This is a genomic window from Geobacter sp. FeAm09 (genome assembly GCF_008330225.1).
GTDB lineage: Bacteria > Desulfobacterota > Desulfuromonadia > Geobacterales > Pseudopelobacteraceae > Oryzomonas.
The window spans coordinates 1035450-1092276 of record NZ_CP042466.1; the positions used below are offsets into that span (position 1 = coordinate 1035450).

The 56827-nt window shown below is 64.1% G+C and carries 53 protein-coding genes and 2 riboswitches (2 of these 55 only partly in view); of the genes, 37 read left to right on the top strand and 16 right to left on the bottom strand.

All coding sequences use genetic code 11. The features are described 5' to 3' along the window. Nucleotides 1–913, bottom strand: the 5' portion of a protein-coding gene (locus tag FO488_RS04770) for a DMT family transporter (protein ID WP_149209495.1). The gene continues 17 nt to the left of window position 1, outside the view; only the first 913 of its 930 coding nucleotides appear in the window; its start codon is at nucleotides 911–913; its stop codon lies off the left edge, out of view. 354 nt (nucleotides 914–1267) lie between these two features. Between FO488_RS04770 and FO488_RS04775 the strand changes: the two genes are divergently transcribed. Further along, nucleotides 1268–2467, top strand: coding sequence for an HD-GYP domain-containing protein (locus FO488_RS04775; RefSeq protein ID WP_149209496.1), 1200 nt, complete (start codon nucleotides 1268–1270; stop codon nucleotides 2465–2467). 417 nt (nucleotides 2468–2884) lie between these two features. On the opposite strand, the gene FO488_RS04780 is transcribed toward FO488_RS04775, so the two are convergent. Beyond that, the gene (locus tag FO488_RS04780) at nucleotides 2885–3208 is read right to left on the bottom strand and encodes a helix-turn-helix domain-containing protein (protein ID WP_149209497.1); all 324 of its coding nucleotides are present in this window, start codon (nucleotides 3206–3208) and stop codon (nucleotides 2885–2887) included. A 155-nt stretch (nucleotides 3209–3363) separates the two neighbouring features. After that, nucleotides 3364–3717 (bottom strand): helix-turn-helix domain-containing protein, encoded by a 354-nt coding sequence (locus FO488_RS04785; RefSeq protein WP_149209498.1) that lies wholly within the window; start codon nucleotides 3715–3717, stop codon nucleotides 3364–3366. Nucleotides 3718–3854: 137 nt separating this feature from the next. Between FO488_RS04785 and FO488_RS19320 the strand changes: the two genes are divergently transcribed. From FO488_RS19320 to FO488_RS04810, 7 genes are all read left to right on the top strand, one after another. Then, on the top strand, nucleotides 3855–4028 hold the full coding sequence (locus tag FO488_RS19320) for a hypothetical protein (protein ID WP_168205892.1): 174 nt from the start codon (nucleotides 3855–3857) through the stop codon (nucleotides 4026–4028). Between the two features lie 165 nt (nucleotides 4029–4193). After that, nucleotides 4194–5093 (top strand): YqaJ viral recombinase family protein, encoded by a 900-nt coding sequence (locus FO488_RS04790; RefSeq protein WP_149209499.1) that lies wholly within the window; start codon nucleotides 4194–4196, stop codon nucleotides 5091–5093. 177 nt (nucleotides 5094–5270) lie between these two features. Then, entirely contained in the window at nucleotides 5271–6119 is an 849-nt protein-coding gene (locus FO488_RS04795; protein ID WP_149209500.1) for a hypothetical protein, read from the top strand. Nucleotide 6120: 1 nt separating this feature from the next. Beyond that, complete coding sequence (locus tag FO488_RS19325) at nucleotides 6121–6288, top strand: hypothetical protein (RefSeq protein WP_168205893.1); 168 nt, start codon at nucleotides 6121–6123, stop codon at nucleotides 6286–6288. 259 nt (nucleotides 6289–6547) lie between these two features. Further along, entirely contained in the window at nucleotides 6548–6973 is a 426-nt protein-coding gene (locus FO488_RS04800) for a terminase small subunit (protein ID WP_149209501.1), read from the top strand. After that, on the top strand, nucleotides 6963–8480 hold the full coding sequence (locus FO488_RS04805) for a terminase family protein (protein WP_149209502.1): 1518 nt from the start codon (nucleotides 6963–6965) through the stop codon (nucleotides 8478–8480). Before FO488_RS04800 ends, FO488_RS04805 begins: the two co-directional genes overlap by 11 nt. Nucleotides 8481–8543: 63 nt before the next feature. Further along, complete coding sequence (locus FO488_RS04810; protein WP_149209503.1) at nucleotides 8544–8765, top strand: hypothetical protein; 222 nt, start codon at nucleotides 8544–8546, stop codon at nucleotides 8763–8765. Between the two features lie 170 nt (nucleotides 8766–8935). Here the strand turns inward: FO488_RS04810 and FO488_RS04815 are convergent, their stop codons facing one another. After that, the gene (locus tag FO488_RS04815) at nucleotides 8936–9469 is read right to left on the bottom strand and encodes a YgjV family protein (RefSeq protein ID WP_149209504.1); all 534 of its coding nucleotides are present in this window, start codon (nucleotides 9467–9469) and stop codon (nucleotides 8936–8938) included. A 468-nt stretch (nucleotides 9470–9937) separates the two neighbouring features. On the opposite strand from FO488_RS04815, the gene FO488_RS04820 reads away from it, so the two are divergent. Continuing rightward, nucleotides 9938–10345, top strand: coding sequence for a hypothetical protein (locus FO488_RS04820; protein ID WP_149209505.1), 408 nt, complete (start codon nucleotides 9938–9940; stop codon nucleotides 10343–10345). Nucleotides 10346–10473: 128 nt separating this feature from the next. Here FO488_RS04820 and FO488_RS19330 read toward each other — a convergent pair whose 3' ends face one another. The 3 genes from FO488_RS19330 to FO488_RS04830 form a co-directional block, all read right to left on the bottom strand. After that, nucleotides 10474–10617 carry a hypothetical protein gene (locus FO488_RS19330; RefSeq protein WP_168205894.1) on the bottom strand — a complete coding sequence of 48 codons (144 nt, stop codon included), beginning with the start codon at nucleotides 10615–10617 and terminating at the stop codon, nucleotides 10474–10476. A 196-nt stretch (nucleotides 10618–10813) separates the two neighbouring features. After that, on the bottom strand, nucleotides 10814–12118 hold the full coding sequence (gene bioA / locus FO488_RS04825) for an adenosylmethionine--8-amino-7-oxononanoate transaminase (protein WP_149212086.1): 1305 nt from the start codon (nucleotides 12116–12118) through the stop codon (nucleotides 10814–10816). A gap of 106 nt (nucleotides 12119–12224) precedes the next feature. Next, on the bottom strand, nucleotides 12225–12665 hold the full coding sequence (locus tag FO488_RS04830; protein ID WP_149209506.1) for a hypothetical protein: 441 nt from the start codon (nucleotides 12663–12665) through the stop codon (nucleotides 12225–12227). Nucleotides 12666–12985: 320 nt separating this feature from the next. Next, nucleotides 12986–13069: riboswitch (cyclic di-GMP riboswitch) on the top strand. 125 nt (nucleotides 13070–13194) lie between these two features. On the opposite strand from FO488_RS04830, the gene FO488_RS04835 reads away from it, so the two are divergent. Continuing rightward, nucleotides 13195–13449: a hypothetical protein gene (locus FO488_RS04835; RefSeq protein ID WP_149209507.1), complete on the top strand. Its 255-nt coding sequence runs from the start codon at nucleotides 13195–13197 to the stop codon at nucleotides 13447–13449. 30 nt (nucleotides 13450–13479) lie between these two features. Here the strand turns inward: FO488_RS04835 and FO488_RS04840 are convergent, their stop codons facing one another. Continuing rightward, nucleotides 13480–13887, bottom strand: coding sequence for a bacteriohemerythrin (locus tag FO488_RS04840; protein ID WP_149209508.1), 408 nt, complete (start codon nucleotides 13885–13887; stop codon nucleotides 13480–13482). Between the two features lie 404 nt (nucleotides 13888–14291). Between FO488_RS04840 and FO488_RS04845 the strand changes: the two genes are divergently transcribed. The 6 genes from FO488_RS04845 (at nucleotide 14292) to FO488_RS04870 (ending at nucleotide 24052) form a co-directional block, all read left to right on the top strand. Continuing rightward, nucleotides 14292–16937, top strand: coding sequence for a hybrid sensor histidine kinase/response regulator (locus tag FO488_RS04845; RefSeq protein ID WP_149209509.1), 2646 nt, complete (start codon nucleotides 14292–14294; stop codon nucleotides 16935–16937). A 166-nt stretch (nucleotides 16938–17103) separates the two neighbouring features. Beyond that, nucleotides 17104–19758: a hybrid sensor histidine kinase/response regulator gene (locus FO488_RS04850; protein WP_149209510.1), complete on the top strand. Its 2655-nt coding sequence runs from the start codon at nucleotides 17104–17106 to the stop codon at nucleotides 19756–19758. Next, on the top strand, nucleotides 19758–20978 hold the full coding sequence (locus FO488_RS04855; RefSeq protein ID WP_149209511.1) for an EAL and HDOD domain-containing protein: 1221 nt from the start codon (nucleotides 19758–19760) through the stop codon (nucleotides 20976–20978). Before FO488_RS04850 ends, FO488_RS04855 begins: the two co-directional genes overlap by 1 nt. 57 nt (nucleotides 20979–21035) lie before the next feature. After that, entirely contained in the window at nucleotides 21036–21413 is a 378-nt protein-coding gene (locus tag FO488_RS04860) for a response regulator (protein WP_149209512.1), read from the top strand. 18 nt (nucleotides 21414–21431) lie between these two features. Beyond that, nucleotides 21432–22379: a cache domain-containing protein gene (locus FO488_RS19855; protein WP_149209513.1), complete on the top strand. Its 948-nt coding sequence runs from the start codon at nucleotides 21432–21434 to the stop codon at nucleotides 22377–22379. Beyond that, on the top strand, nucleotides 22340–24052 hold the full coding sequence (locus FO488_RS04870) for a PAS domain S-box protein (RefSeq protein ID WP_240732249.1): 1713 nt from the start codon (nucleotides 22340–22342) through the stop codon (nucleotides 24050–24052). The genes FO488_RS19855 and FO488_RS04870 overlap by 40 nt, the downstream gene beginning before the upstream one ends. A gap of 94 nt (nucleotides 24053–24146) precedes the next feature. On the opposite strand, the gene FO488_RS04875 is transcribed toward FO488_RS04870, so the two are convergent. After that, nucleotides 24147–25631: an ELWxxDGT repeat protein gene (locus tag FO488_RS04875; protein ID WP_168205895.1), complete on the bottom strand. Its 1485-nt coding sequence runs from the start codon at nucleotides 25629–25631 to the stop codon at nucleotides 24147–24149. Between the two features lie 1039 nt (nucleotides 25632–26670). Next, nucleotides 26671–26751, top strand: a riboswitch (cyclic di-GMP riboswitch). A gap of 243 nt (nucleotides 26752–26994) precedes the next feature. Here FO488_RS04875 and FO488_RS04880 point away from each other — a divergent pair. Further along, nucleotides 26995–28614 carry a methyl-accepting chemotaxis protein gene (locus FO488_RS04880; RefSeq protein WP_149209516.1) on the top strand — a complete coding sequence of 540 codons (1620 nt, stop codon included), beginning with the start codon at nucleotides 26995–26997 and terminating at the stop codon, nucleotides 28612–28614. Nucleotides 28615–28810: 196 nt separating this feature from the next. On the opposite strand, the gene FO488_RS19335 is transcribed toward FO488_RS04880, so the two are convergent. Next, on the bottom strand, nucleotides 28811–28954 hold the full coding sequence (locus FO488_RS19335; RefSeq protein WP_168205896.1) for a hypothetical protein: 144 nt from the start codon (nucleotides 28952–28954) through the stop codon (nucleotides 28811–28813). Between the two features lie 310 nt (nucleotides 28955–29264). On the opposite strand from FO488_RS19335, the gene FO488_RS04885 reads away from it, so the two are divergent. From FO488_RS04885 to FO488_RS04935, 12 genes are all read left to right on the top strand, one after another. Next, nucleotides 29265–30146, top strand: a complete 882-nt coding sequence (locus tag FO488_RS04885; protein WP_149209517.1) for a DUF4349 domain-containing protein — start codon at nucleotides 29265–29267, stop codon at nucleotides 30144–30146. Between the two features lie 26 nt (nucleotides 30147–30172). Continuing rightward, complete coding sequence (locus FO488_RS04890) at nucleotides 30173–30514, top strand: hypothetical protein (protein WP_149209518.1); 342 nt, start codon at nucleotides 30173–30175, stop codon at nucleotides 30512–30514. 79 nt (nucleotides 30515–30593) lie between these two features. After that, nucleotides 30594–31076 carry a hypothetical protein gene (locus FO488_RS04895; protein WP_205743354.1) on the top strand — a complete coding sequence of 161 codons (483 nt, stop codon included), beginning with the start codon at nucleotides 30594–30596 and terminating at the stop codon, nucleotides 31074–31076. Between the two features lie 126 nt (nucleotides 31077–31202). Continuing rightward, on the top strand, nucleotides 31203–31583 hold the full coding sequence (locus tag FO488_RS04900) for a tetratricopeptide repeat protein (protein ID WP_168205897.1): 381 nt from the start codon (nucleotides 31203–31205) through the stop codon (nucleotides 31581–31583). Next, the gene (locus tag FO488_RS04905) at nucleotides 31580–32440 is read left to right on the top strand and encodes a TraB/GumN family protein (RefSeq protein WP_149209521.1); all 861 of its coding nucleotides are present in this window, start codon (nucleotides 31580–31582) and stop codon (nucleotides 32438–32440) included. Before FO488_RS04900 ends, FO488_RS04905 begins: the two co-directional genes overlap by 4 nt. Nucleotides 32441–32483: 43 nt before the next feature. Then, complete coding sequence (locus FO488_RS04910; protein ID WP_149209522.1) at nucleotides 32484–32816, top strand: DUF2845 domain-containing protein; 333 nt, start codon at nucleotides 32484–32486, stop codon at nucleotides 32814–32816. 179 nt (nucleotides 32817–32995) lie between these two features. Further along, on the top strand, nucleotides 32996–34267 hold the full coding sequence (locus tag FO488_RS04915; protein WP_149209523.1) for an MFS transporter: 1272 nt from the start codon (nucleotides 32996–32998) through the stop codon (nucleotides 34265–34267). Beyond that, nucleotides 34264–35229: a hypothetical protein gene (locus FO488_RS04920; protein WP_149209524.1), complete on the top strand. Its 966-nt coding sequence runs from the start codon at nucleotides 34264–34266 to the stop codon at nucleotides 35227–35229. Before FO488_RS04915 ends, FO488_RS04920 begins: the two co-directional genes overlap by 4 nt. A 13-nt stretch (nucleotides 35230–35242) precedes the next feature. After that, on the top strand, nucleotides 35243–36109 hold the full coding sequence (locus FO488_RS04925; RefSeq protein ID WP_149209525.1) for a hypothetical protein: 867 nt from the start codon (nucleotides 35243–35245) through the stop codon (nucleotides 36107–36109). Nucleotides 36110–36231: 122 nt separating this feature from the next. Next, nucleotides 36232–36393, top strand: a complete 162-nt coding sequence (locus FO488_RS19340; RefSeq protein ID WP_168205898.1) for a hypothetical protein — start codon at nucleotides 36232–36234, stop codon at nucleotides 36391–36393. After that, nucleotides 36390–36623: a DUF3592 domain-containing protein gene (locus tag FO488_RS04930; RefSeq protein ID WP_149209526.1), complete on the top strand. Its 234-nt coding sequence runs from the start codon at nucleotides 36390–36392 to the stop codon at nucleotides 36621–36623. The genes FO488_RS19340 and FO488_RS04930 overlap by 4 nt, the downstream gene beginning before the upstream one ends. A 301-nt stretch (nucleotides 36624–36924) precedes the next feature. Next, entirely contained in the window at nucleotides 36925–37536 is a 612-nt protein-coding gene (locus FO488_RS04935; RefSeq protein ID WP_149209527.1) for a hypothetical protein, read from the top strand. Between the two features lie 147 nt (nucleotides 37537–37683). Here FO488_RS04935 and FO488_RS04940 read toward each other — a convergent pair whose 3' ends face one another. The 3 genes from FO488_RS04940 to FO488_RS19345 all read right to left on the bottom strand — a co-directional run bounded on the left by FO488_RS04940 (nucleotide 37684) and on the right by FO488_RS19345 (nucleotide 41963). After that, on the bottom strand, nucleotides 37684–37908 hold the full coding sequence (locus tag FO488_RS04940; protein ID WP_149209528.1) for a hypothetical protein: 225 nt from the start codon (nucleotides 37906–37908) through the stop codon (nucleotides 37684–37686). A gap of 112 nt (nucleotides 37909–38020) precedes the next feature. Continuing rightward, on the bottom strand, nucleotides 38021–41008 hold the full coding sequence (locus FO488_RS04945) for a GAF domain-containing protein (RefSeq protein WP_149209529.1): 2988 nt from the start codon (nucleotides 41006–41008) through the stop codon (nucleotides 38021–38023). A 1-nt stretch (nucleotide 41009) separates the two neighbouring features. Continuing rightward, on the bottom strand, nucleotides 41010–41963 hold the full coding sequence (locus tag FO488_RS19345; RefSeq protein ID WP_168205899.1) for an ABC transporter substrate-binding protein: 954 nt from the start codon (nucleotides 41961–41963) through the stop codon (nucleotides 41010–41012). Nucleotides 41964–42351: 388 nt separating this feature from the next. Between FO488_RS19345 and FO488_RS04955 the strand changes: the two genes are divergently transcribed. The 4 genes from FO488_RS04955 (at nucleotide 42352) to FO488_RS04970 (ending at nucleotide 47740) form a co-directional block, all read left to right on the top strand. Next, nucleotides 42352–42894: a hypothetical protein gene (locus tag FO488_RS04955; protein WP_168205900.1), complete on the top strand. Its 543-nt coding sequence runs from the start codon at nucleotides 42352–42354 to the stop codon at nucleotides 42892–42894. A 424-nt stretch (nucleotides 42895–43318) separates the two neighbouring features. Continuing rightward, nucleotides 43319–43546 (top strand): Os1348 family NHLP clan protein, encoded by a 228-nt coding sequence (locus FO488_RS04960; RefSeq protein WP_149209532.1) that lies wholly within the window; start codon nucleotides 43319–43321, stop codon nucleotides 43544–43546. A 200-nt stretch (nucleotides 43547–43746) separates the two neighbouring features. Next, on the top strand, nucleotides 43747–45426 hold the full coding sequence (locus FO488_RS04965; protein ID WP_149209533.1) for a sigma-54-dependent Fis family transcriptional regulator: 1680 nt from the start codon (nucleotides 43747–43749) through the stop codon (nucleotides 45424–45426). A gap of 64 nt (nucleotides 45427–45490) precedes the next feature. Further along, a complete protein-coding gene (locus tag FO488_RS04970; RefSeq protein ID WP_168205901.1) occupies nucleotides 45491–47740 on the top strand; it encodes a PAS domain S-box protein in 2250 nt (749 codons plus the stop codon). An 838-nt stretch (nucleotides 47741–48578) separates the two neighbouring features. Here FO488_RS04970 and FO488_RS04975 read toward each other — a convergent pair. The 3 genes from FO488_RS04975 to FO488_RS04980 form a co-directional block, all read right to left on the bottom strand. After that, the gene (locus tag FO488_RS04975) at nucleotides 48579–49853 is read right to left on the bottom strand and encodes an HDOD domain-containing protein (RefSeq protein ID WP_149209535.1); all 1275 of its coding nucleotides are present in this window, start codon (nucleotides 49851–49853) and stop codon (nucleotides 48579–48581) included. A gap of 475 nt (nucleotides 49854–50328) precedes the next feature. Next, the gene (locus tag FO488_RS19635) at nucleotides 50329–50469 is read right to left on the bottom strand and encodes a hypothetical protein (protein ID WP_205743355.1); all 141 of its coding nucleotides are present in this window, start codon (nucleotides 50467–50469) and stop codon (nucleotides 50329–50331) included. Between the two features lie 58 nt (nucleotides 50470–50527). Then, nucleotides 50528–51226: an XDD4 family exosortase-dependent surface protein gene (locus FO488_RS04980; protein WP_205743356.1), complete on the bottom strand. Its 699-nt coding sequence runs from the start codon at nucleotides 51224–51226 to the stop codon at nucleotides 50528–50530. A 448-nt stretch (nucleotides 51227–51674) separates the two neighbouring features. Here FO488_RS04980 and FO488_RS04985 point away from each other — a divergent pair, with 448 nt between their 5' ends. The 4 genes from FO488_RS04985 to FO488_RS05000 form a co-directional block, all read left to right on the top strand. After that, a complete protein-coding gene (locus tag FO488_RS04985; RefSeq protein ID WP_149209536.1) occupies nucleotides 51675–51965 on the top strand; it encodes a hypothetical protein in 291 nt (96 codons plus the stop codon). Between the two features lie 432 nt (nucleotides 51966–52397). Next, the gene (locus FO488_RS04990; protein WP_168205902.1) at nucleotides 52398–55745 is read left to right on the top strand and encodes an FG-GAP-like repeat-containing protein; all 3348 of its coding nucleotides are present in this window, start codon (nucleotides 52398–52400) and stop codon (nucleotides 55743–55745) included. Between the two features lie 133 nt (nucleotides 55746–55878). Next, entirely contained in the window at nucleotides 55879–56448 is a 570-nt protein-coding gene (locus tag FO488_RS04995) for a flavin reductase family protein (protein WP_149209538.1), read from the top strand. Nucleotides 56449–56631: 183 nt separating this feature from the next. Continuing rightward, nucleotides 56632–56827, top strand: partial view of a MarR family winged helix-turn-helix transcriptional regulator gene (locus FO488_RS05000; protein WP_149209539.1) — the 5' portion only. It continues 248 nt past the right edge of the window; only the first 196 of its 444 coding nucleotides appear in the window; its start codon is at nucleotides 56632–56634; the stop codon falls past the right edge of the window.

Consider the following 56827-nt stretch of genomic DNA (forward strand, 5'->3'; position numbering starts at 1 on the left):
CGAGCAGGTGCCGCAGCCAGCCGTAGCCGCTCACCACCACGATCCCCGCCACCACCAGCACCGCCCCCACCACGAAGCTCGGCTCCAGCGGTTCGTGGAGCAGCCACACCCCGAAGGCGATGCCGAAGAACGGCGTCATGAACGAGAATACCCCGAGCCGCGAGGCCAGATAGCGGCGCAGCAGCCAGAGCCAGGTGAGGTAGCTGGCAAAGGAGACCACCAGCGCCTGGAACAGGATGCTCCCCCAGGCCCGGAGGGTGGGGTTGAAGGCGGCCTCGCCCAGAGCCGCGGCGGCCGCCAGCAGCAGGACGAAGGCGGCCGCCAACTGGTACAGCAGGGCCTTGGTGGCGGAGGTCCGGGCCAGGCTCGAGCAGCGCAGCACCACCGTGGTGGCGCCCCAGGCGATCCCGGCCATAAGCCCCAGGAAATCTCCCCACAGGATGTGCGCCGGCGCCCCGGCCGCCGCTTGTTGGCTCCGGCCGAAGAACGCGATGACGATGCCCGCGAAGGCCAGCAGGATGCCAAACCACTGGAAGCGTTGCAGCCGCTCCGCGGGCAGGCGCCAGTGGAGGCCCAGGGCGGCGAAGGCGGGTGCGGTGTACAGGAACACCGCCATGTGGGAGGCGCTGGTATAGCGCAGCCCCTGGCCTACGAACAGAAACTCCAGGGCGAAGAGCAGCCCCACGGCCAGGCCGGGCCGCCACGTGCCGTCCCCCAGGGACATGCGCTCCCCCCGCAGGACCATCGCCACCCCCACCAGCAGCGCCGAAATCCCGGAACGGAGCGCCAACTGCATGAGCGGCGCAACATCCGGGGCCGCGATCTTCAGCACCACCTGCTGCAATCCCCAGATCATGCAGAGGAGCAGCATCAGGCCCATGGCCAGGCCGTCTATCGCCTTATGTGTGTCTATGATCGTCTCCTTGGTCTGTTTTCGCCGAATTTTTCAAAATAGCAGAAGCAAGGGCGCGGTCAACGAAAAAGAGCGCCCCGCCCGGAATTCCCCTCCCTCGCCCAAGCCGCCGCCCGCCCGGAAACGCCGGCACCGGTCTTTTTCTTGCGCGGGCAAGCCTGTGCCGTTGACAGCGGCCTTTTCATGAGAGACAATCGGCGTTCTTGCAACATGCCGGAATGGCTTTGTCTCTGCCGTTCATTACCCGAACCGCTACAGCTTGCAGGCCGTTGTGCCGATTACTATAAACTGGACGATGACAGGCGGGACGCAGCAAAGGGGCGGACATGCGAAAAAACGACGAGGGGAGCGTAAATGTCCTTAGAGTATTCACCCATAGTGCTTGATTCCATCAACCACGAAACCTTCCCCAAGGTCGAGCTCTACGTCGGGCTCAACGGGAAATACACGCTCTACAAACCGGAAAAGACCAAGCTCACCATCCACAATATCGAGCGGCTGCGGGAAAACGGCACCGAGTTCGTGTACATCAACAGCAAGGATTCGGAGGTGGTGCAGGAGCATGTGGAGAAGCGGCTCGACGATTCCCGTGCCGCCGCCATCCTGTCCCAGCATTCCAAGAACCTCATCTGCAGCCAGATGGTCATCAAGGCCATCGACGATGTCTTCCGGAAGCCCAACGAGCCGGCCGCATTCGAGAAATGCCGCACCATCCTCGGCAAGATCGCGTTCGTGTTCGAGGACCGGAACGAGCTCATCAAGCTCTTCGCCAAGCTGGAAGACAACTTCGACAAGTATCTCATCAATCACTCGGCCCAGACGACCATCCTGGCGATGTTCATGGCCGAGAGGCTGTTCGGCGCCGGGCGGGACGAGATCATCAGCGTCGGCACCGGGGCCATGGTGCACGATATCGGGATGCTCTCCATATCGAGCGATATTACGGACAAGGTGGATGTGCTCACGGAAAGCGAGTATTACCGGGTCAAGCTCCATCCCAAATACGGCATCGACCTGCTCACCAGCGCCGGGGTCACGGACCGGATCGTCCATGACATCACCTGGGGCCATCACGAGCGCTATGACGCCAGCGGCTACCCCAGGGGGCTGTTCGCCGACGATATCCCGCGCCATGCCATGCTGGTATCCATCTGCGACATCTACTGCGCCCTGACCATGAACCGTCCCTACAAGTCCGCATCATCCCCCAGCGACACCCTGCGGACCCTGAAGAGCGAACGCAAACTTTTCGACCCGGAGATCCTGGCGGGGTTCATGGGGATCATGGAGGACAACGAAATCCCGGAAACGGCGGCAGAGGAAAAGAATACGCGGATAGAGGCCAGAACCATGGATATGGCCGAGATCCGGGAGCTGAAGAAACTGATGCGGAGCCCCAACGCCGACCGCACCAGGCTGGTCAAGATGCATTCCATCATAACGGACAACATCAACAGCACCTATGGCGAAGAGCGGGCGGCCCTCATGGAGCTGCGGTCGGAATTGAAGAACCTGCTCAAGTCCCTGTTCTCCGAGGCGGCGGGGAAGGTGTGAAAGGGTCGCCGGATGCCCGTACCGGCAACCGGGCACGGGTCATACGCTCGCGCCGGCCGCCATTCCCGGGGAATTTCCAGCGCCTCGATCTGCCGGGCCAGCAGGTAATTTGTCTGGTGGATCAGGCACCGTGCCATGCTGGCCACCAGGGCGGGGCGGGTCTCCGCAAGCGGCCACCAGGTCCCGCCGGTCGCCGGGGGCGCGTGCCCCGACTTCCCCGCATGCCGGGTTTCCCGGAAATCCTTTGCCCGCATCTCGAAACTCCCCACTCGTCAAGGCTATAGGCGTCCCTCCTCATAATGCGACTTTTTTTGTCGCTCCCCGGTGCTAGTCTGAATCATGGAAAATGAAAAAGCACATGCTCCGTATCTGCAACTATCTTAAATAATGAGATACATATGCAAGAGAGAGTCGAACTTATTCGCCGGATGCTTTCAATTTCATCATGTACTGAATCACTTCGCGCAATTGATCTTTGGAGAGGCTTTCAGTCGCCGCCAGCAGAACCTTCTCCTCGTAGCTCAACTGGCGATGATACTCTTCCCGAGTGCCAAAGAGGATAGTCTTCTCATCCACGCCGAGGGCGTCGCACAAAAGGGGGAGGATCTTCTTTCCCGGCCGGCGCTGCCCCCGCTCCAGAGCGGATATGTACGGCTCCTTCACCTGGATGATCTCGGCCAACTGTTTCTGCGTGTAGCCGGCGTCCTCGCGGAATCTTTTGATGTTGTCCCCGACACTCATGCTGATTACCCCCTGTTGAATTATTCTGAGTTTAATTTAATCAAGAAGATTGTCAACAAAAAGCTTTATGCATGTTTCTGCATGATTGCCGAATCAAAAAGGAGGGGTGGCGGTGGCTTGTCAGCAGGAGGCGCCGGCGGGCGGTTGTATGGGGTTCATCGGACTCGTGCGGCCCTGGGCTGCGCCAGGTACAGCGGCCCGCCGGATGCCCGCAGTTTCATTGCGAACTCGATCACCAGAAGCAGGAGCCGGGTGGAGAAGCCCTGCACCGCGGCCAGCAGGACCTTTTCCTCATGGCGCAGCGGGCGCCCCTCGGGACCGAACCGGATCGCCTGCTCGTCCACGCCGAGGGCGTCGCACAAAAGGGGGAGAATCTTCTTCCCCGGCCGACGCTGCCCCCGCTCCAGGGCCGACAGGTAGGACGGCTTCATCCCCATGATCCCGGCCAACTGTTTCTGCGTATAACCCGCTTCCTCGCGGAGCTTTTTGATGTTTTCCCCAACGCCCATGATGGCCACCTCCTCATTGAATTATAAGTAAGCATAATTTAACGCCTCCATTTGTCAATCTAAAAATCATTATGTTTATTTTTTGCTTGACTACTAAATCTTTTTGATTTAGTTTTTAATCAAAAAGGAGGTGAAAGATGACTGAATCGGATCAATCGGATCATGCCGCGGCCATGTCGGTCCGCCTCCCCCGGACCAAAAAACGGGAGCTGCACGATCTCTCCCGGCGTACCGGCATCTCCGTGGGGAGCATCGTGCGCAGTCTCATCTATTCCCGGCTGGCCGAGGAGCACGGGGGACCGGGGCCGTGAGGGGGGGGAGGCCGCAGGGAAAAAGCATGAAACACGGCGCACCCGAACCGGCCATGTGAGGCGATGACCGCACCCCGGAAAGGTCCCGCGCCGTTCCTCAGTGGCGGATGGCGACCTTGTTGTAGCCCCATGATGGCGGGCGTTTTTCAACCAGGGAGGTGAACGATGGATGAAGGTACCAGGGCCGCGTGGCTGCGGGCCCGAAGGAGCGGCATCGGCGGTTCGGATGCGGCGGCGGTGCTGGGGGTGTCACGCTACGCCACCGCTTATCAGGTCTATCTGGACAAACGGGGCGAGTTGCCGGAGCAGCCGGAGAGCCCGGCCATGTTCTGGGGGCGCGCCCTGGAACCGGCGATCCGGCGGTGTTACGCCGACGCCACCGGCCGGACGGTGCGTGTCCCCGGCCGGATCGTGCGGCACCCGCACCGCCCCTATCTGCTGGCCACCCTGGACGGCATCACCGACGACGGCCGGGTGCTGGAGATCAAGACCGCCCGCAGCGCCGAAGGGTGGGGCGAGCCGGGGAGCGACGAGATTCCAGAGGCCTACCTGTGCCAGGTGCAGCATTACCTCATGGTCACCGGGCTGGAAACGGCCGATGTGGCGGTGCTCATCGGCGGCCAGGATTTCCGGCTCTACGAGGTGGGGGCGGACCGGGAGCTGCAGGATCTCATGGCCGGGCAGGAGGCCGAATTCTGGGGGAGGGTGGAGCGGGGCGAACCCCCCGAAGCCGCGTCCCTGGCCGACCTGGCCCACCGCTTCCGGCACCCGGTGGCCGCCACGGTCCCCGCTCCGCCCCGGGCCGTTGCCGCGGTGGCCGGGCTGAAACTGCTGCGGGACGAGATGAAGCGCCTCGAAGCCGAGGAGGAACGGCTGAAGATCATCGTCCAGAGCTGCATGGGGGAGAGGGAGGGGCTCACCATCGACGGCCGCCTGGCGGCCACCTGGAAAGCGGCCAAACCAGCCAGCCGCTTCGACCACGACGCTTTCCGGACGGCCCACCCGGAGCTGTATGGCCGCTACCTGAAGAGCGGCGAGGCGGTACGGCGCTTTTTGCTGAAGTGAACGGCTGACGTTCGCCGCAGAAACACGGAGGCACGGAGGTCCACAGAGAAAGGCAGAAAAATCGAGGGATACAACCATCAAACAGGAACCGTTGGTTTTTGCGTCCGTGCTCCCGGTTTTCTCCGCGCCTTTGTGGCGCCGTGGCAAAAATGAGATGTTAACAAGGAGACTATACCTATGACAACGACGGCAACCACACCTCTGGATATGTTCACCACCGCCATCGCGCCGCGCCCCGGCGGAAACGCCCCCCTGGGGGACGCGGAGGGGGCCGTCCTTTTGGCCCGGCGTTTTCCCCGCGACCAGGGCGAGGCCTTCGAGCGGATCATGGCCGCCTGCCGCAGGGCCGGACTGGCCCGGGCCGGGCTCTACACCTGCCGTCGCGACGGGGCGGACGTCAGCGGCCCCTCCATCCGCCTGGCCGAGGCCATTGCCCAAGGCTGGGGCAACATCCAGGAGTTGGCGCAGCAGGGGGGCGAAGCCACGGTCAGGGCCTACGCCTGGGACGTGGAGAGCAACACGCGCCAGGAAAAGGTCTTCCTGGTGCGCCACCGGCGCGCCGGCCGCCCGGGAGCGCCGCGGGCCGGGGAGGGGCGGGACGGCTACGAGGTGGTGGCCAGCCAGGGGGCGCGCCGCCTGCGGGCCTGCATCCTGGGGGTGGTACCGGGGGATGTGGTGGAGGCGGCCGTGGAGCAGTGCGAGGAGACCCTGGCCCGGACCGACGCTTCCCCCGCGGCCCGGGCCAGACTGGTCGATGCCTTCGCCGCCTGCGGGGTCAGCCGCGGGCAGGTGGAGGCCCACATCGGCTGCCCCCTGGAAGCCGCCACCCCAGCCCAGGTGGCGGAACTGGGCAAGATCGGCAACAGCCTGCGGGACGGCATGAGCGCCCCGGGCGACTGGTTCGCTCCACAGGGAGAGGCGGCGGCCGGCGGGGAGGCCCCGCCCCAAAAGGGGGCGGCCGGGCTGAAGGAGCGGCTGCGCCGCGGTGCAGCCCGGAAAACGGCCGAACCGGCCCGGGAGGTGTGACATGGAATGTCCCAAGTGTCACTCCCGGCACATCCGGCGGGTGGCGGTGATCGCCACCCCCTCGACCCTGGAGCGCTACGACGATGAGCATGCCTGGGTGGAGGGGGACAGTTGCCTCATGTGCGGCTACTGGGCCGACGTGGGGCCGGAGCCCGCCGCCACTGAATAACCTGAAAGGCTGATGTTTGCCACGGCGCCCCGGAGTCTCGGAGAACACCCTTGAGAGCGTCAATACCTGCCCCGGAGACACAGAGGAAACCAAAAGCACGAAAAACAGCAACAACAATCCTGATAACGGTTTTACCCCACAAAGTCTTGTGCCTTTCTCCGTGTACCTCCGTGTCTCCGTGTTTCCGGGGCGGATGGTGATCTTAGATTTTATCCGTGTCCCTGGGGCGGGCTTTACGTTGTTTTACTAGGAGGCGCCGATGCTGAACCACAGGCAGACCCTGTTCGTGAACGAATACCTGGTGGACCTGAACGCCACCCAGGCGGCCATCCGGGCCGGCTACACCGTGGGGTCCGCCAACGAGACCGGCTGCCGGCTGCTGCGCAAGCCGGAGATCGCCGAGACGGTCCGCCGGGCGATGGCGGCGCGGGCCGAGAAACTGCACCTGAGCGGCGAGGACGTGCTCCGTTCCATCGTGGAGATCCGGGGCAGGGCCGTGACCAGGGGCAAGCTCTCCCAGGCCCTCAAGGCCAACGAACTTTTGGGCAAGCACCTGAAACTCTTCACCGACCGGGTGGAGCACGCAGGTCACGACGGCGGCCCCCTGGAGATCTCCGACCTGGAACTGTCCAACCGGCTCCTGACCCTCATCGCCATCCTGGAGGAACGGGCCGATGGCGCATGATGCCCTGGAAAAGCTGAAACGCCTGTTGGGATACGCCACCGCCGCGGAACGGGCCGAGCTGGCAGCCATCGCCCGCCAGCTCACCCCGGCCTGGGTGCCGCTCTTCCAGGGGCCGCAACAGGCGGCCTACGACTCCCCGGCCGACGTGCTCTTTTACGGCGGCGCGGCCGGCGGCGGCAAGACCGACCTGGTGATCGGCGCGGCCCTCACCCGGCACCGGCGCTCCATCATCTTCCGCAAGGTCGGCACCGAGCTGCAGGCCATCATCGACCGCATGGCCGAGATCCTGGGCACGGCGGAGGGGTACAATGCGCAGAAGAACGTGTGGCGCCTGTCCGGCCGCCAGGTGGAGTTCGGGGCCGTGCCGGTCCCGGGGGACGAGAAGAAGTACCAGGGGCGCCCCCACGACCTCAAGGTGTTCGACGAGATCACCTCCTTCCCCGAGGCCCAGTTCCGCTTCCTCGTCACCTGGCTGCGCACCACCGCCAAGGCGCAGCGCTGCCGGGTCATCTGCACCGGCAACCCGCCGGTGGACAGCCAGGGAGAGTGGGTGGTGCGCTACTGGGCACCCTGGCTGGACAAGGACCACCCCAACCCGGCCCAACCGGGGGAACTGCGCTGGTTCGCCGTGCTGGACGGCAAGGACGTGGAGCTGGACAGCGGCGAGCCGTTTTGCCATGCCGGCACGGAGATCAGGCCCCAGTCCCGCACCTTCATCCCGTCGCGGGTCCGGGACAACCCCTTTCTCATGGAAACCGGCTACGAGGCCACCCTGCAGGCGCTGCCCGAACCGCTCCGTTCGCAAATGCTGGAGGGGGACTTCACGGCGGGCCGGGACGAGAACCCCTTCCAGGTCATCCCCACGGCCTGGGTGACGGCGGCCCAGGGACGGTGGCGCGAAGAGGGGCGGCAAGGCCCCATGGACGCCGTGGGGCAGGACGTGGCCCGCGGGGGGAGGGCCGAGACGGTGGTGGCCCGCCGCCACGGGGCGTGGTACGACCAACTCCTCTGCTACCCCGGCAGCGTCACTCCCGACGGCCCCAGCGCCGCGGCAGTCGCCCTGTCCGCCGTGCGGGACGGCGCGCCGATCCACGTGGACGTCATCGGCTGCGGCACCAGCCCCTACGACCACCTGAACCGGGCCGGAGTGCACGTGGTGGCCATCAACGGCGCGGCGGCCAGTTACGGCACGGACCACAGCGGCAAGCTCCGCTTTTACAACCTGCGGGCCGAGTTGTGGTGGAAGCTGCGCGAGGCCCTGGACCCGGCGGCCGTCCCACCGGTGGCCCTGCCGCCGGGCCAGGCGCTGCGCGCCGACCTGTGCGCCCCCACCTGGAGCCTGCGCGCGGGCCGGATTCTCATCGAATCCAAGGAGGATCTCATGGCCCGCATCGGCCGCTCACCGGACAAGGGGGACGCCATCGTCTACGCCTCGGTGGAGACGCCGAAACGGGCGGCCCTCGCCGGCCGTGCCGGGCACGTGGTGGAGTACGATCCGTGGGTGTAGGGGCGCATGGCATGCGCCCCTACGATTCACATAGGTAATCACCGGGAAAATGGAGGTTGAGCGATGACTATCGACGAGAGCATGGATACCTGGCGCCGGCGGCGCTGGGTGAGCGCCCAGGAGCTGGCCCAAACCATGGAGGTGACTCCCCGCACGGTGCGCAACTGGTGGTATTCGCGCAAGACCCCGCTCAAGGCGTGGATGGCCTACGGCGACACGCGCTTCATCCGCTTCACCGCCGCCTCGGCCATCGAGTTCGTGCAGGAGGGGTTTGCGGAGCCGTAAGTTTTGGGTGGTAACGGGAACGTAGGGGCGCACTGCCGTGCGCCCGATTGGTGTGGGGGTGATGCGGGGCGCATGCGATGCACCCCTACGGAGCGTGGATCGCAGAGGGCGCGTCTCCCCGTTTCATTCTATGCAGGATGGCGACCTGATCCCTCTGGCGTTTGAGACCTTCACAGAGTCGGCTCTCCCGCCGGCTCCCCGACGCGTTCCTGTACGGCGTCCCGGTACATGCGCAGGATGGTCGAGGTATTGACGATGGCGACGACCGTTTCGAGGAGCGTGCCGCCGATGGAGCCGCTGAGGATGTCGTTCGCCAGCCAGCAGAAGGTGCTGGAGAGGATCACCAGCCGCATGGGGATGCCCTTCATGGTGAACACGGCATAGGTGGAGACGCACGACCCGATCACGGGCAGCCAGCCGAAGAGGCTTTTCGTAAGCACCAGGCCGATGCCGACGTTGGCGGCAATGACAAAGACCGCCACCAGGGCCGAGCGGGTCTTCATCGCCAAAAATGAGCGCAGGCTCGTGAGCAGGGCGCTCGCCGCAGCGGTCGGATTGCCGAGCAGGGAAAAATGAACGGTGTAGGCGATGCTTTCCAGGCCGACGAAAAATTTGAGGGGCCGGTCCTCTTTCTGGAGAAAAGCGACGCAGCCAAGGACGAATGCGATATAGCCCACGCACTGGGGCAGAGAAAGGAATTCCACCAGAATACTCCCGAAGCCTGACGCGTTATGGGCCGAATCCCGAACCAGGTGCGGTTCGGTCGGCCCATTTTTTATAATGATACTTATACGTATTATTTGCAATATCTGATTTCATGGTGCCGGCCAGAGGGGGGGCGCCCGCCCCGAACCGTCGGCGGGGGATCAGGGTTTTCCCTAATGTGTCAAAATGATCCAATCAACGGCTCCCGGAACGCCTTAGGGGGCCGTTTTTGCGTGTATTGTCGGTATGTTGTGGGATATTCTCAAAAGTGTTACCGTCTGTAACAATTTCAGAAGTGTGGTAATTTTTTTAACATATTGATTTTGCGGTTGAAAATTGTGTTTACGCGGGGTAGAAGGGGGCATGGCGTACCAGGGCAGGGTGCCGTCCCGGGGAGGGGCGGATAAGGGCTGCGGGTCCGGTGCGCGATTTCCCCGGGTTTTCCGGGAGATGGCGGGATAGTGGCCGTGATCACGACGACGGGCAGCGTGTATAGCTGGAAAAGAGAGGTGATGGCGCTCTGCAGAAGGGCGCTGGACGGTAAACTGTCGCCGGAGGAACTGGCCGCCCGGTGGCCGGAGCAGGCCGACCGGTATCCGCTGTTCCGGCAGATCCGCGACGATGTCAGGGATGCCGTGGCGCACGGGCCTTGCCCGGTCTCCGAAACCAGGGGGGCGGCCCGGGCAGGGTCCGCTTCGGAGAGGTATCTGGCGGTGCTTGTGGATTACAATCTGCTTGGCTGCGATATGCCCGACAGGTTGTCGTCTCTCTATCGGGAGTATCTCCTTACCCTGGAGGGGTTGTCCGAGGAGGTGGTGGCGCGGGAAACGGTAACGCTCTGCGCCAAGCTCGACGGCCGTCCCGGACCGCACTGAGCGGGGAATGGGCCGGGGGAGTTTCGGCGATCGCGGGGTAGGGGGCTCCCCGGGCGGCTGCCCCGCGGTTCGCGGCGGAACCCCGGGGATGCACCCCTGCCCTTATGGGCGGCGCGGGTTATCCGTGACTAGAACCTGGCCTTGGTGAAGAGCTGGATGACGTTGACCGGGCAGTTCCGGTCGGCCGGTGTCTGGCAGTGCAGGTAGTAGAACCCTGCCAGCAGGGCAATGAGTCCGATGGCCACATACAGAGAAATCCGGGATGGTTGCATGGCGTCCCCCTTCCCATAAAATCCCCTGCGCGGACGGCGCCCGGCTCTGCTGCGCTGATGCCCCCCTGGGGCCCGCCTGACGGCCGGTCGCCCGTGCGGTTCACGATTCGCTTTTCCATTATAGCACACATTGCGCGGTTTTGGTCGCCGTCGAAAAAAACGACGGCGCCGGGGATGGGGAAAGACGGCCGCCGGGCTACGCCGCGCCGTCCGCTGTGCCGGCGGTGCCGGCGGTGACGGCGTGTATCCCGTCGCACAGCCGGTGCAGGTCGTCCGGGGAGATGATGTAGGGGGGCATGGTGTATATCAGCCTGCCGAAAGGGCGCAGCCAGACCCCCGCGTCCACCAGGCGCCGCTGGATCTGCGCCATGGCCACCGGTTCCCGCATCTCCACCACGCCGATGGCCCCCAGGACGCGCACGTCGGCGACCCCCGCCGCCCGCCGCAGCGGCAGGAGCCGCTCCTTCAGGATGGTTTCGATGCGCGCCACGTTTCCTTGCCAGCCGCCCTCCAGGAGGAGCCGGGTGCTGGCCAGGGCCGTGGCGCAGGCCAGGGGGTTGGCCATGAAGGTGGGGCCGTGCATGAACACCCCCGGAGGGGCGGCGGAGATGGTGTGGGCCACCTCCCGGGTGCAGAGGGTGGCGGCCAGGGTAAGGCAGCCGCCGGTCAGGGCCTTGCCCACGCACATGATGTCCGGGGCGACGGCGGCGTGTTCGCAGGCGAAGAGCCTGCCGGTCCGGCCGAAGCCGGTGGCGATCTCGTCGGCGACGAGCAGGATGCCGTATTCGGTGCAGAGCCGGCGCACCTGCCGCAGGTAGTCCGGGTGGTAGAAGCGCATGCCGCCGGCCCCCTGGACGATCGGCTCCAGGATGAAGGCGGCGATGCTCTCGTGGTGCTGCCGCAGGAACGCCTCGACCTCGTCGGTTTCCGTTGCGTCGTAGCTGTCGTAAAAGCCGGAGCGGGGCGCGGGCAGAAAGTACTGCCGGGGCAGGTTCTGGTTGAAGATGGCGTGCATGCCGGTGTCCGGGTCGGAAACGGACATGGCGTGCCAGGTGTCGCCGTGGTACCCCCGGCGCACGGTGACGAAGGCGTGCCGGGTGCGGCAGCCGCGGGCGTGCCAGTATTGCAGCGCCATCTTCATGGCCACTTCCACCGCCACCGAGCCGGAATCACTGAAGAAGACGTGTTCCAGACCGTCCGGCACGATCCCGAGGAGCAGCCGTGCCAGCTCCACCGCCGGTTCGTGGGTCAGGCCGCCGAACATGACGTGGGACATGCGCCCGATCTGGGCGGTCATGGCGGCGTTGAGCGCCGGGTGGTTGTAGCCGTGGATGGCGGACCACCAGCTCGACATGCCGTCGATGAGGCGCCGGCCGTCCAGGAGCTGGAGGTGCACGCCGTCGGCACGCGCCACCGGATAGCAGGCGAGGGGGGCGGCGGCCGAGGTATAGGGGTGCCAGAGGTGCGCCCGGTCGAATTCCAGCAGTTCCTGTTCGGTCATGTTCCCGCCATGGGCGGAATCGTTCATGGATATGGCTCCCTGCGCCCCTCGTGCGGGAACGAGGGCCGCGTTGGAAATGTGGCTGCGGGTGCGTCCGCGCCCCCGGTCAGGCCTCCGGGGCCGCCGCTGCCGGCGCAGGTCCCCCCGCAGGCAGCGGCACGATCCCGAGTTTTTCCCCGCTCCCCAAGGCCCGCCGGCGGACCTCGTCGCGTACCGCGCCGATCAGCTCCGTATGTCCCACCCCCCGCCGTCCGGTCTCGTCCCTGACCCACCGGAGCACCCCGTGGAGCTGCGCCACCGGGATGCCCCGGGTGGTCAGGACCATGGTGGTGCCGCAGGGGCAGTTGGCGAAGGCCGCCGCGCCCAGCGGCTCTTCCGGCTCCCAGTCGCACAGTTCCACGTCGTAGGAGATGGTGTCCCCGATGAGTTCCGTGTCCAGGATGTAGTCCCGGAGGTTGGCGAAATAGCGGCCGCAGGTGGGGCACCCCCGGGGGAACAGTCCCTCGAAGTGCGCATGCATTATGCGGACAACCTCTTCATCCGTCATGGCGGGAAACGCCCTTTCTTCATGAAGCGCCGCTGCGGTGCGGGCAGAGGGGAATCGGCCGGGAGCGGCACCCGATTCATGCATGAAGCCGGGTGGTTACGGATAGTGCGTGCGCCGGCGGCCTGGGGATTGATATACAGGTTTTTGCGGCAAGAGTCCACGGCAAGTTTCGGCCGGCCCGCCTCCTCCGCGGGCGGTGCCCCGCGCCGCGTCGTCGGCGATGCGGGTTCCGCTGGTTTGATGTCCGGGAAAAAAATTTTGTCTGGTTGAACACATTTCCCTACGGTGCTATACTTCCACGGAGCGGGCGGCGTTTTTTGTCCCGCCAAGGCCAAACCCTTCGCGAGAGGGGGACGGAAAGCCGCGGATCTTCCCCACGACCGGAAGATGGCCGGGCTGCCGAAGGAGAGAACACGCCTTCGCGGGGCCCGGCGTTTTTGCGCGCGCCGCCGGCCGCCGCGCGGGCTTTCCGGACATGCGATGGGGCAGTGTCAGGGCCGGGTGACCGGCAGAGGAGAAGGAGGGGTCAATGTCGATACCGATTCAGAATTTCAGCGGAAGTGAACCCAATGTGGAGGAGTGCAGGACCGAGCACATCGTGGACGATTTTTCCCGGTGCCTCGCCCACAACGTGGCCTGCCGGTACGCCATTCCGGCCGGCACCACCAGCAGCTACTGCATTCACCCCGACCACGGCGCCTTTCAGGGCATGCCGGTGTTCGGGCGCCGGCAGGAACACCGGGGGCAGCGGCCGCCGGAGCACGCCGCCCCCCGCACCCACTGACGGGGAAAGCCGGCCGCCGGCACGGGGCGGTCAGCCGTGGGGCAGTTCCCGGGCGAAGCGCCCGTAGGCGGCGTCGGTCGTGAGGATATGGCCGGTCAGCCAGCCGTGGAGGAACTGCAGTACCTCAAGGGAAAGGTGGGCCTCCCCTCGGCGAAACCCCTCCCTGAGCTCCGCCACCCGGTCGCAGAACCGCTGGTGTTCTTCCCGGTGGGGCGCCAGGCCGGGGTACTGGTGGGCCTCCATCCAATATTCCTCGGCGGCGAAGTGGTAGGTGGCATAGTCGGACAATTCGTCCAGGACCGCCTCGATCTCGTCCCGCTCCGCCTTGTAGGCAAAGCCGTCGAAGGCCAGGTTGATCAGGTCCACCAGGTGTTTGTGATGCTCGTCGAACTCATGGATGCCGAGCTCGAAATCCGGGTCCCATTGCATGAAGGTCATCTGATCGCTCCCCGGCACGTTCGCTTCGTCCGTACCAGTATCCCAAAAATTCGCCGGTTGGCAAGGCCTGCCCCGGTTTTTCCGCCACCGTGCCCCGCCCGACTCGTCGCAGGGAGCGCGGGCACGAACTCGCTGCCGGGGCGGTACGCCCGGTTCCCCGCGTTGTGCGGCGCGTACCTTTGTATACATCGGCAGGCGGTGCGCAAACTTTAAGGCGCGGCTTCCCGTCCCCTTCCCGTGGCCCCCTCCGGTCCCGCACGAACCTCTCCCGCTCCCCCCGGCCTTCACTATTGTGTTGACGTATACGAAATTTTCCCTATAATTTTCTTGAAAAATTTTAATCATCATCGGCACGTTCCACTGGCCGGCACAGGCAACGTTACGAGCGGAGGCGATCGAACCACATGCCCGAAGTCACCCCCCCGACATCCGGTATGATCGCGCCCCGCGGCGCTTCCTTCCGCCGGTTCGCGGCCGGTGTCCTGCTCCTCAACCTGTTCGTGGCCGGGCTGGCCGGATTTTCCCTCTATCATAGCCACCGGCAGTACGAAGTCCGCGCCGCCATTCAGACCCAGAACCTGGCCCAGTCCCTCAGTCTGACCATAGCCGGCATTGTGGACAAAACCGGCATCGCCCTGCTGTCGGTACAGCGGGAGCGGGAACGGCAGCTCGGAAAGGGCACCGCCTCCGGCCCGTACCTGGACGACTACATCCTGGCCCAGCGCCTGCTCATCCCCGAGTTGGACGGCCTGCGGGTCACGGACGCCCGGGGCGCGTTCATCCATGGGGACAAGATCCTGTCGGGCCCCGACACCCGGGTGAAGGACCGAAGCTACTTCATCAAGGCCCAAAGCGACCCCCGGGCCGGCCTGATCATCTCCGAGCCGCTGTTCGGGCGCTCCTCCCACAAGTGGGTGGTCAACATCGCCCGACGCATCGACAACCCGGACGGCAGTTTCGCCGGCGTGGTGGTCGGTGCCATCTCCCTGGACTACCTGATGCGGCTCTTTGCCACGTTCGACGTGGGCCGCCACGGGGTCCTCAACCTGCGGGACGGGGCGCTCCACGTCGTCATCCGCTACCCGGAGCCGCGCAGCATCGGCAGCACGGCGGTGTCCAAAGAGCTGCGGGCCCTGGTCCGGAGCGGACAGACCGTGGGGACGTACCGGACCAGGGGGAGCGTGGACCCGGTGGAACGCACCATCTCCTTCCGCAAGGTTACCGACTATCCCCTCTACGTCGCGGCCGGTCTCGCCGCCGCCGACTACCTGGCTCCCTGGCGCCGCGAGGCCAGGGTCATGGCGTTTCTGGTGGCTGTTTTCGTGGCGGGATCGTGCCTGGCTGCCCGGCTGATCCAGCGCAACCGCGCGCGCGAGGCGGCGGCCAGGGGTGAGCTGCTCCGGCATCGGGAACTGCTGGAAGCGACGGTGCACGAGCGGACCGCCCAACTGGAGGCGGGCAACGCCCTCCTGGCCCAGGAGATCGTCCTGCGGAAGCAGGTGGAGGCGGAGCTGAAGAAGGCGGCCATCATCATGGACCGCATGGCGGACGCCGTGGCGTGGGTCGCCCCGGATGGGCGGTTCCTGTACGTGAACGACGCCGCCTGCCGGATGTACGGTCTCAGCCGTGACGAGATGCTCTCTCTGACGGTGCCCGAAATCAGCCTGACGTTAAACAATCCCGAGGCGTGGCAGCATCTGATGGACTATCTGCGGCGGGAAGGGTATCGGCATTTCGAGGCCGAGGCCGCGACCCGGGACGGCCGCCGCTTTCCCGTGGAGATCACCGCCAACTACCTCAACATCGACGGCCGGGAGTACAACTGCACCATCCTGCGGGACATCTCGGAGCGCCGGGAGGCGGAGGCCGAGAAACAGGCGCTGACGCTCCAGTTGAGCCACTCCCAGAAGATCGAGTCCATCGGCCGTCTGGCCGGGGGGATCGCCCACGACTTCAACAACCTGCTGACGCCGATCCTGGGGTATGCCGAGTTGCTGAAGAACCGGTTTCCCGCCGACAGCCGGGATGCCGCCCGGGTGGAGCGGATCGCCCAGGCGGCCGGCAAGGCCAAGATCCTCACCCAGCAGCTTTTGAGCTTCGGGCGCAAGCAGATCCTGGAGATGAAGACCATCGACCTGAACAACGTGGTGGCCTCGTTCTACGAGATCCTGCGCCGCACCATCCGGGAGAACATCGCCATCCGGCTCCACCTGGCGGAGACCGCCTCCGGCATCCGCGCCGACCGCAACCAGTTGGAGCAGATCATCATGAACCTGGCGGTCAACGCCCAGGACGCCATCGCCGACCGGGGCGTCATTACCATCGAGACGGCCCCGGTAATCCTGGACGACGAATACGTCCGCCAGCACGAGGGGCTCGCGCCGGGACCGTACCTGCTGTTGGCCTTCAGCGACAGCGGCGCCGGCATGGACCGGGATACCCTTGCCCATGTCTTCGAACCGTTTTTCACCACCAAGGACGTGGGCAAGGGGTCGGGCCTGGGGCTGGCCACGGTCTACGGCCTGGTGAGGCAGCACGGGGGGCATGTGGCGGTGTTCAGCGAGGAGGGGGAGGGAACGACCTTCAAGATCTACTTCCCGGCGGTGGCGGGGGAACTGTCCCGGGAGGCGGCGGTGGCGGAGGAGTTCGCGGAGGTGGACGTGGCCGGCTGCACCATCCTTCTGGTTGAGGACAACGACATGGTGCGCAACCTGGTCAGCGATCTGCTGGAGAGCCGCGGCTGCCGGCTGATCGTGGCCGAGGGACCCCGCCAGGCCCTGGAGCTGAGCGCCGGGCGGGAACTGGACCTGCTGCTCACCGATGTGGTCATGCCCGACATGAACGGCCCGGAGCTGAGCGCAAAGCTGCGGCCGGGCCATCCGGGACTGCGGACCCTCTACATGTCGGGCTACACCGACAACGCCATCGTGCACCACGGCGTGCTGGACGAGGGGGTCAACTTCATCCCCAAGCCGTTCACCGCCCGGGATCTCATGAGAAAGATCGACACCATCCTGAACGGGCCGGTCGGAGAGGGGCCCGCCGCCTGATCCCGCCGCCCGCCACGGCCGATTGCCGGCCCCGGTCCTGCCTCCCCCCCACTATTCTGTTGACGGTTGCGAATTATCGTTTATAATTAATTGCAAATTTTTAATAAAATCAATCAGATTGGCCGCGCCTCCGGCGGCCGCCGCCGACTGGAGGCCGTCCACCGAAATGCCCGAAGCCGCCCCCCCCATATCCAGTCCGGTTGTCGCCGCCCGAGCCTCCCTACCCTGGCTCGCGGCGAGCGTCCTGCTCATCAACCTGTTCGTGGCCGGACTGGCCGCCTATTCCCTCCAATTAAGCCGCCGGCAGTATGAAAGCCGCGTCGCCATCCAGACCCAGAACCTGGCCCAATCCCTCAACCTGACCATTGCCGGCCTGATCGACAAGGCCGCCCTGACCGCCTTTGCGGCGAAAAAGGAGGCCGAGCGGCAACTCGCGGGCGGCGGCCTGGACGCCCCGGCCATGCGCGCCTATCTCCGCACCCAGCAGGAACGGGTGCCCGAGCTGGAGGACCTGAGGATCGCCAACGCCCGGGGGGAGATCGTCTACGGCCGCCTGCTCTCCCCCGGCGTGACCCCCTCCATCGGCGACCGGAACAGTTTCATCGCCGCCCGCATGAACCCCTGGATCGGCCTGATGGTCACCAAGCCTTACCTGAGCCGCGTCACCGGCAAATGGGCGTTCAGCATCGCCTGGCGCATCGATGACCCGAAAGGGGGCTTCGCGGGCATCGTCTACGGCGTTGTCTCCCTTGAATACCTCACCCGGCTGTTCGCCTCCCTCGACCTGGGAACACACGGCCTCATCGCCCTGCGGGACGCCGACCTGGCCCTCGTGGTGCGTTATCCCGAGCTGCCCGGGGTGAAGAGCAGCACCGGCAGCACCGTGGTGTCGCGGGAGTTTCGGGGGCTGGTGCGGAACGGCCAGGCCTCCGGCACCTACCGGACCGCGGGAAGCCTGGACCCGGTGGCGCGCACCTTTTCCTTCCGCAAGATCGCCAACTATCCCCTCTACGTCACCGCCGGCCTGGCCGTGGACGACTACCTGACGCCCTGGCGCGGGGAAGCGGCCATCACCTGGGCCATGGTGGCCTTCTTCGCGCTCGGTTCCCTGGCGACGGCCCGGCTGCTCTACCGCAACCGCCGGCTCGAGGAGCAGGCCGAGGCGGAGCTGCTCCGGCACCGGGGGCGGCTGGAGGAGATGGTCCGGGAGCGCACCTCCCTGCTGGAAGCGAGAAACGTCCGGCTGGCGGAGGAGATCGACCGGCGCAGGCAGGTGGAGGCGGATTGGCAGAAGTCGGCCATCGTCATGGACCGGATGTCGGACGCCGTCACCTGGATCGGCCCGGACGGCAGGTTCCTGTACGTCAACGACGCCGCCTGCCGCATGAGCGGCTGCGAGCGCCAGGACCTGCTGGCCCGGCAGGTGTGGGACGTCTCCAGCCATTACACCCTCGAGACCTGGCAACTCCATTGGGAACGGCTGCGCCGGGAGGGGTTCATCAGTTTCGAGACCGTGACCCAGACCCGGGACGGCCGCCGTTTTCCCATCGAGATCTCGGCCAATTACCTCAATATCGACGGCCAGGAATACGACTGCGCCATCGTGCGGGACATCTCGGAGCGCCGCGAGGCGGAGGACGAGCGGCAGGCGCTCATGATCCAGTTGAGCCAGTCCCAGAAGATCGAGTCCATCGGCCGCCTGGCCGGGGGGCTCTCCCACGACTTCAACAACCTGCTGACGCCGATCCTGGGGTATGCCGAACTGCTGAAGAACCGCCTGCCGGCCGACAGCCGGGACGGGGAGCGGGTGGACCGGATCATGGAAGCGGCCGACAAGGCCCGGGTCCTCACCCAGCAGCTTTTGAGCTTCAGCCGCAAGCAGTTCCTGGAGATGCGCCCGGTGGACCTGAACAACGTCATCGGCTCGTTCTACGAGATCCTGCGCCGCACCATCCGGGAAAACATCGCCATCCGCCTGCGCCTGTCGGAGATTGTCTACGCCATCCGCGCCGACCGGAACCAGTTGGAGCAGATCATCATGAACCTGGCGATCAACGCCCAGGACGCCATCGCCGACCGGGGCGCCATCACCATCGAAACGGCGCCGGTGACCCTGGACGACGAATACGTCCGCCAGCACGCGGGGCTTGCGCCGGGCAGGTACCTGATGCTGGGGGTCAGCGACACCGGGGCCGGCATGGACCGGGAAACCCTCAGCCATATCTTCGAGCCGTTCTTCACCACCAAGGACGTGGGCAAGGGGTCGGGCCTGGGGCTGGCCACGGTCTACGGCCTGGTCCGGCAGCACGGGGGGCATATCGTGGTGTTCAGCGAGGAGGGGGAGGGGACGACCTTCAAGATCTTCTTCCCCCTGGAGGACGACGCGGTGCCGGTGGAAACGGCCAGCGTCGCGGAACTGGCGGAGGTCAACGTGGCCGGCAGCACCATCCTCCTGGTGGAGGACAACGACATGGTGCGCAATCTGGTCCGGGATCTGCTGGACAGTTGCAACTGCCGGCTGATCGTGGCCGAGGGGCCGCTCCAGGCCCTGGCCCTGAGCGCTGGCCGGGAGGTGGACCTGCTGCTCACCGATGTGGTCATGCCCGACATGAACGGCCCGGAGCTGCACGACAAACTGCGGTCGAGCCATCCGGGCCTCAAGGCCATCTACATGTCCGGGTACACCGACAACGCCTTCGCCGCTGCCGGCGCCTCGGACGCGGGGGCCGACTTCATCCAGAAGCCCTTCACCACCCGGGAGCTACTGGGGAGGATCGACGCGATCCTGAACGGGGCTGACGGAGCGGGAGAGGGACGGTAATGGAGTACCTCATCGGGCGGCAGGCCATCGTCAGCCAGGCGGAAGAGATCGTCGCCTACGAACTGCTGTTCCGGTCGCAGGAAGCGCAGGACCGTGCCGAGGTGGAGAGCGCTCTCCGCGCCACCTCACGCACCATCCTGAGTACGCTCTCCGGCTTTGGCACCGGGACCGCCATGGGCAGGCATCGCGGCTTCGTCAACGTGGATGCGGACCTGCTCATGAGCGATAGCCTGGAACTGCTGCCGCCGGAACGGTTCGGCCTGGAGCTCCTGGAGACCATCGCCGTTACCCCGGAAGTGATCGGGCGCTGCCGTGAGCTCAAGGCCAGGGGGTACCTGCTGGCCCTGGACGACCACGAGTACGATCCCCGCTGCCGGGAGCTGTACGAGGGGGTGGTCGACGTCATCAAGATCGATGTCCTGGGACAGGACGGGGACGCCCTGGCGGCGGCGGTGGCACGGTTCCGGCGGTACCCGGTCAAGCTCTTGGCGGAAAAGGTGGACAGCCGGGAGCGCTACCTGGAATGCCGGGAACTTGGCTTCGACCTGTTCCAGGGGTATACTTTCTCCCAGCCGGCCGTCATGAAGAAACGGCGCTGGGACGGTTCGTCCGCCACGGTCTTCAAGCTGATGGGGCAGCTCACGGACGACGCGGAACTGGAGACGGTGGAGCGGACGATCAGGGAAAGCCCGCCGCTCGTCTACAAACTGCTGATCCTGGTGAACTCCATCTCCCTGGGACTGCGGGCAAAGGTCGCCTCCATCCGCCACGCCGTCATGATGATCGGCCTGCACCAGCTCAAGCGCTGGGTGCAACTGGCCATCTTCGCCACGGACGGGGAGGCGTGCCTGGACGACCCGGTGGTGGACCTGGCCGCGGTGCGGGCGGTCTTCATGGAGGAGTTGGTCAGGCTGACCCCCCTGGTGCGCAAAAACCGCCATGCCGCCGACGAGGGGTACCTGGTCGGCATCCTGTCGATCCTCACCAGCGTCTACGACGTACCCATGGAGGAGATCCTGGCGAACCTGCATCTTTCCGACGAGGTCCGGGCCGCCCTGGTGAGCCGGGAAGGGGATTACGGCCTGCTCCTGAGCCTGGTGGAGATGATCGAGAACCTGGAGTTCGAACGCGCCGCGCAACGCCTGGAAACGCTGGAGATACCGCTTCTGGCGGTCCTCGGCTGCCAGAAAAAGGCCTATGGCTGGCGTTTCGGACTATGACACGGCGGGAACCGGGACCCGGGGGAGCGGAAGAGGCCATAAGCGAGGAGGAGCGTCATGCCCGACAGCACCATCCTGATCGTTGACGACGATGAGATGATCCGCGACGTTTCGGCCGCCATGCTGGAGGAACTGGGGTTCGCGACCCTGGCCGCCGCCGACGGCCCGGAGGCCCTGCGCATCTTCCGGGACCGGGGGGACGGCATCGCCCTGGTGCTTCTGGACATGAGCATGCCGGTCATGGACGGCATCGCGGTCTTCAGGGAACTGCGCCGCATCCGGCCGGACGTTCGGGTCATCCTCGCCAGCGGCTACGGCGAACAGGAGGTGGAGGCGTCCCTCGGGGAGATGGGGGTGGACGGTTTCGTCCAGAAGCCGTTCAACCTGGAGGAGTTGGCCGCCGTCGTACGGCGGGTTGCCGGGCGGCAACCATAACTCCGGAGGGATTCCCCCATGTCCCCTGTGCCGCTGTCCGTCAAAACCGTCCTGTTCGCCATCATCGGGCTCGTCGCGCTCCCCTGTGTCGGCATCATCATCCATACCGGGCTGCACCACCGGGACGAGGTCATCGAGGATGCCGGCGCGGAGACCCGGCGGGTGGTGGGACGCATCGTGGCGGAACAGCAGAACCTCACCGCCGCCACGGAGCAGCTCTTGTCCACCCTGGGGCGGCTGCCCGAGGTCGCGGACAAGGACGCGCCCCGGACCGGGGCCATCCTGGCGGGCCTGGTCCAGCTCAACCCCCAGTACGCTAATCTCCTCATCGCCGACACCCTGGGCAACGTCTGGTGCTCGGGCATCCCGGCCCCGCTCCCCCTCTCCATCGCCGACCGCCGCCATTTCAAAAACGCCCTGGCCGGCGGCCGCCTCTCCTCCAGCGAATACCTCATCGGCCGCACCACCAACAGGCCCGCCATCAGCTACGCCTATCCCTACCGTGGCCACAACGGCGCCATCGCCGGGGTCATCGTCGCCACCCTCAACCTGGACTATTACCAGGGCATCGTGGACCAGCTCAAGCTCCCCGACAAGACCGGGCTGCTGCTCGTGGACCACCGGGGGATCATCATCTACGCCAGCCGGGGGGCGAGCCCGAGGATCGGCGTCCCGTTGCGGGCGGACCTGTACCGGCGCATGGTGGGGGGGCGGAGGAGGGGACCGGCAGCATCGACAGCATGGCGGGGGACCGGCGCATCGCCACCTACCGCAAGCTGCGCCTCAGGGGCGAGACGGAGCCCTACCTGTACGTCCGGGTCTCCACCCCCTACCATACGGCCCTGGCTACGGCCGACGCCCGGTTCCTGGGCGACGTGGCCCTGCTGTCGGCCTTTTTGCTCCTGGCGGCCGGGGCCGCCTACCTGGTGGGGACGCACTTCATCATCCGGCGGATCTCGCTCTTGACGGACGCCTCGCGGCGCCTGGCCGAGGGGGAGCGGCACATCCGGGTGGCGGACCTGGTGCGGGGAGGCGAACTGGGGGCCCTGGGGCAGACCTTCGACCACATGGCCGAGCAGCTCGAACTGCGGGAGAGCGCCCTGCGGGACAGTGAAGGGCACCTGCGGGTGCTCTTCGAGTCGTCCCAGGCCGGCATCCTGCTCCTGGACGCCACCGGCACGATCATGGTGGCCAACCGGCGCCTGGCCGAGATGCTGGGGCGCACCCCGGAGGAGTTGACCGGCACCCCCTATTCGGACCACGTCCCGCCGGACCAGCGGCATCTCTGCCGGGAAAACCTGCGCCGGATCATCGACCGGGAGGTGGACGCCTTCAGCACCGAGCGGTGCTACCTGCGGGGGGACGGGGAGGTCTTCTGGGGCTATTTCACCGGCCGCCGCCACGAGGACGGGAACGGAAGGCTCATCGGTCTGGTGGGGCACATCAGCGACATCGGCGACATCAAGCGCGCCGAGGAGGAGCGGCGCAGGATCGAGCAGCAGATGCTGCACGCCCAGAAGCTGGAGGGGTTGGGGGTCCTGGCCGGGGGCATCGCCCACGACTTCAACAACATCCTCATGGCCATCACCGGCAATACTGACCTGGCGCTGATGCGCATCGACAAGGGCTCCCCCTGCGTGGCGAACCTGCGCAGGATCGAGGAGGCCGCCGCCCGGGCCACGGAGCTGGCCGGGCAGATGCTGGCCTACTCGGGGCGGGGCAAGTTCCTCATCGAGCGCATCGACCTGAACCGCATCCTCCGGGAGATGGTCCAGATGCTGGAGGTCTCCATCTCCAAGAAGGCCGCGCTGCGGCTCGACCTGACCCCGGAGCCGGCGGCGGTGGAGGCGGACGCCACCCAGGTGCGCCAGATCGTCATGAACCTGGTGATCAACGCCTCGGAGGCCATGGGCGACCGGGACGGGACGATCGCCGTCGCCACCGGCTGCATGGAGTGCGACGCGGCGTATCTGGACAATCCCTGGCTGAACGAGAACAGGGGACCGGGGGCCTACGCCTGGCTCGAAGTGGCCGACACCGGCTGCGGCATGGACCGGGAGACCATGGCCAGGATCTTCGACCCCTTCTTCACCACCAAGTTCACCGGCCGGGGGCTGGGCATGGCCGCGGTGCTCGGCATCATCCGCGGCCACCGGGGGGCCATCAGGGTCTCCAGCGAGCCGGGACGGGGCACGACCTTCAGGGTGCTCCTGCCCGCCGCCGGCCAGCCGGGGGAACGTCCCGTCCCGGAGGCCCCAGCCTTGGGCTGGCGCGGTAGCGGCACGGTCATCCTGGCGGACGACGAGGAGAGTGTGCGGGGCATCGGTACGGAGATGCTGAAAGCGCTGGGATACGTCCCCATCACCGCCGTGGACGGCCGCCAGGCGCTGGAGCTGTGCCGCACCACCCCGGACATCGCCTTCGTCATCCTGGACCTGACTATGCCGAACATGGACGGGGAACAGTGCTTCCGGGAGATCAGGCGCCTTGTCCCCGGCATGCGGGTGATCGTCTCCAGCGGCTATAACGAGCAGGAGGTGGCTCCCCGGTTCGCCGGCAAGGGGCTGGACGGCTTCATCCAGAAGCCCTACACCCTGGCCGCCCTCCGAAAGGTCGTATCCAGCCTGGGGGCGGCCTGAATCTCACGGCCGGCCTCCCACCATGCGCAAAAAGCCCCCGGGCGGACCTGGGGGCTTTTTGCGTCGCGGACGTCGTTTGCGGCGGGGTGGAGCGTCAGCCTTTCATCCCGAATAAGCTGATGCCGTCGCCGGTTCCGGGGTTCAGGTCCTTGAGCAGCTTGGTCCCGGCCGCGGTGCCGTCGGTGGTCCAGAGTTCCAGGCCGTGGTCGGCGTCAGAGGCGCTCAGGAGCAGGGTCGTGAAGTTTCCGTACAGGTATGACGTATTGGACATGCTGGCAAAGACCTGGATTGCCACGGCGCCTGAACTGGACGAGCCGGGATAGATGTCCGCCACCATGGCGGTGCCGGCGTCCGTGCCGTCCGTGACCCACAGTTCGGTACCGTGGACGCCGTCGTCGGCATTGAAATAGAGCTTGCCGTTGAAGATCGTAAAACTGTCGGGGTACGAACTGGCGCCTGCGGTGGCGGTGTTGATATCCTTCAGCATGACGGTGCCCGCCTCGGTGCCGTCGCTTACCCACAACTCATAGCCATGGGTGCCGTCGGTGGCGTCAAAATAGAGTTTGCCGTTGAATACCGTAAAACTGTCGGGGGAGGAACCGGCGCCTGCGGTGGCGGTGTTGATATCCTTCACCATGGTGGTGCCGCTGGCGGTGCCGTCCGTGACCCACAGCTCCGAGCCGTTGACGCCGTCGTCGGCTCTAAAGTAGAGCTTGCCGCCCATGGGCGTAAAGTAGAGGGGGTAGGAACTGGCGCCAGCGGTGGTGTTGATGTCCTTCAGCATGACGGTGCCGTCGGCGGTGCCGTTCGTAACCCACAGCTCATAGCCGTTGACGCCGTCGTTGGCCTGGAAGTAGAGCTTGCCGTTCATGGCGGTAAAACCGCCGGGGTAGGAGCTGGCGCCCGCGCTGCTGGTGTTGATGTCCTTCACCATGGCGGTGCCGGCGGAGGTGCCGTCCGAGGCCCACAGTTCATAGCCGTTGGTGCCGTCGGTAGCGGAGAAATAGAGCTTGCTCCCCATGACCGCCAGAGATCTGGGGTAGGAACTGGCGCCCGCGGTGGTGTTGATGTCCTTCACCATGACGGTGCCGGTGGCGGTGCCGTCGGTCACCCACAGCTCCGTGCCGTTGGTGCCGTCGTTGGCGGCGAAGTAGAGCTTGCCGTTAAAGGCCGTAAGCTCTGCGGGACCGCCGGATATTTGCTTGGCAATCGTTGCGTTCGCTGCCTTGTCCACATTGTTGGCCTGAAAAGTCTTCACCTGGGTGGTGCCGGCGGCGGTGCCGTCGGTGACCCAGAGCCCGTAGTTGGTGCCGTCGCTGGCGAAGAAACAGATCTTGCCGTTCAGGGGGGTAAAACCTATGGGGTTGGAATCGCCGCTGCCCGGATTGATGTCCTTGATCAGGGTGACGGCGCCGTCCTTCACCAGGTACGGTTCGGCGCCGGTGGTGCCGTCGGTCATGGCGACAACGGCGAAGGGGGTGGTTGTCTGCTGGGTCGCGGCATCGTTGCCGCATCCGGCCAGGGCGAAGCAGGCCGCGGCCATGGTCCCGGCAAGGGCCAGGCGAAGAGTCGTGCGCATTACAGTCATCCTCCTTTTGTACGTCTTCTCGGTTTTTTCGGATCGCTTCGCCTGGACACGGCGTCGGGGATAATCCGTTGTTTTCGTTTTTTACTCTGAAATGTGCAGAAAATATGTCCGGGGATCCACGGTTTCTGTGTCGGGGTTTTTACGGACAGGGAGTGGGCCAAGATTTTCTCTTTTTGGTTGACATGTTTGTCAATTCGATAACAACATTATCAAAATAATAAGGAACGATTCGTTTCGAGAAATAAAAAATCCATAATTGCGAGCGGTTACGTGCAAGTCACCATTGGTACGTTCCTTGCTCTCATGAAAAAGCAGACGCCTCTTCCGGGGCACCCGTCCCGGGGAGGCCGTTGTCGGTTGTCATGCGCAGAAGCGGCGCCACCGCAGCCAGTTCTGCGTTACGGAAGGCCCGTGGAGTCCCTCTCTCTTCCTTCACGGGCTTTTTCGCTTGTACGTAGCTCTCCCGCTCCGAACCGGGGCTGGGAGGCTCTTGCCGGTTTCCGATTCGGACATGTGGACTTTCGACCCGACCATCCGGCCCCTGCGGGAGCCGTGGCGGTCCGACCGCTCTGCGTGTTGTCGCCCAGGCCTGGAGACCATGGGACTGCCGGAGGCGTGTTGCGACACCCTCCCCATGCACGCCCGAAGGTTGATGCCGCAAGGGCGGAAAGTCCCATTCCGAACGGAAGTTACGTCAGGCCGGATGCGGGACCGTCCCGGTCCGGACCGCGCGGCAACGACCATCGCCCCGATCCCACGCCATGCCTCAATGACGAGGCGCCTCAGCCTTGCAAGCGACGAACCGCGCGGAAGATGTTTTTCCTGCGGCGTCACGGTCACGGATTCGTGGAACACATGAGTAAAAATAAATTATAATGACGTTGAATATGATGGTGCACCTATGTTATAGAGCAACTTGTTGCTACTTGAATAATATGTAAACAATGTTGCTAAGCAAATATCATATATAGTATTGGTTGTTGTGAACCTGTATCAGCGATACATAGTAACAATTTTATAAAAATAGAGTTCATCGAACAGGCAAAACCAGGGCAACCTGGCGACGCAAAGCTACCTGTCCAATCACTGGTTGGATAGAGGGGCCGCCGAAATGACACAAGTATAGTTATTGTGACAAGGCCCGCTTTTACCCAAAAGTCGGGCCTTGTTTGTAACATGACCGTATCTGGGCAACATTCCTGTTGCCGGTGCCGATAAGAGACAAAACAGAGAACCGATGATCCCCTCGCCCCTTCCGGCCCCGCGGGTCATGCCGCCAAGGGGGGACGTGGCCGTTTTGCGACAGCGTAGCGCTTGATTCGTATGAAACATTACCCCCACAGAGGAGAATGGCATGAAGGATTTGAAGATCGGCACAAAGATGTTACTTGGTTTCGGGATCGTGGCGGTGATCATGATCTGCACCATAACCAGCGGGATCATGCTGCTCAACAGGATCGGGCGGCAATTCGACGAGGCCCAGGCCTTCAACACGGTCAGCGGCTACTCGCAGCAGGTCCAGACCTCCATCTTCGATATCAACGACCTGGTGAAGCAGGTGGCCATGAACAGCGACGAGGCCGACAAGAAGGCGATCCTGGCCAAGATTGCGCAGCGGCGCAAGGTCTACGTGGACAACCTGGAAAAGGTGTCCAAAACCGCGGTGTCGCCCGAGGCGAAGCAGTTGTTCGAGGAGTACAAGAAGACCACGGCCGCCGGCAGGGAGGTCAACAAGCAGTTGATCGAGTATGCCATGCAGAACAAGATGCAGGAGTTCATCGATCTCTACAAGAAGGATTTCGAACGGATCGACACCAACAGCCACGACATGCTCACCAAAATGGCCGAATACAACGACAACCGGGTGAAGGAACTCCTGAAAAGCGCGGATCAGAGCGAGCGGCAGGCCAAGATCATGTTCGGCCTCTTCGGGCTGGCCTCGGTCATCATCAGCGTCCTGATCGCCGTCACCCTGACCCGCAGCGTGACCCGGCCCATCGGGGAATGCGTCGCCGTGGCCAACTCCCTGGCTGCCGGCGACCTGACCATGGAGGTGCGGGCCCAGGCCAAGGATGAAACCGGCCAACTGATGGCGGCCATGGGCAATATGGTGGCGACCCTGCGGGACGTCATGGGGAGGGCGAACGCCACTTCCAGCCAACTGGCGGCCGCCGCGGTGCAACTGGAGTCCACCGCCGAGCAGATCGCCACCGGCGCCGAGGAGGTCGCCTCCCAGGCCGGGACCGTGGCCACCGCCAGCGAGGAGATGTCCCACACCAGCACCGACATCGCCCGCAACTGCACCATGGCCGCCGACGCCTCCCACCGGACGGCTGAAACCACCACCACCGGAGCCGCGGTGGTTCAGGAGACCATCACCGGCATGAACATCATCGCGGAGCGGGTGCGCCATACCTCCCAGACCATCGAGACCCTGGGCTCCCGTTCCGAGCAGATCGGCAACATCGTGGGCACCATCGAGGACATCGCCGACCAGACGAACCTGTTGGCCCTGAACGCGGCCATCGAGGCGGCCCGGGCCGGGGAGCAGGGGCGCGGTTTCGCCGTGGTGGCCGACGAGGTGCGGGCCCTGGCCGAGCGGACCACCACGGCGACCAAGGAGATCGGCGAGATGATCCGGGCCATTCAGAACGAGACCCAGACCGCCGTGAAATCCATGGACGAAGGGGTGCGCGAGGTGGAGAAGGGGGCCACGTCCTCCCAGAAATCGGGCCGGGCCCTGGAGGAGATCCTGAACCAGATCAACGAGGTCACCATGCAGATCAACCAGATCGCCACGGCGTCGGAGGAACAGACCGCCACCACCAACGAGGTGACCATGAACATCCAGCAGATCACGGCGGTGGTGGCCCAGACCGCCCGGGGCGCCGAGGAGACCGCCGGGGCCGCCTCAAGCTTAAGCCAGCTCGCCCAGGAGTTGCAGACCCTGGTCCGGCGGTTCAAGCTGGCGTAGGCGCCGGTTCCCGCATCCATGCACCCAGCGGCACCCGGACTTGGTCCGGGTGCCGTTTTTTCGTGTTAAATCATGGGGATATGTGGCGTGCACCAAGAGTGTTACTTTTTTTAACACTTTGGAATTACATTGAAAGTTACGGTTTGCTGATGTAGAAGGGAGGTGGGGAGCATTGGGCCGGGGACCGCCCGGTCCGTCAGCACGGCGCGAACAGCTCCGCAACCCCGGTCCGGTACAGCCTGCTGATGCAGACGATGCCGACTGCGGTAAGGGCCAGGATCGCGGCCGAGTACGCCGTGAGGAATTTCTTTTCGAAGATGGTCAGGATGCCGCTTTTCATCGTGTTCTCCTTGGCTGGGGATGCGTGCCGCACGAGCGGCTGTGCCCATGGGGCGCACTCCCCGGGTTTCTTGTTATTTTTGTTGCGGGGAGCGTGCCAATTGAAGGTTGCACGTAATTACAGTGGGTTACGGCATGGGTGGCGAGGGTGGCTGTATCATTTGGAAACAGTCCGGCTCGTTGTGTGCCGTTTGGGGACAGGAAGGGAAGTGGGAGCGGTTGCCGCACCCGCCTGGACGGTGGGGTAAAGCAGATAATGACCATGCGTCAGCAGTATTTGCACCAGCATATCTCTAGGTAGGAGATATCGAATGAATTGCCGTCAACACGCTGTTCACCGGGTTGTCATCGTCGCTATGTTGCTCACCGCTGTTTGCTGTTTGGCTTCCTGCAAGAAAAAGGAGGAAGCGGCCCCGGCTAGCGCCCCCGTGATAGCAGGGAGCCCCGCACCCAAGGGAGAGACCGCGCCGCAGGAGAGGAAACGCAAGATCATCCTCAATCACTCGGTCAATGTGGAGGTAAGGGATTGCAAGGCCGCCCTGGATGCGTTGACGAAGCTCACAGAAGCGAACGGCGGGTATGTTTTCAAGAGCAGCCGCAATAGCCATGATGGTGGCTCCCGTTGGGGCAGTGCGGGGATACGGGTGCCGGTCGGCAAGGTTGGCGGCGTCCTGGCGGGTATTCGCGGACTTGGAAAAGTGGACAACGAAAGTTCAACTGCCGAGGACATCACGGAAGGATACATTGACCTGGAGGCCCGGCTCAAGATCACCAAGCTGTCCGAGGCCCGTCTTTCGGAGCTGTATCGGAAGGCTGGAAAACTCTCCGACGTGCTGGAGGTTGAAAAGGAGTTGACGCGGGTCAGGGGCGATATCGAGGCCTTTGAGGCGAAGAAAAGGAACTGGGATCAACTGACGGAACTGGTGACCATCGAAGTCAGCCTAAGCGAGAGTTCCAGCGGCATGCCTTCGGGAAACCGGATAATGTACCCGATAAGAACGGCTGTCGGTGGGGCTGTGACCGCCTTTGTGGACTCGCTTCATGCCCTTATTGTCTTTCTCGGTGCGATTATCCCGTGGGCGGCGATCTTTGGTCCGCTGGCATACTTCACTGTTCGCAGGCTTCTGAAGAAATTGAGCGGTAAGTGGTTGGAATCACAAGATGGTGGGGTGGGCGAGGACCACTTGCCGTAAGGTTGTTGACAAAAAAGGCTTCCTTGATGAAGGTACAGATGAGCCGCTTTGAGGCTTCAAAACAAAAGACTATCGTCATTGTGGGCATTGTGTTTCTACTGTTGATCGGTCTGCTTTATGATGCGTCTAATGGCTTCTATGTGTTGAAGCATTCAAGGTCCATGTACGGCATGGCTTTTGGATTATCACTGACCGCCTTCTTTGCCGGTCTCGGGGAGTCTCTGTCAAATTATATTGAAGCAAAGGACAAGGTTTCTCATCCGCTCCCCAAGAGAGTTTTTTATTTACTTCTGCTGTTGGCGGCTCTGGCTGCTGTTGGTTTTTTGTATTGGTTCGCATGCACGTACTCCGGCATCGTGGAAATCTGACGAGGCACTGGCGCGGTCAAGCGCCGTAGTGGTTGGAGATTATGAAATGAAAATTATTTTGATTCTAATCTTTGTACTAATGCCGACGGTGATTTTTGCCGATTCACCACCGCAATGGTGCACTAAATATGCAATAGAATCAGCTAATAAAAGGTTTGTCGCTGAAGTTGGACCAAAGGAGGTAGGTCCAAAAGATAAGCCGTGGAAATGGAAATATAAAATCACAGTTCGTGATAACACTAACAAAGCCGATATACTTTGGACTCAAGAATATCATCATACCGGTTATAGCAGCGGAATGCTTTCTAACGATGGAATGTTTTTTGTATATGTTGAGACGTGGTATTACCCTTTAGGCAATCTCATAACAGTGTATTCTAAAAACAAAATAAGGAACTTTAATGCCTTTAATTTGTCTGTTTACCCAATCGATCTGCCAAGGTCAGTATCTCACAGATTGTGGCTGGACTACAATAAACCGGAGCAATTTATAGAGAAAAATGGAAGGATAATCGGTTTAGTTTTAGAGACATATAAAGGTAGACGTGAGATTAAATTTTGAAATTTATAAAGCAAGTAAAGATTAAATATATGAATAGGGTTGCAGTAATAGCCATTCTTAATGGCTGTTTGCATCTCTATATTCTTGGTCTGGCATTATGTGCAGAGATCAAAGGATGTCCCTGCGATGGGAGAGGCCCGTTTTATTTTGTCACCCGCCGAGCAGCAGGAATTCAGTCATAAAGGAGAGGGTGGAGACTCCGAGTCAGCCTATAAGATGTCCCTGTATTATGATTTTGTGGCGCTCGATCACCCGAAGGCAATATACTGGCTAAAGAAGGCAGCACTAAATGGTCATACACTCGCTCAATATAATCTGGGGCATTCATACCTTTACGAAGATGTCGTAAAAGATAAAGTAAAAGCCAAATATTGGTTAAAAAAGGCTGCCCAAAAGAATTATACCTCGGCAATTTTGTTACTCAAAGAATTTGATAATCACAGGCAGCCTCATCAGAATCGAACCCACAAAACCGCGCACCACAGCATAAAGGAGCACAAGGGATGAAGAGAGTCATAGCGGGTATCATGCTGGTCCTTTGGGCCTGTACCGGGGCCGGGGCCGAGTCGTCGGTGTGGAAGGCCCGGAAGGGCGACAGCGTCCTCTACCTGGGGGGGACCTGCCATCTGCTGCGGGAGGCGGATTTCCCGCTGCCAGCCGAATTCGACCGGGCGTACCGGGCCTCCCAGGTCGTGGTGTTCGAGACCGACCTGGACAAGCTCCAGGCCCCGGCGACCCGGCAGCGGTTTCTGGCAAAGGCCATGTACGGCGACGGCAGCACCGTGGACAAACACCTGTCCGCCAAGGCATACGCCGCCCTGAGCGCGTTTTCCGAGGCCAACGGCATCCCCATGCAGAGCTTCGCCCAGTTCAGGCCGTCCATGATCGTCATGACCCTGACCCTCATGGAATTGATGAAGATGGGGGTCACCCAGCAGGGGGTGGACAGCGTCTACCACGCGCGGGCAGTGGCGGACAAGAAGGCGGTGGACGGGCTGGAAACGGCCGATCAGCAGATCGACTACGTGGTCTCCATGGCGGACGGCAACGAGGACGCCTTTGTGGATTATTCCATCGAGGATATGAAGAACATGCGGGAGCAGTTCGCGCTCCTCATCGGCGCGTGGCGCACCGGGGATGCGGCCAGGCTGGACGAGCTGATGTCGGGGGAACTCAAAACGCGGCAGCCCGCGCTCTACAAGAGGCTGATCGTGGAGCGCAACCGGAACTGGCTGCCGGTGATCGAGGGGTACCAAAAGCTGCGCCAGACCCGGTTCGTCCTGGTGGGGGTGGGGCACCTGGTGGGGCCGGACGGCATCATCGAGGCCCTGCGCCGGAAGGGGTACACGGTGGATAAGCTGTAGGATGCGGAGATTTGTGAGATAATCACCGTAAGGAGAAAAGGTCATGAAAAGGATTGTTGCCATACTCGCCGTTGCCGCCTCCCTTGCCGGGGGACAGGCGTTCGCCGACAACTTTCGCTGCCCCAACGGCAAGATCGTCTCCACGGGCGACAGCATCTCCCTCGTTTCAACCAAATGCGACCCGCCTGCCGGCACGTTCAGGCGCGAGGAGCCGGTGACGGCGCAATTCGACCGGGGGGACGGCAGGACCGGGACCACCACCGTCTACATCGAGGTGCAGGAGTGGACCTACACCCAGGGCTCCACCCTGCTGCACACGCTGATCTTCCGCAACGGCATCCTCGCGGAGGTGCGCACCGGCGGGTTTGTTCAGTAATCTGTCTGGCAGGGTGGGGCGGATTTTCCGGAGGGCATGACAGCCTCTGAAACCATTGGCCGAAACGCAGAGTGGCCGATAATTCACGAGAGTAATTTGGTGCCATCGGTGCCTCTGCGGCTCTGTGGCACCTGTTTTTTTCCGGTTGAACGCAGCATGAAAGGATCATGTCGTTTCGTATGAAGGATTTCAACCTGTTTTCACCCCGCCGCGACCGTACCGCGGCCATGCCGTTCATCATGCTCACCGTGCTGATCGACGTGGCGTCCATCGGCCTGATCATCCCCGTGCTTCCCCCGCTGGTGGGCAGTTTCACCGGCTCCCAGGCGGACCAGGCGTTCTGGTTCGGCGTGGTGGTGTTCGCCTTCGGGTTCGCCAACTTCTTCGGCTCGCCGATCCTGGGGGCGCTCTCCGACGCCTATGGCCGCCGCCCCGTGCTGCTGCTCGGTTTCTGCGGGCTGGGGCTCACCTTTTTCGCCACCGGGCTCGCCACGGCCATCTGGATGCTCATCGCGGTGCGGCTGGTGGGGGGCGCCATGCAGGCCAATGCGGCGGTGTGCAACGCCTACGTGGCCGACATCACCCCCCCGGAGGAGCGGGCCCGACGTTTCGGCCACCTGGGGGCCATGTTCGGCGTCGGCTTCATCATCGGCCCGGTCCTGGGGGGACTCTTGGGCGCCATCTCCCTGCAGCTCCCCTTTTTCGTGGCCGGCGGTCTGGCCATGGTCAACTGGCTTTACGGCTACTTCGTGCTCCCCGAGTCGCTCCCCCTGGAGCGCCGCCGTCCGTTCCACTGGCGGCAGGCCACCCCCCTGACCTCGCTGCGCACCCTGGCCGGGCTGAGCGGGGTGGGGCGGCTGGTGGCCGTGGTCGCCCTGAGCGGGCTGGCCCAATTCGTCATGTTCACCGGCTGGGTGCTGTACACCACCTTCAAATTCGGCTGGGGACCGCGGGAAAACGGCTGGTCCCTGGCGGCGGTGGGCCTCATGTCGCTGGTGGTGCAGGGGTTCATGCTGGGGCGCCTGCTGAAGTTCATGAGTCCGCGCCGCCTGGCGGTGGCCGGGCTGTTGTCGTCGACCGTGGCCTTCGTGCTGTGGGGCATGGCCACCCAGGGGTGGATGATGTACGCGGTGATCTTCCTGAACATACTCGGCTTCACCATTACGGCGGCGCTCCAGAGCATCATCTCCGGCGCCGCCGGGCCCCGCAACCAGGGGCAGATCATGGGGGCGGTCAACTCGGTGAACAGCCTCGCGTCCGTATTCGCGCCCCTGTTCGGCGCGCCGCTTTTGGCCATGGTGTCCCATCTGCCCCGGGGCGACTGGCGCATCGGGGCGCCGTTCTACTTCTGCGCCGCGCTCCAGGCCGCTTCCCTGACCCTGGCGTTTTTCCACTTCCGCAGCGAGCGGGGCCGCCCCGCGGCGGGTGCGGCCCAAGGGGCACAACCATGAACGGGAACGGGGAACGGCAGGGGAACGGGGCGCCGTGGCTCCTGCCGGTATCGGACTCCCACGGCGACCCCGCCGCCCTGCTCCGCCTCATCGCCTGGAGCGCCGTACTCTCCATCGCCGTCATCCTGGGGCTTTCGGCGGCCACCAGCTACGAGATCACCACGGGCGAGGTGACGCGGGACGCCAGGGAGGCGGCCGTGCGGGTCAGCCGGGCCATGTTCGAGCAGCAGCGGGAACGGCTGGCCCCCGTGGGGAGCGACGGCCGCTACCGGCTCCAACTGCACGAGGCCGACATGCCGGTCATTGACCGCTACTTCCGCACCTATCTCCGCAACTTCGACATACTCAAGGTCAAGATCTACACCCCCGCCGGCACGATCGTCTACAGCACCGACAGCAAGATCATCGGCCGGACGGACGCCGGCAACCGGCGGCTGGCCAGGGCCTTGCGGGGGACGGTGGATTCCCACATGGAGAAGAAGGACCGGATGCTCGACCTGGGGGAGGAGACGAAATTCAAGGTCGCCGTGGTGGAGACCTACATCCCCATCAGGGCGGGGAGCGAGATCATCGGCGTCTTCGAGCTGTACACGGACGTCACCCCCTACAGCCGGCAGGTCGTCCACATCGTCACGCTGACCGTGGCCTCCCTGGCCGGCATCCTGCTGTTCGTGTTCGCCTGCGCCGCCCTGGTCATCGGGCGGGGGGCCGGGATGCTCAGGGAGACGCAGCGGGAACTGGCGGACAAGGTGCGGCAACTGGAAGAGGCCTTGGCGAACGTGAAGCAGTTGGAAGGGATCATCCCGATCTGCATGCATTGCAAGAAGATCCGGGACGACGAGGCGAGCTGGCAGCAGTTGGAGCAGTACATATCGAGCCATTCCGAGGCCCGTTTCAGCCACGGCATCTGCCCCGAATGCTACGAAAAACAACTGCTGGAGATCAAGGACCGGCTGGGGTGAAAGGAGGCAACCCATGAAACGGATACTGCACATCATCGGCGGCGATCATGCCGGGGCGAGCCTGGAAAAGAGCGGCGTCCCGGGCGAGGTGTTCGTGTGGCACGACATCCTGTACGACGGCCCACGGGAGCCGGGGTGGCCCAATGAGGCGACCCATGCCGCCCGCGCCCGGTTCCTGGACGAGGCGACCGCCGGCGGCATGGGGCTGGTGACGATCCTGGACACCCTCCGGGCCCAGTACCGCAAGCTGGCGGCCGTCGGGGAGTACGACCGGCTCTGCCTCTGGTTCGATGCCTGCCTCTTCGACCAGGCCATGCTCGCCCATATCCTGGCCTGCCTCAAGCTCAGGGAGGTCGAGGGGACGGAACTCGTCTGCGTGGCCGCCTTCCCCGGCATCGTCCCCTACCACGGCCTGGGGCAGCTCTCCCCGGAACAGCTCGCCACGGTGTACGACCGGCGTTGCCCGGTGACCGGGGATCAGTTCGCTTTCGCCGGGGAGGTGGACCGGGCCTTTGCGACCCAGGATCAGGCCGCGTTCGTGGCGCTCTCCCGGCGTACGGCCGCCCCCCTCCCCTGGGTGCCGGCCGCCGTTGCCCGGTGGCTGGAGGAACGGCCCGACCCGGCCACCGGCCTGGGCCGCCTGGAACAGTTGGCCCTGGATGCGCTCCGCGCCGGCTGCACGACGCCGGCGGAGATCTTCGCCCATGTGGCCGCCCATGACGTGCCGCCCCGTTACTGGGGCGACATCACCCTGTGGGCGAAGATCAACGGCCTGGCGGCCCGTACCCCGCCGCTGGCAAGGATCACCGGCCCCGCGCCCCTGCTGCCCCAGTGGGATTGCCAGGGGCGGATGGAGGCGTTCGGGGTGGTGGCGGCGTAGGGCCGCCTTGTCTTTTTCTCCCCTGTGGGGTGATGTACCGCTGCTTTGTCACGCAGGTCAATTAATTTCAAGGAGCTTGCCTGCAGGGTTCCTCCCGGGGAACCGCAGGATAGGTGAAGAGTGTGAATCCGCGACGTCTCAGACCGGAACTGCCCGGTACCGTCAAACGCATCATCGTCTCTGCCCTGTTCTTCACGGCGCCGTTTTTCTACTTCGCCTACCTGACGGGGGGAGATACCCTAAAACGGCACGTGAGGAATTACCGCCTGACCCACGGGGGGTGAAGGCCAGCGGCGTGATCGTCGGGTACGGGGGCGGGGTGGGGAAGCGCGGCACAGAGCCGCCTCCGCTGGTCCGGTTCGAAACCCACGACGGCCGCTCCGTCACCTTCAAATCCCTATACCAGCCCCATTACAGCGGTTTTTCCCTGGGGCAGACCGTGCCGGTCCTCTACGACCGGAAGGTGCCGCAGCAGGCCGAGATCGACAGCCCGGCGCGGCTCTGGGGGGAATGACGCTCCCCTATGCCCTGAGCGCCCTGCTGGTGGCGGTCGGCTGCTGGCCGCTTTGGACACTCCGCACGGGGAACCGCAGGCGGCGCCGGCGGTTCTGATCCGCCTCCCCCGGCCGATCCGTGCGCCGTCACCGTTCGCTGTTATGGCTATAAGTATTTGTTTTTATGATATTTTATAACTATTCTATTCGGATTTGCCCTGACCGTGTGGTATAATTAATCAACGCTCTGGAGTACAAAGGGGGCGGCCCGTTTCCTGCCCCGGGTTCCGGGGGAGACCGGATCAGCGACAAGGAGACCTTATGAAAAGACTATTAGCGGCAGCAGCGGCAGTGGCCCTGCTTCAGGCGGCTCCGGCGGCCTGGGCGAGCAACATCTCTTTCAGCATCAACGTTGGCGGCCCGCCGGTGGTCATCGCGCAACCGCCCGACTTCCTCTACCCGGCCGAGTTGGGCTTCGGGGTGGCCGTGGGCGTGCCCTACGACATGTTCTATCTCTCCGGCATCTACTTCATCAACCGGGGAGGCGGCTGGTATCGCACCTCCTACTACGGCGGCGACTGGGTGCGGGTGCGCTACCGGGACCTTCCCCCGGAACTGCGCCGTTACAAGATGGGGAGGATCCACGAGTACCGCGACCGGGAATACCGCGTCTATACGAGGGACCGGGATCACTACCCGGGGCGGTACTACCGACCGGTCAGGGAGGGGCGTGAAGTGCGCCACGAGTTGGTGCAGCCGAGGCGCGAAGAGCGCCGTGACGTGCGGGAAGATCGGCGCGAGCAGCGCCGCGATATAAAGGAAGAGCGGCGCGAACAACACCGCGATATGAAAGAGGACCGGCGCGAGCAGCGGCGCGATATGAAGGAGGACCGCCGCGAGGAACGGCGTGACGAGCGGGGGGGCGGGCGGTAGGCGCACCCATCCTTCTGCCGTTGCGGATGCGAAGGGTCGGGCATACATGCCCGGCCCTTCGTCCGTTTGGGACGGTGCGGGCAGGCTCGGAAGCTGGGATGCAGCCCACGGCGGGCTGGGATCGGGTTTCGACCGGCAGGGGAGGTTTCAGAGGTCTTGGGGGAGGCCGAACCGCGACTGGATGTCGGGCAGCCACTCCGCCGCCCGGCCCATCTCGCCGGGGATGCACCGGCTGCAACCGACGCAGGCCAGGGCATCGTTGTTCTTTTGGTACTTCATGCAGGCGTCCGCCGTGATGCGGGCCGCCATCCTCCGGCAGTCCACCATGATGTGGGTCCGCATGAAGGTAGCGGATTCAAGAGATTCGGCCATAGTATCACCTCGATGACACTGCTCTCTCTCGGCACTCCAGTAACCATGACTATTTTATAGCATCCGCCGGGCCGATTGCAAGGGGTGAGAGGCGCGGGGGCGAAAAGCCGGGTCATCCCATGGCGGCGCGGACCATGTGGCTCAGCTTCTGCAGGTTGAACGGCTTCTGCAGGTAGGGCAATTCCCCCTCGGGTATCCCCCGTGCGCAGATGATGTCCGCGGTGTAGCCCGACATGAACAGCGTCGGGGTGTCGGGGCGCAGTTCCCGGATCCGGTCGCACATCTCCTTGCCGTTCATCCCCGGCATGATGATGTCGGTCAGGATCAGGTCGATACCGCCCGGGGCGCCCCCGGCGCAGAGCGCGATGGCCTCCTCCGGGGAGCCGGTCGCGACGACCCGGTAGCCCAGGGTGCCCAGCATCCGGGCCGTCAGCGCGCACAGCGCCTCCTCGTCCTCCACCAGGAGGATGGTGCCGCTGCCGGGGGTGACGCGGTGCTCGTGCTCTCCGGGTTCGGGGCCGGCGCCCTCCCGGGCCATGCGGGGGAAGAAGATGTTGAAGGTGGTGCCGAAGCCGACCGTGCTTGACACGGTGATGAACCCCCGGTTCCGGGAGACGATGCCGAAGATGGTGGCCAGCCCGAGCCCGGTCCCCTTGCCCACCTCCTTGGTGGTGAAGAAGGGCTCGAAGATGTGCGCAAGGGTCTCCCCGTCCATGCCGCAGCCGGTGTCCCCCACCGACAGCCGCACGTAGTCGCCCGGCAGGGCCTGGGCGATCCCCTCGCAGGCGGCCTCGTCCAGGGAGGCGTTGCCGGTCTCGATGCTGAACAGGCCGCCGTCGGGCATGGCGTCCCGGGCGTTGACCGCCAGGTTCATGATGATCTGGTCGATCTGGGTCGGGTCGAGCAGGGCCGGCCAGATGCCCTCCGCCGGCCTGAATTCGAACCTGATGTCTTCGCCGATGAGTCGTCCCAGCCCCTTGCGGGCGTCGGCGATGACGGCGTTGATGTTGACCTTGCGCGGCGAGATCACGTCGCTGCGGGAGAAGGCCAGAAGCTGGCGGACGATCTCGCAGGAGTGGTTGGCCGCCTTCTGCATCTCCTCCAGGTAGTGGATCTGCTCTTCGCCCAGGCGGGCCGGCTGCATCCTCAGCAGGTCGGCGTAGCCCATGATGATGGAGAGCTTGTTGTTGATGTCGTGGGCGACCCCCCCGGCGAGCCTGCCCACCGCCTCCATCTTCTGGGCCTGGTTGAATTTCTTCTGGAGCGCCTCCCGCTCCTGGTCGCTCTTCATCTGCCGGCAGATCTTCCAGGCGGAATCCATGAGCACGCTCAGGTGCAGCACGTCCGTTTGGTCATACTCCCCGGCCTTGTTGGCGACGCCCACCACCGCCACGGTCTCCTGGTCGCCGCAGACCGGCACCGAGAGAAACCGCTCCAGGGGAAAGTGCCCTTCCGGGCCCCCTTTTTTCAGCGGGCTCGGATCGGCGTAGCGGTTCACTATGACCGGCTGCCGCCGGCGCAGCGCCTCGCCCCACAGGCCGGCCTGATCGGGCGCCGAGGGCATCTGCTGCCCCGGGGCGGCGCCGCATGCCTTCAGCGCCTCCCGGGACCACACCGTGTGGACGAATTCGCGCCGGGCCTCGTCGTAGACGAAGATGAAGCCGGCCCCGCTGGCGGTGAGCCCCAGGGCCTCCTCCAAGGCATAGTCCAAAAAGCCCTGGACCGAGTCGCAACGGTACTGGAGAATCCTCACCAGGCTCTCCAGGCGCTGGAAGTTGAGGCCCATCTGGACCTGGGCGTTGCGGAGCTCCGTGATGTCGGTGATCACGATGATGATGGCCAGGAGACTGCCGTCGTCCCCCACGTGCCGTTTGGCGTTCAGAAAGCCCCAGAAGTCGCCGCCTCCTTTTTTCAGGTAGTGACGCTTTTCCGAAATGGCGTCGATCTCGCCCCGCACCAGCTTGTCGCGCAGTTCGTCGGAAATCGGGCGCTCGTCCGGGTGCACATGGCCGCTGTAGCGCGAGCCTGCCATCTCCTCTTCTCCGAAACCATACAGTTGGCTGGCGCAGCGGTTGGCAAAGATGATGACGCCGCCGGCGTCGAGCATGACGATGCCGGCCTGGGCCGCGTCGAAGACGATGCGCAGCTTGTCTTCCGCCTGCCGGTGCTCGACGATCTCCTCCTCCAACAGGAACGCCTGCTCCTGCAGCGCCTCCTGGGCCACCTGCCGTTCCCCGATCTCCTCTTCCAGCAGGAAGGCCTGCTCCTGCAACGCCTCCTGGGCCGCCTGCCGTTCGGCCACCTCTTCCTCCAACTGGACGTTCTGCTCGTGGAGGCGCTCCTGGTTGCGGGCCAGTTCATCGGCCATCTCGTCGAAGGCCTGGGCCAGGCGGCCGATCTCGTCCGCCCCGGGGGCCATGGCGCGGGCGTTCAGGTTGCCGCCGGCGATCTCCCGCACCGTTCTCAGGAGCCGGTCGATGGGCTTGGTGATGAGGATATGCAGGAGAAACGACAGGATCAGGGCAAAACAGAACAGGATCGCGCCCAGTTTGGCGGCGCTCCGGTACGCCCCGGAGCGGAGGCTGTCGAGCTGACCGGAAAAGTCGTAGGCCACGAACAGGGTGCCGGTCTGCTGCGGCCTGATCTCGCCGGCCCGCATGCCGAGGGTCACGGGGTAGTAGCCGTGGAAATGGCCGGGGGTGGCGGCGTAGAGCGTGCCCCGCTGGAGCGAAACGGCGGTGCCGGCCAGGCTTTTGTCGTAATGGGGGATGGCGGCGGCGTCCCCATTCACCCACTCCTGGCGGCTGGCGATGAGGACCCGGTTGCCGGAATCCACGAGGGCCAGGGCGGTCACCTGGGGGGAGAGGGCGGCATAGGAGAGCCGCTGGGCCGCCTGGCCGTGCTCGCCCCGCATCAGGCTGTCCGAGAGGATGTCCTGGAGCTGGTTCATCTGGGTGTGGGCGGCCTCGGTCTGGGAGCGGAGGATTTCCCGCCTCCCGTCCCGTATCCGGTCGAGGGTGAGAAAGGCGATCAGCAGGAGGGTTACGGTGAAGACGATGCCCGGGACCAGGAGGCGCAGACGGTAGCGGGGGCGGGACATGCTAGGGCCTCCTGACGACGAGCCGCGCCGGGTCCACCGGCCGCTCCAGCAGTTTTCCCCGGAACATGACGTCGGCCAGCCGTCGGGCCGGGGGGAGCAGGGCGCCGGACAGGAGCCGGTCGTTTTCGTTCCTGTCGGGAATGACGAGCCCGGCCAGGGCCGCCGAGAACTGGGCGCCGGTCAGCCCCTCGCGCATGCCCATGAGCCGGGCGGTATGGTCGGGGTTGGCGCGCAGGTACTTAAGCGCCCTGAACCACCCGTCTTCCAGTGCCTTTACCTGGTCGGAGCGGGTTCGCAGTATATCGGCGCGCACCACGACCACATCGACGATCTCGTCCGGAATCCGGCGGCTGTCGAAGATGCTGCGCGCACCCAGGGCCAGAAGCCGCGTCCGGGCGGGCTCGAAGGTGACCGCCGCGTCGATCTCGCCCGTGGCGTAGGCGCGCTCGTGCTCCTGCACCGCAACCGGCACGATGGTCACATCCCGGGGGGCGAGGCCGGCCTGGTCGAGGGCTCGGGTGAGGACATAGGCGCCAAGGGCCATGGATTCGACGCCGACCCGTTTCCCCTTCAGGTCGCGGACGCTCCCGATGCCGGGACGGGCCAGGATGGCGTCGGCGCCGTGGGAAATGTCCGTCACGAAGAGAACGCGCACGTCGATCCCGTCCTGCACCAGCAGGAGCGCCTCGTCCAGGGTCAGGGCGGCCGCGTCGATGGCGTGGTTGCGGAACGCCTTCAGCACGTCGGCGGCACTGGTCATCTCGTGGAAGCGCACCGCCGATTCCGGGCAGTAGCCCAGGGCGCGGGCCAGGTAGAGCGGCTCGTAGCCGGGCCAGACATTGGTGGCGATCTGCAGGGGGGCGGACGCCTCCCTGCTGCACCCCGCCATGCCGAAGAGCCACGGCAGGCAGAGCCAGGTGCAAACCACGATCCGGACAAACGATGTGTACCCCATGGACGGCCTCGTCGTCCCTGGGCCCGCGCCATGCTCCCCGGTCATGGCGGGCGCAGGGGGTGGTGAAGGTTGTTTGAGGTGAAACAAGTTGTCCACAGTATACCCAAAATCGAGGGATTTGGAAGTGGTTTCAGGCGTTTTTCCACTCCGTTTTCCCGATTCGGCGCCTTGTCCCGGGGCAGTGCAGGGGTGGCGCACCGTTTTTCCGGGCTTTTGAAATGGCTCTTTTTTCAGATTGCCCTTGAAATGGGCGGTTGCCTGGGGTAGAAGTATGACGCCACGTGCCCGCGCGCAACCGCCGCCCCCTGTGCCGCGTACCGCACTGCGCGGCCCCGCCATTTGGGGGGGCCGCACGAACCTCCCGTTCATCTTGCCAAAGGACCTCTCCATGAATGCCGGTCTCCACCACACGGTAACCGTCCCTGACGGCGCGCCGGGCACCGCCGCCCTATCCGTCGGCGCCAGGCCGGGATCACCCCGCGCCTCACGGATGGCCGGCCCGTGGCACGCCATGAGCTCCGGATTCCGCATCCTGCTCGTCGCGGCCGCTTTCCTGGCGGGCATCTGGTCCGCCTGGGCGGCCCCGTCGCCGGCGGCCAGGGAAAATTGGGCCTACACCTACCCCGATGCCGCCTTTGAACTCTGGTCGTGGGCGCGGGAATACCCCGCGGCCGCCCGGCGCTTCTCCCGGTGGGAGGCACGCAACCGCGACCGTTCCGGGCAATTGGTCGCCTGGGCCATCGCCTATCCGGGCAGGGACCTTGGCCGGTTCCTGGAAAGTCACCCCGATTGGCCTGACCTCGGTCAGGTGGCGGAGCGGCACGCTGCCGCCGCACGGGGGCTTCTGGCGTGGTGTCGCCACTATCCCGGGGCGGCCAGGGCGTTGCTGAAGACCTCCCGCGCGGGCCGCGCCCGGGCGGCAGCGCCCTAGAACCTGTCCGGACGCAGGCTTTGCGGCCGCGCATCCCGTAGAGTTGTTTCCGGACAAGTACTCAGACCTGTCCAGCCGCCTCGTGCGTACCCCCTGTCAGGCCCGTTGTCACCAGAAATGCCTTTCCCTTCCCGCTTCCGGCGTTGGCCGCGTAACTTTCCTGTTTACCCATCGACATTAATAATATAAAATTAATTTTTATCAATAAAATGTCCAGGGAACCTATGCGGTGACTCTTTCGGGTGGAAGGCCATCGCGCCGGATGTATCATTATGACCCACCCTGTCCCCCTGCGGTACACCGCGACGCCACGGGGTATTTATAACTTACTGTAATTAGTAAAATACAATTATTGGCATCCAATCTGCTGGAACAGGGGAGCGGGAGAGCGGGCTGTTTCCGAACAGGACAGGAGGGGGTGCCCATGTCGCAGGAGGGGGTTGAGCGGTTTCTGGGCCGGCTGCTGACCGACCGGCGGCTTTTGCAGCTCGGGCTGCGTTCGCTGGCCGAGGCGTGTCGCGAGACCGGGTTCGATCTGAGCGAGGGGGAACTGGCGGCGATCAGGCGGGAGGATCTCCTGCGGATGAAGTCGCTGGCCGAGCGGCTTGACAGCAGGATACAGCGGTACCGGTGCCCCGTGGGAGAGGGGTGACGCCCCCAAGCCGTCTTGGGCATGCGCCGTGCGCGGCTGTGGCCGCCATACTATGGGCATTTAATTAAATACTGATAATTTATGTCTTGGTGCCGGAACGGTTTCACGTATAGAATAGGGCGAGCCCTCGGTCGGGCCGCGCCGGGGGGAACGGCGCCCGGCGGCGGCAGGGGTGTGCAACGGAGAACGGGGGATACCTGATGAAGCTTGAAGATTTGGACTTGCGGGAACTGCTCTCCTTCGATCCCGAGGGTGGGGCCATCAACCTGTTGGGGGAGCGGGCGCTCTTGTTCAACGCCTTCGCCCTGGGGCAACTGCGCAAGGAGTTGATCGACACCGTGGGTGAGTTCGCCGCGCGCGGCATCCTCACCCGCTTCGGCTATGCCAACGGCTGGCGCACGGCCATGAACATCCAGCAGAACATGCCGGAGACCTGGCGGGAGCTGAAGGGGTTCGCCGGAGCCAAGTTCCACTCCCTGACCGGCATGAACCGGGTCGTGCACAACGTGCGCCGCGACGGGGGCGGCTCCGAACCGTTGATCGAATCCACCTGGAGCGACTGCTACGAGGCGGAGCAGCACCTGCTGCACATCGGCCGGGCCGAAGGACCGGTCTGCTGGGCCGAGGCGGCCTTTGCCAGCGGCTATGTATCCTATGTGGAAGGGCGCGAGGTGTACTTCATCGAGGATGCGTGCTGCGGCAAGGGGGACGCCGTCTGCCATGTGACGGCGCGCTACCGGGAGGATTGGGGGGCGCAGATCGAACCGTACCTGGCCTATTACCGGGCCGACTCCGGCCCGGCGCTGCTGAAGGAGTTGAGCGACAAGCTGCACCGCACGGAGACCAGGCTGAAGAAACGGCAACGGCAGCTGGCCTTCCTGGAGGCGGACGATGAAGCCTCCCGGCTCGTTGCGGCCCGCAGCGAGACCATGCGCACCACGGTGGAGATCGCCCGGCGGGCCGCCCGGGTGGATTCCTCGGTGCTGGTGACCGGCGAGAGCGGCGTGGGCAAGGAGTGCATGGCCCGCTTCATCCACGACCAGTCAACCCGCGCCACCCGCCCCTTCGTGGCCGTCAACTGCGGCGCCCTCACCGAGACCCTCCTGGAGAGCGAACTGTTCGGCCATGCCAAGGGCTCCTTCACCGGCGCGGACCGGGACCGGGCCGGGCTGTTCGAGGCGGCCGCCGGGGGGACCCTGTTCCTGGACGAGATCGGCGAAGTGTCGCCGGCCATGCAGGTCAAGCTGCTGCGCGCCCTGCAGGAGCGCGAGGTGCGGCGTGTGGGCGAAAACAAATCCCGCCCCGTCAACGTGCGGATCGTGGCGGCCACCAACCGCAACCTGGCGGGCGAGATCGCCGCCGGCCGCTTCCGCCAGGACCTGTACTACCGCCTGCGGGTGATCGAACTGCAGGTCCCCCCGCTGCGGGAGCGCCACGAGGACATCCTCCCCCTGGCCCGCTTCTTCCTCAACCGGCACGCGCACCACGCCCCCCGCGCCATCACCGGCTTTACGCCGGCCGCCGCCGGCCACCTCCTCCGCTACGGCTGGCCGGGCAACGTGCGGGAGTTGCAGAACGCCGTGGAGTACGCCGTGGCCATGTGCCAGGAGAGCCGGATCGACGCCGGCGATCTGCCGTGCGAGCTGCAGGTCCTGTCGCTTAAGCCGGTGCTGGACAAGGAGTGCATCCGCCCCCTGGAGGAGATCGAGCGGGACTATATTCTGGGCGTCCTGCACGTGGTGGGGGACAACAAGGCCCAGGCCGCGGCCGAGCTGAACATCGGTCCGGCCACGCTCTACCGGAAGCTCAAGGAGTACGGCATCAGGGATGCCGCCGACTCTCCGGCGCGGCTCGTGCGCAGCGCCGGCTCCGGCACATGAACGAACCGCACGGGCGCGGGCCGCTGTAGCCCCCGCGCCCGGCAGACACGAGGTCCGAACGCGTATGACGAAGAACGGAAATCATGCTGAACTGGTGTGCCGCGCCATTTTCGAACAGGCTGCGGTGGGTATCGCCCGGGTGGCTTCGGCGACCGGGGAGGTGCTGGAGATCAACCAGCGCTACTGCGAGATCCTGGGCTATACCATGGAGGAGATGGAACGGCACACCCTGTTCGAGCTCACCCACCCTGACGATCTCCCGGCCAGCCGGGAGGCCGGCCGGCGACTCATATCCGGGGAGACCAACCGGTTCACCCTGGAAAAACGCTACTGCCGCAAGGACCGCTCCGTCGCCTGGGTCAGGCTCACCGCGTCCGCCCTGCGGCGCCCCGGAGAGGAACCGTTCAGCCATATCGCGGTGGCGGAGGAGATCACGGAGCGCAAACAGCTGGACGAGATGCTGCTGTTCAAGGATTACTCCATCGACAATGCCGCGGAGGCGATCCACTGGACCACCACGGACGGCCGCATCCGGGACTGCAACGTCGCGGCCTGCGCCATGCTGGGGTACAGCCGCGAGGAGTTCCTCACCCTGTCGAACCGGGATATCGACCCCGACTACTCCCATGCCGAGCGGTTGGCCAACCTGGAGGAGATGCGGCGCGCGGGCAAGGTCTGCCAACGGCGTCTGCACCGGGCCAAGGACGGCCGGCGCATCCCGGTGGAGATCACCTCCAGCTATTTCAGGTATCATGACCGGGAGTATGTCTGCTCCATGGTGAAGGACATCGGCGAGTTGGTCAAGGCCGAGAAGGAGGCCTCCTTCTACAAGACCCTGGTGGAATTCTCCCATGACCCGATCTACGCCATCGACAGCGGCGACGGCGGCAGGATGTTCTACGCCAACCCGGCCGCCTGCGCCCACTTCGGCCTCGGCCTGGAACGGCTCAGAGCCATGCGCCTTGCCGATTGGGACCCCCAGTACGACTCGGCGACCCTGCCGGCGGCCATCGCCGGGATCAGGGCGGGGACCGTGGGCCCCCTGGAAACCGTGCATCGTGTCGCTGGGGGGAGGCTGGTACCGGTGGAGGTGACCAGCAACTTCATGGAATACGACGACAAGGAGCTGCTCTACGGATACTTCCTGGACATCAGCGAACGCAAGGCCATGGTGGCCGCCCTGCAGGAGAGCCGGCGGAACCTGGTGGCGGCCCAGCGCATGGCCCATATCGGGAACTGCGTCACCGGCCTCGACGGCCGGTTCGTCTCCGCATCGGGAGAGTTCCTGCGCATTCTGGGGGTGTCCGCGGCCGATTTCCCCATGACGCTGGACGGGTATCTGGACCTGGTGCACCCGGACGACCGCAAGCGGCTCGCCGCCACTTCGGCCCGCACCCTCCGGGAGCACACCCCCGGCCGGATCGAATATCGCATCGTCCGGCCCGACGGCGCCGAGCGGGCCATCCTGGCGCGGTCCGAGGTCGTTTCCGACGCCTCCGGCGCGCCCGACCGGATCATCATCACGATTCAGGACATCACCCGGCAGAAGCGCGCCGAGGCCAAGCGCCTGGAACTGGAGAAGGCCCTGCTGCACGCCCAGAAGCTGGAGAGCCTCGGCATCATGGCCGGCGGCATTGCCCACGATCTGAACAACACGCTGACCGCCATCATCGGCAACGTGCAACTGTTCCTGCTGGAGGCGCCGCCGGACACCCCGGGGCGGGACCGCATAGAACAGGCCGAGCTTGCCTGCAAGCGGGCGGCGGCCCTGGCCAACCATATGCTGGTCTATTCGGGCAGGGGGATACTGGAACCGGTCCCCCTGGACCTCAGCGCGGTGGTGCGGGAAAACGCCGAACACTTCAGGCAGGCCGCGCCGCGCACCGTCACCCTGACGGTGGACGCCTCCGCCGGTCTTCCTCTCATAACGGCCGACCAGGGGCAGGTTCAGCAGGTGGTCATGAGTCTGCTCACCAACGCCGCCGAGGCCATCGGGGCGCAGTTCGGCGCGGTGACCGTGACCACCGGGATCGCGGAGTGCGACGATGACCTCATCCAGAAAAGCCGCCTCGTGGCGAAGCCGCCCCCGGGGCGCTTCTGCTATGTCCAGGTGGCCGACACCGGCTGCGGCATGGATGAGGAAACCCGGCATCGGCTGTTCGATCCGTTCTTCACCACCAAGTTCACTGGGCGCGGGCTCGGGTTGGCGGCGGTCCAGGGCATCGTCACGCTGCATCGGGGGATTATTCTGGTGGACAGCGAGCAGGGGAGGGGGACCACCGTGCGGGTCCTGTTCCCCGCCGGTGCTTCGTGAGCCGGGCCACCGGCCGCGCCCCACGGCGGATGCCGTTGGCGGCGGGCGTATCGAAATGACACGTGCAGAGGCATCCGGAGGCGATCCGGGTGCCTTTTTTGCTGTAATATCGAAAGGTTTAATGAAGTGCGGCGTTGTGTTGCTTTTTTACCATGCCGGGAAAGTGTTAATATTTTTAACATGCCGAAATTGCGATTGAAATATGCATTTTTTTGGTATGACAGGAGGGGCTGTTCCTAATTAAATTGTTTTTGCCGGCCCATGAGGAGGGCGCCTCGTCCCCGACTTTCCCCAACCGCCTGTGGAAAAGCTTGGGGAGTAGTGCGGTAAGGTGTTGTTTTTGTGACGGTCCGGTTACTTTGCCGGATTTTTCGGCAGGGGGGCTGTCAAGGAAAAAACGCCCTCGCTCCATAAAAAATCACCGGCGGTGATAGGGGAATAAACCCGGATAGTTGCCCCGTTCCGGCGCCAGACGGGGGGTGGGGCCCGCAAAATTTGCTTGAAAGCCGGAACCGCCCCATGAAAAGGATCGGCATTATCGGCGGGTTTGCCCCGGAAACGACGGGGCGATCCCCGACTGCGCCGAGCTGCCGCCGTTCCCGGAAACGGGCCCGTTGGGCCGCCCGCTCCGGGACGCCGCCGGCGGCCATGGGGAATACCTCGTCAATTGTACGAAGGGGGAGGGGACGAACGCCGCACAGCCCGCTCGCGGGGCCGGTCTAGTGAGGGAAAATAACTGTTGGAAAAAAGGAGTTGCCGGTGTGAGGGCGCAGCCCGCACGAGGAGGCGATGCGCCGGGCGCCGGACACTGGGGCCGCCTTTGCTTGAACGGTGCGCGTCACAGGATGGCGGCTACGTCCTGGGCGAGAAGGTCCATATTGTCAACGATGGACACGACGGTATCGGGCGCCAGGCCCAAAGCGGAAAATGCCGGAAGCCTCTCGTCCACGCCCTTGCCCGAGTGGGCGATCATGTCGGCAAGGTGGACGAGGCTGACCAGTTGCCCATTGTCCCGCGCCTTTTCCGGGGCGTGGTGCCACCGTATGACATCCTGGATGTCATCGGAAAAACCCCACTCCTTTGCCAGCAGGAATCCGATCTCGGTGTGGTTTTCCCTGATCAGCGCCGCCCTGGCTTCCGGCGTGACGCTGTAGGTGCCGATGAAATCGATGAGGACGGTTTTACCGATGTCATGCAGCATGCCGCACAGAAAGGCCGTTTCGCGGTTTTCGCCGATGTCCTCCGCCAACTCCCGGGCGATCATGCCGCACATGAGGCTGTGGCGCAGTACCTTGCGGATTTCGTCGGCGTTGTGCGGGCAGAAGCTGCTCAACGAGTGGACCGTAACGATGCTCAACAGCGACTTGAAGCCAAGGTACGTAATCGCCCGATAGAGGGTGTTTACCTTGGCCCCCCGGCTGAAATAGGGGGAATTGCAGAGTTTCAGGATCTTGGCGATGAGCAGTTGGTCGGTGATGTTCTCGACGACTTCGGCAACGGTGCCGTTCTCGCCGTTGATCTTTTCCAGGATCTTCCGCATGATGTCGGGGATCGGCGGGATCAGGGTCGTGCCATTGCAAATCCGCTGCGTAATTTCGTCGATGACATGATCGGTATCCACACTGCCGGCCTGGGCCGTTTCATCGTATTGTAGCACCGAGTTCATCAATACGCTGGAACTGCTTATCTTGATCGGGCCGTTCAGGACGTCGGCCGGGAGAAAGTCCACGAACTCGAATGTGCCCGTCTCCCATTTCAGGGCATCGGTGAGCGCTGTCCTGAGGATTACCGTGAGGACGAATTCCAGCCGCTCCCTGTCGATAAGCTGCTCTTTCAGGATGTAGCTCAAAAGCGGGATGCCCAGCTTTTCCGAATCGCCGAACTTTTCCCTGAGGTCGCCGGCGCTCAGCCGGGTCTCGCTCTCGATGTAGCGCCAGAAACGCTCCCCCTCCTTGTCGGACCAGACGAAAATCATCTCGCCGTCCTGAAAAAAGAACTTTTTGCAGCTTGCCTGCCGGGAAAGCATGAGCGTCCCCGAACGCCTGCTGTTCTCTATCCACTGAACCAGATCGGGTACGGACATGAGCCCCAACTGTCCTGTAACGTTTCTCATGATCGACTATGCCTTGGTGGTTTGCGCGTGCCGGCGGAACAGATGCCGTCGGACATCGCGTTGTTCTCGGTGCACGCTTCCGGTAAAAGCGGGCCGAAATGGTCCGGGGCCTGCCGCCGGTAACGGGCTGGGACGCCTCCGGGCCAAGTTGCCGCCGGAAGCGCCCGGGGTGATTAGAGTTTTATAAACATGTGCGGACACCTGTGTTTACGCTTCCTCAGTGCAAAAATCAATCAAAAAAATCAGTAGGTTACATTAAAATGGGCGTGTGTCGTTTTGTCCGGGGCATGAAAAAATGTTTAGATTTCGGGCTGATAGGGCCAGCGGGAAAATGTTAATTTTATTACCACATGCGACATAAGTTGCACCTTGTCAATATACTATAATAATTACAAGGTATTATGCTCCAATGGTCTCTTTGCCGGAGCGCTTTGAAAGGATGGAGATACCCGAAAAAATTCCGTTCCCGCGGCCTTCATTCGCCGGGACCGGTACCGGAAGTGGCGGGGGAGATGCGGCGCGCAGCCGGGTGGGGAGGGACGTTTCCGGCCCGGCGCCGTTCCTTGGCCGGGGCAAAGAAAAGGGCCCGGTCCTGAATGGTGCCGTCACCATTCAAAACCGGGCCCGTGGGGGTGCCGCGCCGCTTCCGCGCGCACTCTGCCTGCCGCAACCGCTTACCGGTTCATGCGGCTCCTTCTGAAGAATGCCAGGCTGAGCAACCCGCCGCCCAGGAGCAGCAGCGTACCCGGTTCCGGCACTGTCGAGGGGGGATATCCTCCCAGAGTCGTGCCATACTGGAACAAAACATCCGAGATGTCTGCCAGGGTGAACGAACCGTCGGTTGTGAAGGTGAACAGCACCGAATTCTGAATCAACTGCGCATTGCCCAGATCGCCATTGCCGAAGTTGATGGTACCGGTACCTACGATGCCGTAGGGGAGGCCGTCCGGCGGATTGCCGCCCGAGGAGGTAAGATCAGGACCGCCAATTACATCGCCAGGGCCGAAGACGCCAAGACCGGCACTTGAAACCCCGTGGCTGTTGTACGCCCATTGACTGCCGACGTTCGTGCCGGCGGGGTACAGGGTTCCGGCGCTGGTGATGACGGTGCTGCCGCTCGGCAATACCGCAGACAGTGCCGTCAACGAACTGCTGGTATTGAACAGCAGCGCGGTCAGGATGAATGTCGGATTAGGGACTGCCGAGGTCGAATTGTTCGTGAGCAGCAATGTCAGGGTTGTCCCGTCCAGAGCGAAGTCTGCGACTGCCGAACGCCCGGAGGCGTCGGAATACGTATATTCGCTGTACGTTGTGGCCCACCCGCTCGTTGCCATGCCCAAGATGAGCATCATGCCAATTGCTATTTTTTTCATGGTGTTTCACCTCCTTGTTAAGCTGTGCTTAATGTATATCAAGGTGTATGCCAAAAATAAAACAATATGATGACAAGGGGTTGTACGTCAGGCCCGGTGCTGTGTAAAGAATGTACCGGCAAGGCAGTCGGGCCTTGGTGGTTAAATCGTAATAAGTACGATATGTTATGAATTTGACCCGCTCCGCCGCCGCCGGCGTGCTTGTCGGATTTATTTACAAAAAGTCCTTTTTTAATGTTTGACGGCTCATTTTATAATTCAATTTTAATGCGATCCTATTCATTTTTCCGCCCAGCTGAACACCTTTTCCAGGTGCCGATACCCGGCGGTCCGGTTGGCCGGGCAGGGGAAACGGCAGCGGCTGCCTGCGGATTGTTTGTAACAAGATGGCCGGAGCAGACGTCTTATGAGATAGAGGGGAAGCAACCGGCAGCGAAGGAGGTGCCCCATGAAAAGGCTACTGCTTCTGATCGCCATCACGCTCCTGACGGCGGGCTGCGTTGCCGTTCCGGTGTACGACGACGCCTATTACCATCCCTATTATTACAGCTACTACGGCCCGTATCCCTACGCCTATTGGGGGCCTGACTTCGTGTTCGTCACCGGCGGCCACGGCGGGCACGGCTACTACGGCCGGGACGTCTTTTACGGGAGGGGCTCCGTGCGCGGCGGTGACGGCGGTTTCCGTGGCGGCGGTATGGTTCGCGGCGGCGGCTCCCGCGGCGGCGTCAGGCGTTAGGCGTTAGGAGAACGCCCGGCGCCGGGCGGCCTGCGGAGTGGCACCGGGCCGTGGCTCGTGCGCTGCCGGCAAACATTTTTTGTATCAAAATGACACAATGAAGGGCATCCGGGTATGGTTCGGATGCCCTTTTTTAATGTGAAAACGGTTAAATAGCAATATTTGCCGGAAAATGTTAATAAAATTAACACATTGGTTTTTAATTGAAATCCGTTTTTGCGGGGTGTAGAAGGGGGTGTCGCAATTATTGCACAATTGGGCCGGCGGTGTTTGAAGCGGGCAGAGGGGGGGCGACCCCGGCGGGGAGGATCGGCGCGATAATGCCGCCTGTCGGCCCGTTTTGCCTCGTGACCCTGCACGGCCGTTCTCCGGCAGGTAAGCATGACGCCGGGCGGTACCACATCATATTCTTTTCTTGGGCAGGAGGCGGGCATGGCACGAGCGGCAGGTATCCGGATGGCGGTTTTCTTCATGGTGTGCTGCGTGACGGCGTTCCTGGCCGGATGCAGCGGCGGCGGGGGAGGGAGCGCCAAATCCGGGCAACTGGTGGACCCTGCGTCCTCGTACACCGGGACCGCCGCCATGGCCGTGGTGACCGGGACGAACGCCGAGGATCTGGCCCTGAGCGGTTTCGGCGGCACGCGCATCGCCGCCGTCGTCGGCAGCGTCGCCAAGACGACCGGCGGCAGCACCGCCCAAGCCGCGGCGCGCCCCCCCGCTTTCACCTTTGCCCAGGCGCTCAAGCAATCGGTCCGGCGGATGGACATTCCCCAAAAGACCGCCCTGCTCCGCACATCGACGCCCGCCACCGCCACGGCCAAGAAGAGCGTCGCCCGGGCCGTCTCGTACCAGATAGCGGGGGACAACGGCGGCACGGCCAGCTATGCCCTGGATGTCAACGATACCGACGGCACCCTCTCCGGGACCATCGACTACCAGGGGTTCACCGCCAACGGGATCGTCATCGACGGCACCACCGACATTCTCGGCACCCTGGACGCAAGCCGGCAGCGGTTCACCCGCCTCACGCTTTCGTTCCGCTCCCTCGTATTCCGTTCCGCCAGCTACGCCTACACCCTGACCGGTACCCTGTCGTGGGGATTCAACCTGAGCGCAGCCACCGAAACCCTGTCCATGAACATGGTCCTGCTGAACCAGGCCAACGACGGGACCTACTGGTTCAACAATTATGAAGTGGCCACCGTCTATGGGACGAGCAGCCTCACCCAGACCATGACCGGGCGCTACTATGACCACGAGCAGGGATATGTGGACCTGACCACCCGGACGCCGCTCGTTGCCGTCTACGGCAGCCAGTGGCCCTCCCAGGGGTCCCTCGCCTTCAGCGGGACCAACAACCGGTGGGCCAGGCTTGATTTCCAGGCAACGACCCTGCAGGTCCTGGCGGACACCGACGGCGACGGCGCCACCGACTGGCAGGTGGAGCGGACATCCAACGTCACCCCGCCGGTGAATACGGCGCCCGTGGCCAATGCCGGCCCCGACCAGACCGTCAGCCAGTACGCCACGGTCCATCTGGACGGCAGCGCCAGCAGCGACGCAGACGGCGACCCGCTTACCTATACCTGGACCCTGGTCAGCGGCCCCGCCTATCCGGCCCTGACCGGCGCCGCCACCGCCGCCCCCTCCTTCGTCGCCACTACCCAAGGCACCTATGTCCTGCGTCTGACGGTGTACGACGGCAACTCCACCAGCCAGGCGGATACGGTGACCGTCACCGTGACGCCTCCCACGGCCAGCAACCCGGCCTTTATCACCCAGCAGTGGCAATACGGCATCTACGGTACGTACATCGGCCAAGCCGGGCTGTACACCACCGACCTGGACGGCGACGGGACGCCGGAGGTCATCGCCAGTTCCTTTGCCGGCGCCGGCTCCGCGTGGTATGTGGTCCGGAAAAACGCGAGCGGCGGCTATGACCAGGTATGGCGCAGCCCCCTGTACGGGGTTACCATCGTCCGTATCCTGTTGGCGGACATGAACGGCGACGGCAAGGACGATGTGGTCGTCGCTCTGGCGGACGGCACCGTCAGCATCTACGACGGGCCGACCCTGAAAGAGCTCCGCACCCTGCACATCATGACCTCGCTGAGCGACATTGCCGTGGCCGACCTGGATGGCGACGGGATCAGGGAGATCGTCGCCAGCGACGGCCTCAAGGTTTCCGTGTATGACTCCCAGACCGGCGCGGCGAAGTGGAGCGTCGCCTCGGGCGGCGGCACCTCCATCGCCGTTGGCAACGTGGATGCCGCCGCGGCCCCGGAGATCGTCACCACCACCTACGGCGGCAAGGGGTACGTGCTGGACGGCCAGACCGGCGCGGTCAAGTGGTCCTACGCCAACAGCTTCGGCAGCAAGGTCCGGCTGGCGGACCTGGACGGCGACGGCATGCAGGAGATCGTCGGTGCCTCGTCCTGGTACAAGATCACCATCTTCGACGCCGACCTCCAGACGCCGACCTGGGAGATCGCCACCAGCCTGGATATCGGCGCCGTCACGGTCGCCGATGCCGACGGTGACTGCATCCCCGAAATCGTCTACGGCGACGGCCAGTGGGGCAAGGTCCATGCCGTGGATGCCCGCACCCATGCTGAACGGTGGGCCGTCGCCAATCCCGAACACGGCGTTTCCGGCATCGCTCTGGGGGATGTGGACCTGGACGGCAAAAAGGAGCTGCTGTGGTGTGCCGGCGGCACGTCGAGCGGGCCTGATTATCTCTATATTGCCGATCCGCTGACCGGCACGGTCAAGTGGCAGAACCAGGATGTCTACGGCCTGAGCGCCCTGGCCGCGGGCGATGTGGACGACGACGGCTCGGACGAGATCGTCATGGTCACTGCTTCCAGCAACAGCGGCTATGAGAGCGGGGTCATCCATGTCTTCAACGCCGCAACCCATGCCCTGAAATACCGAAAATCCCTTGAACCGCAGGACTGGATGGGGTACAGCCGCGCGGTGAGCATCGGTGATGTGGATGGAGATGGTCATACCGAGCTTGTTGTTAGCACCTCATATCTGTACGGCGGTCTTGTCAGCGTCTACTCTGGCGCTACCGGTGCCCTGAAGCACCAAAGTGCGCAATACAAGGGCAACTTCTTCCCGGCCGTCGCCATTGGGGATGTGGACAACGACGGCAAGACGGAAATCGTCGCCGGCATGGGGATTGCCACTTCCGAAGCAACGGGAAAGTACCTGATTGTTTTCGACGGTGCCACGATGCAGGAAAAATGGCGCAGCGTCGATCTGGGGGGAGGTTTTGCCTACAGCATAAAGATCGCCGACCTGGACAAGGACGGCCACCCGGACATCATCCTCACCATGGCCGACAACCGCCTGATCGTCTACGACGGGGTGACCCACGTCCAGAAGCAGCTTATTGCCACCGCGGCCCGGGCTGTCGAGGTGGCGGACGTGGACGGGGACGGCTACCTGGAAGTCCTGGTCGGCCGTAACGACGGTTATATCGACGTCTACGACGGCGTCACCTTCGCCATCAAAAAGAGCGTTCCCACCTACGGCACGACTTCGGTCGATGCCCTGCGCATCGCGGACCTGAAGGGCGACGGCAGCCTGTCCTGGCTCATGGCGAGCAACGGGGTGCTGTCCATCCTGGATGCCCAGGGGGGGCTCAAATGGCGCAGTTCGTCCCTGGGCTATAACCTGGGGAAAAACAACAACATGAGCGTCAAGGATGTCAACGGCAACGGCAGCAAGGACATCTTCATCGGTTCCGATACGGTGCTGTACCAGTTCGAGTAGCGGGGCGTGCCGGGGCAGTCCCCCTCAGGGGGCGGCTGCCATCGGCCCGCAAAGGGCTTGCGGCCATCTTCGCCCCTATGGTAGGCTTTTGGGCATACCGGCGCCCCTGGGGCGCCATGACAATGGAGATCTCATGAAACAATCACTTGGCGCAAAGACCCTGCTTTTTCCCACGCCGGTGCTCATGGTGGGCACCTATGACGCCGCCGGCACACCGAACCTCATGACCGCCGCCTGGGGGGGCATCTGCTGTTCCGAGCCCCCCTGCGTCGCCGTATCCCTGCGCAGGGCACGGCACTCCTACGACAGCATCGTGGCGCGCAAGGCCTTTACCGTGGGGGTCGCCAACGGCGCCTATATGGCGGAAGCCGACTACGCCGGCATCGCCTCGGGGCGCAACGCGGACAAGTTCGCCGTCGCCGGACTGACGGTGGTGGGGAGCGACCTGGTGGACGCCCCCTATGCGGAGGAGTTCCCCCTGGTGCTGGAGTGTCGGCTGGTGCACACCCTGGAGTTGGGGATACATACCCAGTTCATCGGCGAGATCGTGGACGTGAAGGCGGACCGGGACGCCCTGGGGGGTGACGGCCTCCCCGACATCCTCAGGATGCAGCCCCTGGTCTACGATACCGCCCACAAGGGGTATCACGCCGTCGGGCCGCTCTTGGGCAAGGCGTTCTCAATCGGGAAGAAGTTTTTGTAAGCGGGAAGGACAGAGTGCGTACCCCACAAGGCGGCCAATCGGCCGCCTTTCGTGTTTTTCGAGAGATTTCCGGCCTCCGCCCCTCCCGACACGCTCCTCTGCTCTCCAATCCTGCCAGCGGCCGGTGCTGGGTGGCCGGTATTTTTTCTTGACAATGGTTCGTGGCCGAACTATATTCATCCCATGGAGCACAGGGATACCCCACGCGATATTATCGACCTGATCGCCCGAATCCGCGAGGCGGCCAATGGGCTGATCGAGCGGGAGCTGCAGGCGCGCGGCCTGACGGGGATCGTGCCGGCCCACGGCCTGGTGTTCGCGTTCCTGTTCCGCCAGCAGGGTCCGGTGCCCATCAAGGACCTGGTCCGGCAGTCCGGCC

Coding starts and splice junctions, on each gene's coding strand:
- FO488_RS19855 (WP_149209513.1), top strand. CDS start 21,432: ATGTCCCCTGTGCCGCTGTCCGTCAAAACCGTCCTGTTCGCCATCATC.
- FO488_RS04955 (WP_168205900.1), top strand. CDS start 42,352: ATGAATGCCGGTCTCCACCACACGGTAACCGTCCCTGACGGCGCGCCG.
- FO488_RS04790 (WP_149209499.1), top strand. CDS start 4,194: ATGGATGAAGGTACCAGGGCCGCGTGGCTGCGGGCCCGAAGGAGCGGC.
- FO488_RS04850 (WP_149209510.1), top strand. CDS start 17,104: ATGCCCGAAGCCGCCCCCCCCATATCCAGTCCGGTTGTCGCCGCCCGA.
- FO488_RS04835 (WP_149209507.1), top strand. CDS start 13,195: ATGTCGATACCGATTCAGAATTTCAGCGGAAGTGAACCCAATGTGGAG.
- FO488_RS04905 (WP_149209521.1), top strand. CDS start 31,580: ATGAAGAGAGTCATAGCGGGTATCATGCTGGTCCTTTGGGCCTGTACC.
- FO488_RS04970 (WP_168205901.1), top strand. CDS start 45,491: ATGACGAAGAACGGAAATCATGCTGAACTGGTGTGCCGCGCCATTTTC.
- FO488_RS04900 (WP_168205897.1), top strand. CDS start 31,203: ATGGGAGAGGCCCGTTTTATTTTGTCACCCGCCGAGCAGCAGGAATTC.
- FO488_RS04890 (WP_149209518.1), top strand. CDS start 30,173: ATGAAGGTACAGATGAGCCGCTTTGAGGCTTCAAAACAAAAGACTATC.
- FO488_RS04945 (WP_149209529.1), bottom strand. CDS start 41,008: ATGTCCCGCCCCCGCTACCGTCTGCGCCTCCTGGTCCCGGGCATCGTC.
- FO488_RS04810 (WP_149209503.1), top strand. CDS start 8,544: ATGACTATCGACGAGAGCATGGATACCTGGCGCCGGCGGCGCTGGGTG.
- FO488_RS19345 (WP_168205899.1), bottom strand. CDS start 41,963: ATGGGGTACACATCGTTTGTCCGGATCGTGGTTTGCACCTGGCTCTGC.
- FO488_RS04785 (WP_149209498.1), bottom strand. CDS start 3,717: ATGGGCGTTGGGGAAAACATCAAAAAGCTCCGCGAGGAAGCGGGTTAT.
- FO488_RS04775 (WP_149209496.1), top strand. CDS start 1,268: ATGTCCTTAGAGTATTCACCCATAGTGCTTGATTCCATCAACCACGAA.
- FO488_RS04875 (WP_168205895.1), bottom strand. CDS start 25,631: ATGCGCACGACTCTTCGCCTGGCCCTTGCCGGGACCATGGCCGCGGCC.
- FO488_RS04990 (WP_168205902.1), top strand. CDS start 52,398: ATGGCACGAGCGGCAGGTATCCGGATGGCGGTTTTCTTCATGGTGTGC.
- FO488_RS19335 (WP_168205896.1), bottom strand. CDS start 28,954: ATGAAAAGCGGCATCCTGACCATCTTCGAAAAGAAATTCCTCACGGCG.
- bioA (WP_149212086.1), bottom strand. CDS start 12,118: ATGACCGAACAGGAACTGCTGGAATTCGACCGGGCGCACCTCTGGCAC.
- FO488_RS04855 (WP_149209511.1), top strand. CDS start 19,758: ATGGAGTACCTCATCGGGCGGCAGGCCATCGTCAGCCAGGCGGAAGAG.
- FO488_RS04965 (WP_149209533.1), top strand. CDS start 43,747: ATGAAGCTTGAAGATTTGGACTTGCGGGAACTGCTCTCCTTCGATCCC.
- FO488_RS04910 (WP_149209522.1), top strand. CDS start 32,484: ATGAAAAGGATTGTTGCCATACTCGCCGTTGCCGCCTCCCTTGCCGGG.
- FO488_RS04915 (WP_149209523.1), top strand. CDS start 32,996: ATGAAGGATTTCAACCTGTTTTCACCCCGCCGCGACCGTACCGCGGCC.
- FO488_RS19325 (WP_168205893.1), top strand. CDS start 6,121: ATGGAATGTCCCAAGTGTCACTCCCGGCACATCCGGCGGGTGGCGGTG.
- FO488_RS04880 (WP_149209516.1), top strand. CDS start 26,995: ATGAAGGATTTGAAGATCGGCACAAAGATGTTACTTGGTTTCGGGATC.
- FO488_RS04925 (WP_149209525.1), top strand. CDS start 35,243: ATGAAACGGATACTGCACATCATCGGCGGCGATCATGCCGGGGCGAGC.
- FO488_RS04985 (WP_149209536.1), top strand. CDS start 51,675: ATGAAAAGGCTACTGCTTCTGATCGCCATCACGCTCCTGACGGCGGGC.
- FO488_RS04975 (WP_149209535.1), bottom strand. CDS start 49,853: ATGAGAAACGTTACAGGACAGTTGGGGCTCATGTCCGTACCCGATCTG.
- FO488_RS04920 (WP_149209524.1), top strand. CDS start 34,264: ATGAACGGGAACGGGGAACGGCAGGGGAACGGGGCGCCGTGGCTCCTG.
- FO488_RS04935 (WP_149209527.1), top strand. CDS start 36,925: ATGAAAAGACTATTAGCGGCAGCAGCGGCAGTGGCCCTGCTTCAGGCG.
- FO488_RS04795 (WP_149209500.1), top strand. CDS start 5,271: ATGACAACGACGGCAACCACACCTCTGGATATGTTCACCACCGCCATC.
- FO488_RS04860 (WP_149209512.1), top strand. CDS start 21,036: ATGCCCGACAGCACCATCCTGATCGTTGACGACGATGAGATGATCCGC.
- FO488_RS04940 (WP_149209528.1), bottom strand. CDS start 37,908: ATGGCCGAATCTCTTGAATCCGCTACCTTCATGCGGACCCACATCATG.
- FO488_RS04845 (WP_149209509.1), top strand. CDS start 14,292: ATGCCCGAAGTCACCCCCCCGACATCCGGTATGATCGCGCCCCGCGGC.
- FO488_RS04780 (WP_149209497.1), bottom strand. CDS start 3,208: ATGAGTGTCGGGGACAACATCAAAAGATTCCGCGAGGACGCCGGCTAC.
- FO488_RS04830 (WP_149209506.1), bottom strand. CDS start 12,665: ATGACGGATGAAGAGGTTGTCCGCATAATGCATGCGCACTTCGAGGGA.
- FO488_RS04895 (WP_205743354.1), top strand. CDS start 30,594: ATGCCGACGGTGATTTTTGCCGATTCACCACCGCAATGGTGCACTAAA.
- FO488_RS04805 (WP_149209502.1), top strand. CDS start 6,963: ATGGCGCATGATGCCCTGGAAAAGCTGAAACGCCTGTTGGGATACGCC.
- FO488_RS04995 (WP_149209538.1), top strand. CDS start 55,879: ATGAAACAATCACTTGGCGCAAAGACCCTGCTTTTTCCCACGCCGGTG.
- FO488_RS04980 (WP_205743356.1), bottom strand. CDS start 51,226: ATGAAAAAAATAGCAATTGGCATGATGCTCATCTTGGGCATGGCAACG.
- FO488_RS04840 (WP_149209508.1), bottom strand. CDS start 13,887: ATGACCTTCATGCAATGGGACCCGGATTTCGAGCTCGGCATCCATGAG.
- FO488_RS19320 (WP_168205892.1), top strand. CDS start 3,855: ATGACTGAATCGGATCAATCGGATCATGCCGCGGCCATGTCGGTCCGC.
- FO488_RS04800 (WP_149209501.1), top strand. CDS start 6,548: ATGCTGAACCACAGGCAGACCCTGTTCGTGAACGAATACCTGGTGGAC.
- FO488_RS04960 (WP_149209532.1), top strand. CDS start 43,319: ATGTCGCAGGAGGGGGTTGAGCGGTTTCTGGGCCGGCTGCTGACCGAC.
- FO488_RS19330 (WP_168205894.1), bottom strand. CDS start 10,617: ATGCAACCATCCCGGATTTCTCTGTATGTGGCCATCGGACTCATTGCC.
- FO488_RS04885 (WP_149209517.1), top strand. CDS start 29,265: ATGAATTGCCGTCAACACGCTGTTCACCGGGTTGTCATCGTCGCTATG.